This is a genomic window from Mycobacterium sp. D16R24, assembly GCF_002013385.1.
GTDB lineage: Bacteria > Actinomycetota > Actinomycetes > Mycobacteriales > Mycobacteriaceae > Mycobacterium.
Genome location: NZ_MAEV01000011.1, coordinates 170,279 through 226,546, shown reverse-complemented (window position 1 = coordinate 226,546; position 56,268 = coordinate 170,279). Strand labels below are relative to the sequence as shown.

General features: G+C 64.7%; 62 protein-coding genes, 2 tRNA genes and 1 pseudogene (2 of these 65 only partly in view). 33 read left to right on the top strand and 32 right to left on the bottom strand.

What is annotated here, in order from left to right:
• Positions 1-1,504: the beginning of a transcription-repair coupling factor gene (gene mfd / locus B4383_RS10195; RefSeq protein ID WP_078290580.1), read on the bottom strand. Its footprint begins 2,150 nt before the window's first position; only the first 1,504 of its 3,654 coding nucleotides appear in the window; the start codon lies at positions 1,502-1,504; its stop codon lies beyond the left edge, outside the window.
• Positions 1,505-1,611: 107 nt separating this feature from the next.
• Between mfd and lysA the strand changes: the two genes are divergently transcribed.
• Complete coding sequence (gene lysA, locus B4383_RS10190) at positions 1,612-2,958, top strand: diaminopimelate decarboxylase (RefSeq protein WP_078290579.1); 1,347 nt, start codon at positions 1,612-1,614, stop codon at positions 2,956-2,958.
• A 28-nt stretch (positions 2,959-2,986) separates the two neighbouring features.
• Here lysA and B4383_RS10185 read toward each other — a convergent pair whose 3' ends face one another.
• The 6 genes from B4383_RS10185 to B4383_RS10160 form a co-directional block, all read right to left on the bottom strand.
• Positions 2,987-3,286: a hypothetical protein gene (locus B4383_RS10185; protein ID WP_078290578.1), complete on the bottom strand. Its 300-nt coding sequence runs from the start codon at positions 3,284-3,286 to the stop codon at positions 2,987-2,989.
• Between the two features lie 89 nt (positions 3,287-3,375).
• Complete coding sequence (locus B4383_RS10180) at positions 3,376-3,645, bottom strand: hypothetical protein (RefSeq protein WP_078290577.1); 270 nt, start codon at positions 3,643-3,645, stop codon at positions 3,376-3,378.
• Positions 3,646-3,774: 129 nt separating this feature from the next.
• On the bottom strand, positions 3,775-4,014 hold the full coding sequence (locus B4383_RS10175) for a hypothetical protein (RefSeq protein WP_078290576.1): 240 nt from the start codon (positions 4,012-4,014) through the stop codon (positions 3,775-3,777).
• A gap of 102 nt (positions 4,015-4,116) precedes the next feature.
• Entirely contained in the window at positions 4,117-4,416 is a 300-nt protein-coding gene (locus B4383_RS10170; RefSeq protein WP_078290575.1) for a hypothetical protein, read from the bottom strand.
• Positions 4,417-4,509: 93 nt separating this feature from the next.
• Positions 4,510-4,743 (bottom strand): hypothetical protein, encoded by a 234-nt coding sequence (locus B4383_RS10165; RefSeq protein ID WP_176126576.1) that lies wholly within the window; start codon positions 4,741-4,743, stop codon positions 4,510-4,512.
• A 74-nt stretch (positions 4,744-4,817) separates the two neighbouring features.
• Complete coding sequence (locus tag B4383_RS10160; RefSeq protein ID WP_070936308.1) at positions 4,818-5,411, bottom strand: TetR/AcrR family transcriptional regulator; 594 nt, start codon at positions 5,409-5,411, stop codon at positions 4,818-4,820.
• Between the two features lie 151 nt (positions 5,412-5,562).
• On the opposite strand from B4383_RS10160, the gene B4383_RS10155 reads away from it, so the two are divergent.
• The 4 genes from B4383_RS10155 (at position 5,563) to B4383_RS10140 (ending at position 8,942) form a co-directional block, all read left to right on the top strand.
• Positions 5,563-5,634, top strand: a tRNA-Gln gene (locus B4383_RS10155).
• Between the two features lie 16 nt (positions 5,635-5,650).
• Entirely contained in the window at positions 5,651-7,099 is a 1,449-nt protein-coding gene (gene glmU, locus B4383_RS10150; RefSeq protein WP_078290574.1) for a bifunctional UDP-N-acetylglucosamine diphosphorylase/glucosamine-1-phosphate N-acetyltransferase GlmU, read from the top strand.
• Between the two features lie 183 nt (positions 7,100-7,282).
• A complete protein-coding gene (locus B4383_RS10145; RefSeq protein WP_005059141.1) occupies positions 7,283-8,269 on the top strand; it encodes a ribose-phosphate diphosphokinase in 987 nt (328 codons plus the stop codon).
• Complete coding sequence (locus tag B4383_RS10140; protein WP_078290573.1) at positions 8,262-8,942, top strand: LpqN/LpqT family lipoprotein; 681 nt, start codon at positions 8,262-8,264, stop codon at positions 8,940-8,942. The genes B4383_RS10145 and B4383_RS10140 overlap by 8 nt, the downstream gene beginning before the upstream one ends.
• Positions 8,943-8,947: 5 nt before the next feature.
• On the opposite strand, the gene B4383_RS10135 is transcribed toward B4383_RS10140, so the two are convergent.
• On the bottom strand, positions 8,948-10,117 hold the full coding sequence (locus B4383_RS10135; RefSeq protein ID WP_176126574.1) for an erythromycin esterase family protein: 1,170 nt from the start codon (positions 10,115-10,117) through the stop codon (positions 8,948-8,950).
• A 40-nt stretch (positions 10,118-10,157) separates the two neighbouring features.
• Between B4383_RS10135 and B4383_RS10130 the strand changes: the two genes are divergently transcribed.
• The 4 genes from B4383_RS10130 (at position 10,158) to B4383_RS10115 (ending at position 13,527) form a co-directional block, all read left to right on the top strand.
• A complete protein-coding gene (locus tag B4383_RS10130; RefSeq protein WP_078290625.1) occupies positions 10,158-11,042 on the top strand; it encodes an oxidoreductase in 885 nt (294 codons plus the stop codon).
• 178 nt (positions 11,043-11,220) lie between these two features.
• Entirely contained in the window at positions 11,221-11,871 is a 651-nt protein-coding gene (locus B4383_RS10125) for a 50S ribosomal protein L25/general stress protein Ctc (protein ID WP_078290571.1), read from the top strand.
• 36 nt (positions 11,872-11,907) lie between these two features.
• On the top strand, positions 11,908-12,474 hold the full coding sequence (pth, locus tag B4383_RS10120; RefSeq protein ID WP_078290624.1) for an aminoacyl-tRNA hydrolase: 567 nt from the start codon (positions 11,908-11,910) through the stop codon (positions 12,472-12,474).
• 30 nt (positions 12,475-12,504) lie between these two features.
• On the top strand, positions 12,505-13,527 hold the full coding sequence (locus B4383_RS10115) for a beta-ketoacyl-ACP synthase III (RefSeq protein ID WP_078290570.1): 1,023 nt from the start codon (positions 12,505-12,507) through the stop codon (positions 13,525-13,527).
• Here B4383_RS10115 and B4383_RS10110 read toward each other — a convergent pair whose 3' ends face one another.
• Positions 13,528-14,136, bottom strand: a complete 609-nt coding sequence (locus B4383_RS10110; protein ID WP_078290569.1) for a TetR/AcrR family transcriptional regulator C-terminal domain-containing protein — start codon at positions 14,134-14,136, stop codon at positions 13,528-13,530. It lies immediately after the preceding gene.
• 77 nt (positions 14,137-14,213) lie between these two features.
• Here B4383_RS10110 and B4383_RS10105 point away from each other — a divergent pair, with 77 nt between their 5' ends.
• Positions 14,214-15,113 (top strand): alpha/beta hydrolase, encoded by a 900-nt coding sequence (locus tag B4383_RS10105; protein WP_078290568.1) that lies wholly within the window; start codon positions 14,214-14,216, stop codon positions 15,111-15,113.
• Positions 15,100-15,756: a maleylpyruvate isomerase family mycothiol-dependent enzyme gene (locus tag B4383_RS10100; RefSeq protein WP_078290567.1), complete on the top strand. Its 657-nt coding sequence runs from the start codon at positions 15,100-15,102 to the stop codon at positions 15,754-15,756. The genes B4383_RS10105 and B4383_RS10100 overlap by 14 nt, the downstream gene beginning before the upstream one ends.
• Here the strand turns inward: B4383_RS10100 and B4383_RS10095 are convergent.
• Both B4383_RS10095 and B4383_RS10090 read right to left on the bottom strand, forming a co-directional pair.
• Positions 15,753-17,402, bottom strand: a complete 1,650-nt coding sequence (locus B4383_RS10095) for a fatty acyl-AMP ligase (protein ID WP_078290566.1) — start codon at positions 17,400-17,402, stop codon at positions 15,753-15,755. The two genes, B4383_RS10100 and B4383_RS10095, sit on opposite strands and share 4 nt — an antisense overlap.
• Before the next feature lie 231 nt (positions 17,403-17,633).
• The gene (locus B4383_RS10090) at positions 17,634-18,584 is read right to left on the bottom strand and encodes a 4-(cytidine 5'-diphospho)-2-C-methyl-D-erythritol kinase (RefSeq protein ID WP_078290565.1); all 951 of its coding nucleotides are present in this window, start codon (positions 18,582-18,584) and stop codon (positions 17,634-17,636) included.
• Between the two features lie 83 nt (positions 18,585-18,667).
• Here B4383_RS10090 and B4383_RS10085 point away from each other — a divergent pair, with 83 nt between their 5' ends.
• On the top strand, positions 18,668-19,588 hold the full coding sequence (locus B4383_RS10085) for a helix-turn-helix domain-containing GNAT family N-acetyltransferase (protein WP_078290564.1): 921 nt from the start codon (positions 18,668-18,670) through the stop codon (positions 19,586-19,588).
• Here B4383_RS10085 and B4383_RS10080 read toward each other — a convergent pair.
• The gene (locus B4383_RS10080; RefSeq protein WP_078290563.1) at positions 19,585-20,247 is read right to left on the bottom strand and encodes a TetR family transcriptional regulator; all 663 of its coding nucleotides are present in this window, start codon (positions 20,245-20,247) and stop codon (positions 19,585-19,587) included. The genes B4383_RS10085 and B4383_RS10080 overlap by 4 nt on opposite strands.
• 170 nt (positions 20,248-20,417) lie before the next feature.
• On the opposite strand from B4383_RS10080, the gene B4383_RS10075 reads away from it, so the two are divergent.
• Genes B4383_RS10075 through B4383_RS10060 form a run of 4 tightly spaced genes read left to right on the top strand, consistent with a single transcriptional unit; the run spans position 20,418 to position 26,136 of the window.
• Positions 20,418-20,840 (top strand): MmpS family protein, encoded by a 423-nt coding sequence (locus B4383_RS10075; RefSeq protein WP_139360669.1) that lies wholly within the window; start codon positions 20,418-20,420, stop codon positions 20,838-20,840.
• On the top strand, positions 20,837-23,776 hold the full coding sequence (locus B4383_RS10070) for an RND family transporter (RefSeq protein ID WP_078290562.1): 2,940 nt from the start codon (positions 20,837-20,839) through the stop codon (positions 23,774-23,776). The genes B4383_RS10075 and B4383_RS10070 overlap by 4 nt, the downstream gene beginning before the upstream one ends.
• Before the next feature lie 46 nt (positions 23,777-23,822).
• Positions 23,823-24,632, top strand: a complete 810-nt coding sequence (locus tag B4383_RS10065; RefSeq protein WP_078290561.1) for a serine/threonine-protein kinase — start codon at positions 23,823-23,825, stop codon at positions 24,630-24,632.
• Positions 24,633-24,651: 19 nt separating this feature from the next.
• A complete protein-coding gene (locus B4383_RS10060) occupies positions 24,652-26,136 on the top strand; it encodes an amino acid permease (RefSeq protein WP_078290560.1) in 1,485 nt (494 codons plus the stop codon).
• A gap of 3 nt (positions 26,137-26,139) precedes the next feature.
• Here B4383_RS10060 and rsmA read toward each other — a convergent pair whose 3' ends face one another.
• The 3 genes from rsmA to B4383_RS10045 all read right to left on the bottom strand — a co-directional run bounded on the left by rsmA (position 26,140) and on the right by B4383_RS10045 (position 29,079).
• Entirely contained in the window at positions 26,140-27,030 is an 891-nt protein-coding gene (gene rsmA, locus B4383_RS10055) for a 16S rRNA (adenine(1518)-N(6)/adenine(1519)-N(6))-dimethyltransferase RsmA (RefSeq protein WP_078290559.1), read from the bottom strand.
• Positions 27,003-28,130: a resuscitation-promoting factor gene (locus B4383_RS10050; protein WP_139360667.1), complete on the bottom strand. Its 1,128-nt coding sequence runs from the start codon at positions 28,128-28,130 to the stop codon at positions 27,003-27,005. The genes rsmA and B4383_RS10050 overlap by 28 nt, the downstream gene beginning before the upstream one ends.
• Before the next feature lie 73 nt (positions 28,131-28,203).
• Positions 28,204-29,079 (bottom strand): TatD family hydrolase, encoded by an 876-nt coding sequence (locus B4383_RS10045; RefSeq protein WP_078290558.1) that lies wholly within the window; start codon positions 29,077-29,079, stop codon positions 28,204-28,206.
• A 31-nt stretch (positions 29,080-29,110) separates the two neighbouring features.
• Here B4383_RS10045 and metG point away from each other — a divergent pair, with 31 nt between their 5' ends.
• The 5 genes from metG (at position 29,111) to B4383_RS10020 (ending at position 35,002) form a co-directional block, all read left to right on the top strand.
• Positions 29,111-30,700, top strand: a complete 1,590-nt coding sequence (metG, locus tag B4383_RS10040; RefSeq protein ID WP_078290557.1) for a methionine--tRNA ligase — start codon at positions 29,111-29,113, stop codon at positions 30,698-30,700.
• Between the two features lie 87 nt (positions 30,701-30,787).
• Positions 30,788-31,945: an FAD-dependent oxidoreductase gene (locus tag B4383_RS10035; protein WP_078290556.1), complete on the top strand. Its 1,158-nt coding sequence runs from the start codon at positions 30,788-30,790 to the stop codon at positions 31,943-31,945.
• A 2-nt stretch (positions 31,946-31,947) separates the two neighbouring features.
• On the top strand, positions 31,948-32,853 hold the full coding sequence (locus B4383_RS10030) for an RNA polymerase sigma-70 factor (protein WP_078290555.1): 906 nt from the start codon (positions 31,948-31,950) through the stop codon (positions 32,851-32,853).
• A 42-nt stretch (positions 32,854-32,895) separates the two neighbouring features.
• Complete coding sequence (locus B4383_RS10025; RefSeq protein ID WP_078290554.1) at positions 32,896-33,714, top strand: GNAT family N-acetyltransferase; 819 nt, start codon at positions 32,896-32,898, stop codon at positions 33,712-33,714.
• 34 nt (positions 33,715-33,748) lie between these two features.
• Positions 33,749-35,002, top strand: coding sequence for an aminodeoxychorismate synthase component I (locus tag B4383_RS10020; protein ID WP_078290621.1), 1,254 nt, complete (start codon positions 33,749-33,751; stop codon positions 35,000-35,002).
• On the opposite strand, the gene rsmI is transcribed toward B4383_RS10020, so the two are convergent.
• Positions 34,986-35,819 carry a 16S rRNA (cytidine(1402)-2'-O)-methyltransferase gene (rsmI, locus tag B4383_RS10015; protein ID WP_078290553.1) on the bottom strand — a complete coding sequence of 278 codons (834 nt, stop codon included), beginning with the start codon at positions 35,817-35,819 and terminating at the stop codon, positions 34,986-34,988. The two genes, B4383_RS10020 and rsmI, sit on opposite strands and share 17 nt — an antisense overlap.
• A gap of 108 nt (positions 35,820-35,927) precedes the next feature.
• Between rsmI and B4383_RS10010 the strand changes: the two genes are divergently transcribed.
• Entirely contained in the window at positions 35,928-37,469 is a 1,542-nt protein-coding gene (locus tag B4383_RS10010; RefSeq protein WP_078290552.1) for a phospholipid carrier-dependent glycosyltransferase, read from the top strand.
• Here the strand turns inward: B4383_RS10010 and arcA are convergent.
• Positions 37,466-38,680, bottom strand: coding sequence for an arginine deiminase (arcA, locus tag B4383_RS10005; protein ID WP_078290551.1), 1,215 nt, complete (start codon positions 38,678-38,680; stop codon positions 37,466-37,468). The two genes, B4383_RS10010 and arcA, sit on opposite strands and share 4 nt — an antisense overlap.
• Before the next feature lie 53 nt (positions 38,681-38,733).
• Between arcA and B4383_RS10000 the strand changes: the two genes are divergently transcribed.
• Positions 38,734-39,345 (top strand): alpha-ketoglutarate-dependent dioxygenase AlkB, encoded by a 612-nt coding sequence (locus B4383_RS10000; protein WP_078290550.1) that lies wholly within the window; start codon positions 38,734-38,736, stop codon positions 39,343-39,345.
• On the opposite strand, the gene B4383_RS09995 is transcribed toward B4383_RS10000, so the two are convergent.
• Positions 39,342-40,028, bottom strand: a complete 687-nt coding sequence (locus tag B4383_RS09995) for a DUF5642 family protein (RefSeq protein WP_078290549.1) — start codon at positions 40,026-40,028, stop codon at positions 39,342-39,344. The genes B4383_RS10000 and B4383_RS09995 overlap by 4 nt on opposite strands.
• Positions 40,029-40,124: 96 nt before the next feature.
• On the opposite strand from B4383_RS09995, the gene B4383_RS09990 reads away from it, so the two are divergent.
• Together B4383_RS09990 and B4383_RS09985 are read left to right on the top strand one after the other, a co-directional pair.
• Positions 40,125-40,448 carry a hypothetical protein gene (locus B4383_RS09990; protein WP_078290548.1) on the top strand — a complete coding sequence of 108 codons (324 nt, stop codon included), beginning with the start codon at positions 40,125-40,127 and terminating at the stop codon, positions 40,446-40,448.
• Between the two features lie 270 nt (positions 40,449-40,718).
• Complete coding sequence (locus B4383_RS09985; RefSeq protein ID WP_078290547.1) at positions 40,719-41,030, top strand: hypothetical protein; 312 nt, start codon at positions 40,719-40,721, stop codon at positions 41,028-41,030.
• Between the two features lie 54 nt (positions 41,031-41,084).
• On the opposite strand, the gene B4383_RS09980 is transcribed toward B4383_RS09985, so the two are convergent.
• From B4383_RS09980 to B4383_RS09965, 4 genes are all read right to left on the bottom strand, one after another.
• On the bottom strand, positions 41,085-41,978 hold the full coding sequence (locus B4383_RS09980; protein WP_078290546.1) for a metal-dependent hydrolase: 894 nt from the start codon (positions 41,976-41,978) through the stop codon (positions 41,085-41,087).
• Positions 41,979-42,069: 91 nt separating this feature from the next.
• On the bottom strand, positions 42,070-42,831 hold the full coding sequence (locus B4383_RS09975) for a DUF1295 domain-containing protein (protein WP_078290545.1): 762 nt from the start codon (positions 42,829-42,831) through the stop codon (positions 42,070-42,072).
• A 29-nt stretch (positions 42,832-42,860) separates the two neighbouring features.
• A complete protein-coding gene (locus B4383_RS09970; RefSeq protein ID WP_078290544.1) occupies positions 42,861-43,496 on the bottom strand; it encodes a sensor domain-containing protein in 636 nt (211 codons plus the stop codon).
• A gap of 86 nt (positions 43,497-43,582) precedes the next feature.
• Complete coding sequence (locus B4383_RS09965) at positions 43,583-44,374, bottom strand: sulfite exporter TauE/SafE family protein (protein ID WP_078290543.1); 792 nt, start codon at positions 44,372-44,374, stop codon at positions 43,583-43,585.
• 82 nt (positions 44,375-44,456) lie between these two features.
• Between B4383_RS09965 and B4383_RS09960 the strand changes: the two genes are divergently transcribed.
• The 3 genes from B4383_RS09960 to B4383_RS09950 are packed head-to-tail and all read left to right on the top strand — an operon-like array spanning position 44,457 to position 45,787.
• The gene (locus B4383_RS09960) at positions 44,457-45,212 is read left to right on the top strand and encodes a helix-turn-helix transcriptional regulator (RefSeq protein WP_078290620.1); all 756 of its coding nucleotides are present in this window, start codon (positions 44,457-44,459) and stop codon (positions 45,210-45,212) included.
• 16 nt (positions 45,213-45,228) lie between these two features.
• Complete coding sequence (locus B4383_RS09955; RefSeq protein ID WP_078290542.1) at positions 45,229-45,504, top strand: hypothetical protein; 276 nt, start codon at positions 45,229-45,231, stop codon at positions 45,502-45,504.
• Positions 45,505-45,562: 58 nt separating this feature from the next.
• The gene (locus B4383_RS09950; protein ID WP_078290541.1) at positions 45,563-45,787 is read left to right on the top strand and encodes a hypothetical protein; all 225 of its coding nucleotides are present in this window, start codon (positions 45,563-45,565) and stop codon (positions 45,785-45,787) included.
• Positions 45,788-45,842: 55 nt separating this feature from the next.
• On the opposite strand, the gene B4383_RS09945 is transcribed toward B4383_RS09950, so the two are convergent.
• Positions 45,843-45,918 (bottom strand) — tRNA-Ala (locus B4383_RS09945).
• Positions 45,919-45,967: 49 nt separating this feature from the next.
• Positions 45,968-46,960, bottom strand: a complete 993-nt coding sequence (gene glpR / locus B4383_RS09940; protein ID WP_078290540.1) for a gephyrin-like molybdotransferase receptor GlpR — start codon at positions 46,958-46,960, stop codon at positions 45,968-45,970.
• A 269-nt stretch (positions 46,961-47,229) separates the two neighbouring features.
• Here glpR and B4383_RS09935 point away from each other — a divergent pair, with 269 nt between their 5' ends.
• Positions 47,230-48,135, top strand: a complete 906-nt coding sequence (locus tag B4383_RS09935) for a DUF559 domain-containing protein (protein WP_078290619.1) — start codon at positions 47,230-47,232, stop codon at positions 48,133-48,135.
• 50 nt (positions 48,136-48,185) lie between these two features.
• Here the strand turns inward: B4383_RS09935 and B4383_RS09930 are convergent, their stop codons facing one another.
• The 3 genes from B4383_RS09930 to B4383_RS09920 are packed head-to-tail and all read right to left on the bottom strand — an operon-like array spanning position 48,186 to position 51,113.
• Positions 48,186-48,839: a GNAT family protein gene (locus tag B4383_RS09930; RefSeq protein ID WP_078290539.1), complete on the bottom strand. Its 654-nt coding sequence runs from the start codon at positions 48,837-48,839 to the stop codon at positions 48,186-48,188.
• Between the two features lie 28 nt (positions 48,840-48,867).
• Positions 48,868-50,172 carry a gephyrin-like molybdotransferase Glp gene (gene glp, locus B4383_RS09925; RefSeq protein WP_078290538.1) on the bottom strand — a complete coding sequence of 435 codons (1,305 nt, stop codon included), beginning with the start codon at positions 50,170-50,172 and terminating at the stop codon, positions 48,868-48,870.
• An 11-nt stretch (positions 50,173-50,183) separates the two neighbouring features.
• A complete protein-coding gene (locus B4383_RS09920; protein ID WP_078290537.1) occupies positions 50,184-51,113 on the bottom strand; it encodes a UTP--glucose-1-phosphate uridylyltransferase in 930 nt (309 codons plus the stop codon).
• 59 nt (positions 51,114-51,172) lie between these two features.
• On the opposite strand from B4383_RS09920, the gene B4383_RS09915 reads away from it, so the two are divergent.
• The 4 genes from B4383_RS09915 (at position 51,173) to mscL (ending at position 53,332) form a co-directional block, all read left to right on the top strand.
• A complete protein-coding gene (locus tag B4383_RS09915; protein ID WP_286150601.1) occupies positions 51,173-51,772 on the top strand; it encodes a 5-formyltetrahydrofolate cyclo-ligase in 600 nt (199 codons plus the stop codon).
• Positions 51,773-51,862: 90 nt separating this feature from the next.
• On the top strand, positions 51,863-52,189 hold the full coding sequence (locus B4383_RS09910; RefSeq protein ID WP_078290535.1) for an FmdB family zinc ribbon protein: 327 nt from the start codon (positions 51,863-51,865) through the stop codon (positions 52,187-52,189).
• A gap of 63 nt (positions 52,190-52,252) precedes the next feature.
• On the top strand, positions 52,253-52,927 hold the full coding sequence (locus B4383_RS09905; RefSeq protein ID WP_078290534.1) for an SAF domain-containing protein: 675 nt from the start codon (positions 52,253-52,255) through the stop codon (positions 52,925-52,927).
• A gap of 9 nt (positions 52,928-52,936) precedes the next feature.
• On the top strand, positions 52,937-53,332 hold the full coding sequence (gene mscL / locus B4383_RS09900; protein WP_078290533.1) for a large-conductance mechanosensitive channel protein MscL: 396 nt from the start codon (positions 52,937-52,939) through the stop codon (positions 53,330-53,332).
• Positions 53,333-53,359: 27 nt separating this feature from the next.
• Here mscL and B4383_RS09895 read toward each other — a convergent pair whose 3' ends face one another.
• The 5 genes and pseudogenes from B4383_RS09895 to B4383_RS09875 form a co-directional block, all read right to left on the bottom strand.
• Complete coding sequence (locus B4383_RS09895) at positions 53,360-53,989, bottom strand: MspA family porin (protein ID WP_078290618.1); 630 nt, start codon at positions 53,987-53,989, stop codon at positions 53,360-53,362.
• Between the two features lie 220 nt (positions 53,990-54,209).
• Positions 54,210-54,835, bottom strand: a pseudogene (locus tag B4383_RS09890) (MspA family porin).
• Between the two features lie 170 nt (positions 54,836-55,005).
• The gene (locus tag B4383_RS09885; protein ID WP_078290532.1) at positions 55,006-55,677 is read right to left on the bottom strand and encodes an MspA family porin; all 672 of its coding nucleotides are present in this window, start codon (positions 55,675-55,677) and stop codon (positions 55,006-55,008) included.
• A 303-nt stretch (positions 55,678-55,980) separates the two neighbouring features.
• On the bottom strand, positions 55,981-56,184 hold the full coding sequence (locus B4383_RS27405; protein WP_078290531.1) for a hypothetical protein: 204 nt from the start codon (positions 56,182-56,184) through the stop codon (positions 55,981-55,983).
• 4 nt (positions 56,185-56,188) lie between these two features.
• On the bottom strand, positions 56,189-56,268 hold the end of the coding sequence (locus B4383_RS09875) for a molybdenum cofactor synthesis domain-containing protein (protein WP_078290617.1). The gene runs 418 nt beyond the window's last position; only the last 80 of its 498 coding nucleotides appear in the window; its start codon lies off the right edge, out of view; the stop codon is at positions 56,189-56,191.

Below are 56,268 nucleotides of genomic sequence, written 5' to 3'. Positions count from 1 at the left end.
CATCGGTGGCCGCCACCCGACTGCCGGTGAGGTCGGTCTCGGTGACGATGACGAGGTTGGCCCCCGGCAGCACCGCACCATCGGTGAGGTGACCGCGCAGGACTCCGACCACTCCCTCGGCGGGCTCGGCTCCGGGCTCCAGCAGTGTTGCAGGCGTTTCCGTTTCGGCCAGCTGCTCGATAATCCGGTGGGTGGTGCCCGCGCCGGCGGCTACCACGGCCGCCCGTCCACCCGTCATCACGTGGGCGCGCAGCATCGCGAAAATCTCCGCGGCGCCCTCCTTGTGACCGCGTGAGGATGGCGACTGGCGCACCGCAAGCTCAATGGACTTGTCGTCACCCATACTCAGCGGGCTCAGCGACCACCACGGATGTCCGGCCCCATCGGCGGTGTGCCTGACGTCATCAAGCTCTCTAAACCCCGAGTCGGCCAGCGCGGCAATATCGATCGGCGCATCTGCGCCTATCGCGGCGACCGACCAGGAGGCCTCCAGGAACTCACGGCCGGTGCGCTCCAAGTCGGCCGACCGGGTGCGGACCTTCTCGGGATCGCAGACCAACACGGGAGCGTTATCGGGCAGATGGTCGACCAGCATGGTGAGCTCACCCGAATGCAGCACGGGCAGCAGCGATTCCATCCCGTCAACGCAGATGCCGTCCGCCAGCTTGGCCAGCATCTCCCCCACTCCGGTCCCGATCCGGTGCTCATCGGGCACCTCCGCGGAGGCGCTCGCCACCGCGGCGAGTTCGGCGGCTCTGGCACGCACCTGCGCGGTGAGTAGCAGTTCCCGACAGGGCATCGCGAGCACGGAGGTGACCTCCAGCTCGGGGATCGATCGCTGGTCGGCGACCGAGAAGTAGCGCATCTCGCTGACCTCGTCGCCCCAGAATTCGACGCGCACCGGATGGTCTGCGGTGGGACTGAAGACGTCGAGAATGCCGCCGCGCACCGCGAACTCACCACGGCCCGCCACCATGTCCACCCGGGTGTACGCGAGCTCGGCCAGGCGGGCGATCAGCCCATCGAATTCCGATTCGGCACCGACCGTGAGCTCCACGGGCTCAAGATCGAACAACCCGGGAGACATTGGCTGCAGCAGCGAACGAATCGTGGTGACCACGACCCGCAGCGGTGGCCCCATCCGGGAATCCTCCGGATGCGCAAGCCGGTGCAGCACCTGCAGCCGCGCACCCACGGTGTCGACTCCGGGCGACAACCGCTCATGCGGAAGCGTCTCCCAGGACGGGAGCAGCGTCACCGCATCGCCGTATACGTCGCGCAGCTCGGCGGCGAGGTCTTGCGCCTCCCTCGTGGTGGCCGTCACAACCAAGACGGGCGCAGCACTCGCGTCGGCAATACCGGTCACGACGAATGCGCGGGCACACGACGGTGCCGTCAGATCAAGGCCGGTCTTGGCGGCGATGGCCGGGGCAAGAACATCGAATGCGGGATCCCGCAAGGCTGTCCGGATCACCCCGGCGAGAGGCGGGGCAGTCACAGTCATGGTCTGCTCATTCTACGGTGCCCAGATCTCGCCAATATCGGGCCCATCTCCGTCAAGGCCACGTCAAGAAACTCCGCATCCGATCACCACAGGCGCACGGTGGATACATGACACTTCTGGACCTCCTGCCGTCCTTACATAACGTGGCGCGCCCACGCGTCGACCCGGCCGTATGGCCGGTCACCACACACCTGGACGAGCAGGGCCGGATGTGCGTCGGAGAGACGGCACTCTCGGAAATCGCCGACCAATTCCGCACCCCCGCGTACGTACTCGACGAGGAGGACTTCCGCTACCGCGCCCGTCGCTATCGCAGTACCCTGCGCGAGATCGAGGTCGCCTATGCCAGCAAGGCACTGCTGACGGCCGACATCGCGCGCTGGGTGGCGCAAGAGGGCCTGTCGCTGGACGTCTGCTCCTCCGGCGAGTTGGCGACCGCACTCGCGGGCGGTTTCGATCCGGAACGAATCATCATGCACGGCAACGCCAAGACCCCTGATGAACTCAGTGACGCGGCCGCGGTGGGTGTGGGCCGGATCGTGGTGGACTCCTATACCGAGATCATGTTCCTGGCGACCCGGTTGTCCAAGCGCCAGCGAGTGCTGGTGCGGGTCACCCCCGATATCGACATCCACGGCCATGCCGCGGTGACGACGGGTGTCACCGACCAGAAGTTCGGGTTTCCCTTAAGTGGCGGGCATGCCACCGAGGCCGCCCGCCGCGTTCTTGACCAACCCCTGTTGAACCTGGTGGGCCTGCACTGCCATATCGGCTCACAGGTCACCGACTCCGCGCTCTACGGCGAGACCATCCGCCGCATGATCGCCGCGATGGCCGACATCCGCGCCAAACACGGCGTGATCCTGAGTGAACTCAATATCGGTGGCGGCCACGGTGTGCCCCACCGCTCGGGTGATCCCGAACTCGACCTGGCCGAACTGGCCGATTTCATCGACGACGCCCTCGACGCCGCCTGCGCGGCTGAGCGTTTCCCACGCCCGCGCATCGTGGTGGAGCCCGGTCGCGCCATCTCCGCGCGCGCGGGAGTGACGCTGTACCGGGTGGTGTCGGTCAAGACCCAGCCCGGCGGACGCACCTTCGTGGCCGTCGACGGCGGCATGAGCGACAACCCCCGCGTGTCGCTGTACGACGCGAAATACAGTGTGGCTCTGGCTAATCGGCATCCGTCTGCGCCGCCGCAGCTGGTGACCGTGGCCGGGCGGCACTGCGAATCCGGCGACGAGATCGCCCGCGATGTCAGCCTGCCCTCGGATGTACGCCCCGGCGACGTGCTGGCCGTGGCCTGCACCGGTGCGTACAACCACAGCATGGCCTCGTCCTACAACCTGGTCGGACGTCCCCCGGTGCTCGCGGTCCGCGATGGACGGGTGCGTGAGCTGGTACGCCGCGAGACCATCGCCGATCTGCTGTCACGGGACTGCGGCGCGCATTAGGGCAACAACGGCCCTCACGCTCGTCCGTCTACAGCGCGGCGCCGCTCTTGGTCGGGGCAACCGTCAGGGGCGGCGCCGGGATGTGGGCCGTAGGGGTTGAGTGGAGCTCGGCGTCACCGGGCTCGGAGCAGACCTCCTCACCCGGTTTTGGCGCACTGCACTTTTCGTGCGCTCCGGCCGGCGGAACGACCGCTGTCGGCAGCGCGCAGGCGGCCGCACCCGGCGCACACGGGGGATCGGCGTGAGATACGCCCAAAGCCAACGGCGTACCGATGGTGATACCCACCGCCACCAGCAGCGCCGCACGCCGTACCGGCACAAACATCATGAGAAGACGATAGGTCCGCCTGCCTCACGTTGCCATCGGACCGGCATTTTCCCAGTCAGTTCACAGCGAACTGCCAACCACGCCACGGCTCAGGGGTGATTGCGCGCCTCTCCGGGAGCATTGATCATCTGCCAGGGCGGCATGCCGCTTTGGGGAGCCTGCGGGATGTCCGCCGGATTTGGCTTCGAGTGCAATTCGGCGTCCTCGTGCACCGGAGCCGCAGGGGTCGGCGCCTGGCACATGGCCGGATCCGCGCACGGCTGCTCTGCCCCCGCCGCCGGGGCCAGTACCGCGGGCATGACGACCAGCGCTGACGCCGCCGCGGCTGCCACCACCCATCGCATCAGTATTGACGTCATGACACACACCTCGCCTATCCATCAACCCCAGGGTTTGACTTTAGGCGCTTTTCGCACGTCATACAGCTAGTTCACAGCTTTTCCGAACCTATCGGCCAGAATTACGCACGCGCGTTCCCTGGCAGCCATTCAGAGGTTGTCGGGACGCACCGGGACGTCGGGAGGCGTCGGCAGATCGGCCGGGTCCGGCCACGACCGCAGCTCGGCATCACCCGGCGTTATGCACACCTCGGAACCCGTCCGAGGCTGCGTGCAGTGCCCATGGCCGCCAAAGGCCACGCCCGTCGGACTCGTCGCCTCAATGCCAACAGGAACCGCCGCAAGTAGACCTGTCGCTACCACCGCCACGGCGTATCGAAGGCCAGGCATGGAACAACACCCCTTTAATGCTTAGATTCGCTAACAAGTCAACGCTAGACTCATTAGGATCCGAAAGCAACTATCAAGGGGTGTTGTTCCGGTGGCTACCGGTCAGTGGCCGCCCATACCGGGGTTACCGAAAACCATCCAGGGTGGAGTCTCGGCCTGCGGTACCGGTGGGATGTCTGCCGGGTTCGGCGACGAGTGCAGTTCCGCGTCCCCCGCACGGGTGCACACCATGTCGTCGGGTCCCCCGTTGCAATTCTCCGGGTTGGCCGGCTCGGATTGACACATTGCCGGGTCCGCACACTGCGGATCGGCCGCAGCAACGGAGGCCAGCGACACAGGCAAGGCGCCCAACGCGGCCGCGGCAGCCCCGATCACTGCCCATCGCACAACTACTGACGTCATGACAAACACCTCATCCTGTGGTCAACCCCAACACGTTAAATTCTAGGTGATCGACGCATGTCACGCACTGGTTCGGCCCGGTCACCGGTTCCGTCACGGGATCCAGATACCCGAGCCGGTACCCCCGACGACGAGCCACGGCGATGCCTGCGGAACGTCCGGGATGAACTCCCGGTTCGGCGTGGAATGCAACTCGGCGTTGCCCGGCTTCACACATACCCGTGCGGTCAGTGGGCCACTGCAGTTGTCCGCGGCCGCAGTGGGAGCACCCATCACGGCCACCGCGAGGGCAGCCGCGACGCCAAGAACGAGGCGAATCCCTGTCACGACCGACCACCTCCCATCCGAACCACTCGTTAGGTCAAACGGTGCGGAGCGCGCAGATGTTCCTGCCTGACGGGTCATTCCTCATGTAGCTGCGGATCTGCTTCCAGATGCTTCAGGCCATGCCAGCACAGGTTGACGATGTGCGCCGCCACCACTTCCTTCTTGGGCTCCCGGGCATCGAGCCACCACTGGGCCGTCATCGACACCTGACCCACCAGCGCCTGCGCGTAGAGCGGTGCCATCTCGGCGTCCAGGCCACGGCGCTGGAAATCGCCCGCCAGGATGCTCGACACCTGGCTGACCGCGTCGTTGAGCAGACTCGAATACGTCCCCGAGCTCACCCCGGGCGGTGAGTCCCGGATCAGGATCCGGAACCCGTCGGTGCGGTCCTCGATGTAGCTCAACAGGGCCAACGCCACCTGCTCCAGCCGCACCCGTGAGCGATAACTCGTCAACGACGAGGTGATGCCGTCGAGCAGCACCGACATCTCACGATCCACCACAACGGCGTAAAGACCCTCCTTGCCACCGAAATGCTCGTAAACGACCGGTTTGGACACCCCGGCGCGTTGCGCGATCTCCTCAATAGAAGTGGCCTCATACCCGCGTTCGGCGAACAACGACCGCGCGACATCGATCAGCTGGCGGCGGCGCTCAGTGCCGGCCATCCGGACGCGAGGAGTCCGCCCGGGGCCATCCGGCCTACTAGGTACCGCCATGTGCCATCACTTTCCTCGGTCGCATAACCGAGCTTGTGGACCTAATGTCGCTCGGGCAAGCCTCGCTCCTTGGTCGACTACAGTCTTCATTCTGTAACAGTCCGTCGTGGTGTAATCGGCAGCACCTCTGATTTTGGTTCAGATAGTTCAGGTTCGAGTCCTGGCGACGGAGCAGTAGGGAGTAGGAAATGCCAGGCAATTCCGCTGGGACCGCAGTAATCGTGCTGGCCGCGGGTGCCGGTACTCGTATGTGTTCGGACATCCCCAAGGTGCTGCATACCCTCGGCGGCCGCTCGATGCTGGCGCACTCGGTGCACGCCGCGGCCAGCGTCAATCCCGACCACTTGGTGATCGTGCTGGGACACGACCGTGAACGCATTGCCACCGCCGTGGAGATCCTCGCCGAGTCGCTGCACCGCAGGATCGGCGTCGCCGTGCAGGAACAGCAGCTCGGCACCGGGCACGCCGTGGCGTGCGGTCTGCAGGCGCTACCCGCGGACTTCACCGGCACCGTCGTCGTCACGTCCGGCGATATCCCGCTGCTCGACGGCGAGACCCTCGCGGGGCTGATCAGCCGGCACACATCCGAACCCGCCGCCGCCACCCTGCTGACCACCACCCTGGCCGATCCCACCGGTTACGGACGCATCCTGCGCACACAGGACCGCGAGGTCATCGCGATCGTCGAACAGACCGATGCCACCGACAGCCAACGCGCCATCGGTGAGGTCAACGCCGGGGTCTACGCCTTCGACATCGGGCCGCTGCATGCCGCGCTGTCTCAGCTGCGCTCCAACAACGCGCAACACGAGCTGTATCTCACCGATGCCGTGTCGATCATCCGCCAGAGCGGAAAAGTGGTGCACGCCAACCATGTTGACGACAGCGCACTGGTGGCCGGCGTCAACGATCGCGTACAGCTCTCCGAACTGGGCGCCGAGCTAAATCGGCGAATCATCCGCTTCCACCAGCGCGCCGGGGTCACTATCGTCGACCCCTCCAGCACCTGGATCGACGTCGATGTCCGAATCGGTCAAGACGCGACCATCGCGCCCGGCACCCAACTGCACTCGCAGACCGTCATCGGCAGCCACTGCCACATCGGCCCCGACACCACGCTCATCGACGTCACGGTCGGCGACTCGGCGACAGTCATCCGCACCCATGGCCAGGGGTCCACGATCGGCGCGCGATCGGTCATTGGGCCGTTCACGTACCTGCGGCCGGGCACAGTGACGGGCGAGAGCGCCAAGCTGGGCGCGTTTGTGGAGGTCAAGAATTCCACCGTGGGCCGCGGCACCAAGGTGCCGCATCTGACCTATGTGGGCGATGCCGACATCGGTGAGCACAGCAACATCGGAGCATCCAGCGTATTCGTCAACTATGACGGAGAAACGAAGCGGCGCACCGTGATTGGCTCGCATGTGAAGACCGGTTCGGACACCATGTTCGTGGCCCCGGTGACCGTCGGCGACGGGGCGTACACCGGCGCCGGAACAGTCATCCGCGAGGATGTGCCGCCGGGTGCGCTGGCGGTGTCGGCCGGTCCGCAGCGCAACATCGAAGGCTGGGTGGCGCAGAAGCGCCCGGGAAGCGACGCCGCCAAGGCCGCCGAGGAGGCGTCCAGGAATTCCTGATCGCCGGGTGTGAACACCGCTGCTCACGCCCGGCGAATGCCGGGTTTGGCCATATCGCGTTCAAATTCCGGCAACCCGCTCCCAGTCACCAGGGAAAGGTCCGTACGATTACCCCGACGGGACGGAACCCGGCCCCGTCGTTGCAAAGCCCAAAATTACCAACCCAAGAGGACTAGCTGCGCCGTGAGCACCGACTGGACGGATAACCGCAAGAATCTGATGCTGTTCTCGGGTCGCGCGCACCCTGAACTGGCCGAACAGGTCGCCAAGGAACTCGATGTCCAGGTGACCGCTCAGACCGCCCGCGATTTCGCCAATGGCGAGATCTTCGTGCGGTTCGAGGAGTCAGTGCGCGGCTGCGACGCGTTTGTCCTGCAATCGCATCCGGCACCGCTGAACACCTGGCTGATGGAACAGCTGATCATGATCGATGCGCTCAAGCGCGGCAGCGCCAAGCGGATCACCGCGATCCTGCCGTTCTACCCCTATGCGCGCCAAGACAAGAAGCACCGCGGCCGCGAGCCGATCTCGGCCCGCCTGGTGGCCGACCTGTACAAGACCGCCGGCGCCGATCGCATCGTCACGGTGGACCTGCACACCGATCAAATCCAGGGCTTCTTCGACGGACCGGTCGACCACATGCGGGCCCAGTCGCTGCTGTGCGGATACATCGCCGAGCACTACGTGAGCAACGGCGAAGACGTAGTCGTCGTGTCGCCGGACTCCGGGCGCGTGCGCGTCGCCGAGAAGTGGGCCGACTCGCTCGGTGGTGTGCCGCTGGCCTTCATCCACAAGACGCGTGACCCGCGAGTGCCGAACCAGGTCAAGGCCAACCGCGTCGTCGGTGACGTCACCGGCAAGACCTGCGTCATCACTGACGACATGATCGACACCGGTGGCACCATCGCCGGGGCGGTCGGACTGCTCCACGAGGCCGGAGCCAAGGACGTCGTGATCGCCGCCACCCATGGCGTGCTATCCGACCCCGCCGCCGAGCGTCTGGCCAACTGCGGCGCCCGCGAGGTACTCGTCACCAACACACTGCCCATCGGCGAGGAGAAGCGCTTCCCGCAGCTGACGGTGCTCTCGATCGCGCCGCTGCTGGCCAGCACCATCCGCGAGGTTTTCGAAAACGGCTCCGTAACAGGACTTTTCGACGGGAATGCGTAGCGCCGCGCTGGTCGCCGGGTGCCTGATGGCGCTCGCGACGGCCGGATGCGACTCGAAACAACCCGAACCACAAGCCGTTTCATCACCTAGCCCAACGTCGGGCAGCGCAACACCAAGCAGCTCGGCGTCGAGCAGCTCGACACCTCCTACCGCCACGCCGCTGTCGATGAACGACTACCTGCAAAGCGTCGGCGTCACGGTCGTCCCGGTGTCCCCGGCGAGTCCGGCGAACGTGCGCGTCGAAGTCCCGCTGCCCGAGGGCTGGGAGAACCTGGGCTCGCTCGATCCCGCCTACCTGATCAGCGACAAACCCAGCGGGGCCGATCAGGGCCGGACACCGAGTGCGGTGATCTACCTCATCAAGCTGGACGGCCCCTTGGATGCTCGCAAGGCAATCACCGAACACGGGTTCTCCGACGCGGAGAACACCCAGAACTTTCAGAAGATCACCTCATCCCTGGACGACTTCCAGGGATATCCGTCGGCCGCCATCGAGAGCATCTACGACAACCAGAACGTACGGGTGCACTCGTGGAACCGGGACGTCATCGTCCCGGACGGGTCGCTGAACTACCTGGTGCAGCTCACCGTGACGACCACCGAGGCGCAGTCCGCGGCGCTGTCCAAGGATGTCGCCACCCTCACCGAGGGCCTCAAGATCACCAAGCGGTAAGGCCGCTAAAGGCTACGAATGAACGCGATGGCGTCCACGCCTTCCAGGTGGGCGGGATCGACCGGGCAACAGCCGGACTGCGGCGGCACGTCCTGCCGGGGCGACAATCCGCCGGGAATCTCGGTGACGGGGAAGAGGATCCGGTCGGGGCCCCAGCTCCACATCCATCCATGCAGGGTGGCGGCATGCGGCACACCGATGTCCGCGGACTCATGGGTGCCGAAATCGCTCGCGATGACCGCATACGGGACGCGGCCCGCCGAGGCAACCAGCGCTCCGGCACACCACCAGCTGGACTGCACGGAGCCCATGGACACCGTGGTCTGATGTCGCTGCAGATGTCCGTTGTGGGCGAACACCAGCGTTGGGCCGCTGTGTATCTCGGCGTCGGCGATCGCCTCCAGATTCTCGGCCATGAGCGCATCCCGGACACCCAACATGGTGGACATCCGGGACGGGCCGGGGTCGGCCATCGCGAAATGCGCCCGCAGCAGGCCGACCGCCGCGCGGGCGACAGTGCGCATCTGCCAGAACTGCTCCGGCGAGGTTGAGGCACGCAACGCCGGGGCGTACCTCTCCAATGCGACCACGAGTTCATCGGCGATCAGCCGCAATTGGCGTGCCGGAGCCGATCGTCCGATGGAAACCGCGGCATCGATCATGGCGTCCGGATGAGACCAGGCGGCATCGTCGCCCACCAGATCGGTGATCACGTCCTCCGAATACGGCAGGGCGGCACCACCGGTTGACAGATATCTGTGCACCGCAAGAAGGGTGTCGCGCGGGCTCGGTGAGGCCATCATCTCGGTGGTGGCGTCGAAACCGTAAAACCGCACCTGCTCGCCGGCGTCTCGGCCGACGTTCCAGTCGCGCAGCCACTCGACCAGCTCGCGGCTGGCCGGGTAGGCGCCGAAGCCGTGGCTGAACCCGGCGTCGAGCACGTCCTCGAGAGTCCCCTCCCCAGTCGTCACATACCGGTTGACGGCGAACCCCGCCACGGCGTCACTCTCCACCGCGACCGACCGGAAACCGCACTCGGCCACGAGGTGACGAAGCAGCCGATTGCGCAGATGCCCGAACTCCTGCGGTCCATGGGTGGGTTCGCCGATGCCGAGCAGGCGGGGCGGGGTGCTCAGGCCCGAAAGGAAGGCGTCGATGTCTACCTCAAAAGTCACACCTCGACGGTATCGGCCTTCGCCATTAGGGTCAGCTCCCGTGACCAAGTCGACGACCACATGGACCGCTGCAGAACTGCCGTCATTCGAGGGCCGCACCGTCATCATCACCGGAGCCAACAGTGGGCTCGGCCTGGAGACCGCACGCGAGCTGGCCCGGGTAGGTGCCCATGTCGTGATGGCCGTGCGCAACACCGAGAAGGGCAAGGCCGCCCAAGCAACCATCACCGGAAGCACCGAGGTTCGACAGGTCGACGTGGCCAACCTGGCTTCGGTGCGCGCCTTCGCCGATACCGTCGAAGCCGTCGACATCCTGGTGAATAACGCCGGCATCATGATGGTGCCGCAGGCCAAGACCGCCGATGGCTTCGAAAGCCAGATCGGCACAAACCATCTCGGCGCCTTCGCGCTCACCAACCTGCTGCTGCCCAAGATCACCGACCGGGTGATCGCGGTGGCATCCGTCGCCCACCGTGCCGGGAAGATCAACCTGTCCGACCTCAACTACGAGCGCCGCGGGTACACCCGCGCGGGGGCGTACGGCGCATCCAAGCTCGCCAACCTGCTGTTCACGAAGGAATTGCAGCGCCGCCTGAGCGCGGCCGGATCATCGGTCCGCGCGCTGACCGTCCACCCGGGTGTGGCCGCCACCGAGCTGCAGTCGCACAGCGGGAATCCGCTCTTCGAGATCGCCCTGAAGACCGGCAATCTCTTCGCGCAGGACGCCGCACATGGCGCCCTCCCAGCGCTGTACGCCGCATCCCAGGACTTGCCGGGTGACACATACATCGGGCCGGACGGGCCGTTCGAGGCCAAGGGCTACCCCAAGCCGGTGGGCCGCAGCCGCAGAGCACAGGACGCCGAGAGCGCGAAGGGCCTGTGGGACCTGTCCGAGCAGCTCACCGGGGTTTCCTTTGCCCTTTGACCAGCACTGACACCCGAGCTGATTGGCCTTTCGGGCTCGTGCTCGGCTACTCTGAGCGGGCTGTCACGGCGAGGGTGGGTCTTCCCACCGTTATCGACGGGAATCTTGTACTCATCGGGGCCTCCGCCCCGGATGTCCTCCCTGCGCCGTGCCTAACGAAACGCAAGGAGTAGACCAAATGTCCAAGAAGAACACCCCCACCAGCAATAACCTCACCGTCACCGTCCGCACGGACACCGGCAAGGGCGCCTCGCGCCGCGCACGCCGCGACGGCCTGGTTCCCGCGGTTCTGTACGGCCACGGCACCACCCCCGAGCACCTGAACCTGCCGGCCCGTGATTTCGCGGCCGTGCTGCGCCACACCGGCACCAACGCCATCCTGACCCTGGACATCGAGGGGCGCGAGCAGCTGGCCCTCACCAAGACCATCGAGATTCACCCCATCCGCCGCAACCTGGTACACGCCGACCTGCTGGTCGTGCGCAAGGGCGAGAAGGTCACCGTTGAGGTGAACGTCCACATCGAGGGCGACGCCGAGAGCGGCACCCTGGTCACCCAGGACGCCAACACCCTGGAGATCGAGGCCGAGGCGCTGTCGATCCCCGAGTTCCTCACCGTGTCGGTTGAGGGCCTTGCCGCGGGCACCCAGATCACCGCCGGATCGATCGAGCTGCCCAAGGGCTCGACCCTGATCTCCGATCCCGAGACCCTGGTCATCAACGTCGTCGCGGCCCCGACCGCTGACGAGATGGACGCCGAGGGTGGCGGCGAAGGTGCTGCCGAGGCTCCCGCCGCGGATGAGGCCGCCGAGGGCTCCACGGAAGAGTAGGCGGAGTAGTCCGTGCCCGACGTATCCGACGATGCCGTGCTGGTGGTCGGCCTGGGCAACCCCGGGCCGACCTACGCCAAGACCCGGCACAACCTCGGATTCATGGTTGCCGACCTGTTGGCGGCCAAGGACGGCGCGACATTCAAGCCGCACAAGAAGTCCGGCGCCGAGGCGACGACGATTCGCCTCGGCGGCCGGGCCGTGAATCTGGCCAAGCCGCGCACGTTCATGAACACCTCCGGCCCACAGGTGGCGGCGCTGGCCCACTTCTTTTCGGTTCCCCCGGGCAACGTCATCGTGATACACGATGAACTGGATCTCGATTTCGGCACGGTGCGACTCAAGCGCGGCGGCGGCGAGGGGGGCCACAATGGGCTGCGCTCGGTGTCCCAGTCGCTGGGTACCAAGGACTATCTGCGGGTACGCCTGGGTGTCGGGCGTCCTCCCGGCCGCAAGGATCCGGCCACGTTCGTGCTGGAGAATTTCGCCAAGACGGAGACCGAACAGGTTCCCCTCCTGTGTGAGCAGGGTGCCGATGCCACGGAGCTCCTGATCCGCCTGGGCCTGGAGGCGGCACAGAATCAGGTACATGCCTGGACCTAGACACCCGGTTGGTCCCGCTATGGTCTCCTCATGACCGACATCGCGGAGATCACCGGCGTCAACAAGATCGGCCTGCTCAGCCTGGGCGCGTACCGTCCCGAACGCGTCGTCACCAATGAAGAGATCTGCGAGCACATCGAGTCCTCGGACGAGTGGATCTACACCCGCACCGGTATCAAGACCCGCCGGTTCGCTGCCGACGACGAATCCGCCCAAACCCTCTCCATCGAGGCCGGACGCAAGGCCATCGCCAACGCCCTGCTGACCGGCGCCGAGATCGACGCCGTCATCGTCGCCACCAGCACCCACTACCTGCAGACGCCGGCATCCGCCCCGGCCGTCGCCACCGCGCTGGGAGCCCAGGGTGTCCCGGCGTTCGACCTGTCCGCGGGCTGCGCCGGGTTCGGATACGCGGTGGGCGTGGCGGGCGACATGATCCGCGGTGGCAGCGCCAGCAAGGTGCTGGTCATCGGCTCGGAAAAGCTCTCCCCCGCACTGGATATGACCGATCGGGGCAACTGTTTCATCTTCGGCGACGGGGCCGGCGCGGTCGTCGTCGGCGAGACCGCCGAACAGGGCATCGGCCCCACGGTGTGGGGCAGCGACGGCAGTCAGGCCAACGCCATTCGTCAGGACATAGACTGGATGGACTTCGCGGCGGCGCCCGACCCGGAGGGCCCGCGCCCCTATCTGCGCATCGAGGGAACCTCAGTATTCCGTTGGGCCGCATTCGAAATGGGCAAGGTGGGGCAGCGCGCCCTGGAGGCAGCCAAGGTGGGCCCCGAGGATATCGACGTCTTCGTGCCGCACCAGGCCAACAGCCGGATCAACGAATTGCTCGCCAAGAACCTGCATCTGCGTTCAGATGCGGTGATCGCCAACGACATCGAGCACACCGGCAACACCTCTGCCGCGTCGGTTCCGCTGGCCATGGAGGGCCTGCTGTCGACCGGAGCCGCCAAGCCGGGCGACCTGGCCCTGCTCATCGGATACGGCGCCGGACTGAGCTACGCCGCCCAGGTGGTCAGGATGCCACCCGTGCCGTTTGAGTGACTAGCGCGCCCGCATCGCGATGCCATCGAGCAGCATGGCGATACCGAGCTCGAATTCGGTTGTAGGGCTGGTTCGTTGCGCTACCTCGGCGAGCGCCGCCACATTCGGATAGTCGTCGCCAGCCACCGCGCTAATCTGCGTGGCCGCTCCCTGAGGGTCGGCCCCCAAACCGGCCTGTGCGGAGCCGAGCGCAAAACCCAACACCGCCCGGAAGGCCGCCAGCCGGCTTTCCCCATCGAGCCCGCCGCGTCCCAACGCGGCGATGAGCGCATCGATCACAGCGAACCCCGCTGGCGAGGACACCCGGCGCGTGAGCACCAACGGGATGGCGGCGGGGTGCTTACCCACCGCGATCCAGATGCCACGGGCGATCCGTTCGACATCGGCGCGCCAATCCGCAGATGACCCGGGTGCCGCGACCGTGGCGAGCACGGCCGTCACGACCAACTCTTCCAGGCCTTCTCTGTCCGTGACGTAGTTGTAGAGCGTCATCGGCCCGGTGCCCAGCGCCGTCGCCAATGATCGCATGCTCAGCGCCGACAGCCCCCTGGCATCCACGAGCTCCAGCGCGGTGATGGCTATTTCGTCCCGGGTAAAGCGTGCTTTCATTCATCCCCTTGACAAGTACATCGTACGTATTGCAGTCTCGCCATACACGTACATCGTACCTATGGAAGGTCCTCGCGATGACCACATCAACCACAGAGCGCCTCACGTTCTCCTCCGGCGGCATCCGGTGCACAGGGTGGCTCACCCGCCCCGCAGGACCCGGCCCGCACCCCGCGATGGTGCTGGTGCACGGCCTGGGGGCCACCCACGACATGATGTTGCCGCAGTACGAGCAGCATTTCGCGGCGGCCGGCATCGCCACGCTGGCATTCGATTACCGATACACCGGCAGCTCGGAAGGATCCCCGCGCCAGCAGTTCTCGATGCGCGGCCAGCGTCACGATGTCGAGTCAGCCATCGCCGTCCTGCAGGCCCACCCGGACGTCGACCATGCACGCATCGCGCTGTGGGGCACCAGTCTCGGCGCCATGCACGTCGCACTGGTGGCCGCCGCCCGCAGCGACCTCGCCGCCGCGATCATCCAATGCCCGATCGTGCACGGGCCCGGTGCCGCGCGTACCTCCAGCCTCTGGTCGATGCTGCGGCTGGGACCGCCGATCGTTGAGGATCTGCTGCGCAAGGCATTCGGCCGATCGAGACGATACGTGCCGATCGTCGGGCCACCGGGAAGCCTCGCGCTGGTGAGCGCACGTGGCGCCCTGGCGGGTTGGGAGTCGACCTGCCCACCGGGTCACGAGTTCGACAATCGGATTGCGGCCGCCGATGCCTGCGCGCTGGTGTTCACCACCGCGCTGGGGCGGTCGCGCGCGATCGGCGCACCGCTGATGGTGTGCGTCTGCGACCACGAGGGACTCATGGATCCCCGATACGCCGAGCAGGCGGCCCGTCGTGCACCGCGCGGTGTCGAGTTCCATTACCAATCCGACCATTTCGATATCTATCACCCGCCGGTGCTGGAACGAGCCCTCGCCGATCAAACCCTGTTTCTTCAGGATCACCTGCATGTCGGCCGCTGACCTCCTGCGCGGCAATGACCTGCGGTTCCTGGCCGCCGCGCAGGATCTCACTGTGGAGGAATGGTTGCGGCCCAGCCTGTGCACGGAATGGTCAAATCATGAAGTACTGGCGCATTTGGTGGTCGGGCGCAGTGCGTCGGTGCGCGATATCACCGCGGGCATGATCCGCCGACGGTCATTCGATCGGGAGAACACCTATGCGGCAAGGACTCTGGCCGCCGATTACGCACCCACAGAACTTCTGAACGAGTATCGCGGCTTCATCGACCAACCCATCGGGATCGGCAAGGTGTTTCCACGCACCCTGCTACTGGGCGATCACGTGGTCCACGAACTCGACATCCTGTTCGCGCTTGAGCGCACGTCGTCGATACGCTCCGAGATTCTCGTCAAGGTGCTCAATACCCAAGTAGAGCTGCCCAATCCGTTCGTACCCGCATATTTCACCGCGCGAGGGCTCCGGCTGCGTGCGACGGATGCGCATTGGGCTCACGGAAATTCGGGGCCGGTCGTCGAAGGCGCGGCCGCAGCGCTCGCCTCGGTCCTGGCCGGCAGGCCAAAGATGCTCGCGCACCTCAGTGGCGAGGGAGCCGCAGTGCTAGCGGAGCGGCTCGGCGCGCGAAGCGAAGGCGTCAGCACCTAGATGACGAGGGCCACCGAGGTCGAACGGCGCAGCTTGCCCGACGGGGTCTTCGGAATGCTGCCCGGCCCGAGCACCACCACATTGCGTGGTCGCACATCGACCTCGGCCACAACCTCGTGCGCGACCTGCTGCTCGATCCGACGAACCTCGTCCGCGTTCTCGAATGCGTTGGACTCCACCACAACCGCGAAGGTCTCGCGCTGGTTCTTGGGGTCGACTCCGGCCTCCAGGCGCACGGCGACCGCACAACCCGGCCGCACACCCTCGACGCGACCGGCCGCACGCTCGATATCGGTCGGATAGATATTCCGGCCCGCCATGATGATGACGTCCTTGACGCGTCCGCAGACCACCACGTGGCCTCTTTCAGTCAGATAGCCAAGATCACCCGTGTTGTACCAACCGTTTTCGTCCTGCGCAGCCAGGAATCCACCCATGGTGACGTAGCCGGGTGTCACCGACTCGCCGCGCAACTCGATCACGCCGACGCCGCGCGGGGGCAGCACATTCAGGTCCTCATCGATGACACGCGCCTCGATACCGGGCAACAGCGGTCCCAGCGTCGCCAGGTGACGGAGGTTTCCGCGGGTAGCGGGAACGGCCCGACGCAGCGCGGCCAACAGGTCGGCATCTACCTCGTCGACAATCAGACCGGAGGCCTCAACCTCCGAGAAGGACACGGCCAGAGCAGTTTCCGCCATTCCGTAGGCGGGGACCATCGCAGAGGACTTGAAGCCGAACGGCTTTCCGGCATCACACAGGTCATCGACCACCGCCGGGTCCACCGGCTCGGCACCGGAGAGTACGAACCGCAGCGTCGACAGGTCGAAGTCGCCCGGCTTAGCCTGGTTGCGCAGCCGCTTGGCCAACAGCGAGTAGGCGAAGTTCGGGGCGGCCGTCATCGTGCCCTTGTACTTGTCGATCAGCCTGCCCCACAACAGAACATCGCGCATGAAGTCCATCGGGGTGATCTTCACCAGCTCGGCACCGAAGAACATCGGCACCGTGAGGAAGCCGACCATGCCCATATCGTGGAACAGCGGCAGCCAGCTGACCATCACGTCGGACTCGGGATTGTACTTGGAGGCGACATACATGCCGTGCGCGTTGGCATACAGGTTGCGGTGAGTGATCTTGACTGCCTTCGGGGAACCAGTCGACCCCGACGTTAATTGCATGAGCGCAACGGCGTCCTCGTCGACAACGAGGGGTTCGATCGGATCGGCATCCCACAGATCCTTGACCTGGACGACGATGACACCCTTGTCCTCCAGCACCGGAGTCGCGGCGTCGAACGGCGCGGACACGATGACGGCCTTCGCGCCGATCATGTCGACGACCTTGAGGGTGTCCTCGGCCCACACCGCCAGGTCGGTGCGCGGGGTCGGCTGGTGCAGCATCGTCAGCGAGGCACCGCGCATCCATACGGCCTGGATCGCCGGGGCGATCTCGACGGGCATGCCCACCAACATGCCGATCGCATCGTCAGGCCCAACACCCGCAGCAGCCAAACCACCGGCCAGCTGCTTGGCGCGCTCGTGTACCTGCTTCCAGGTGTGGCGCACAGGAGTGTCGGGTTCGCCGGTGACCATGCCCTTGGAGCTGGACAGTGCGTTGGCGTACAGCTCGTCGGTAAACCTGCTCACAGTTCCTCCTGGCCTAGGCCTGTTGGGCGAGTCACGCGTCCTTATCGGATAGTCCGCCACAGCTGCCGCGACGCGTAGTAGGCGCGCGCAGTGCCTTTAGCAGCGGATTCATATCGTTCAGGTGACAGTCCGGGTGCCTTCTTATGGTCCCGTAGCATCTTAGGCTTTTCTTAATCGACGGCCAAACCTACTGTGATCTGGCCGTTCGGCGTGTCGCGTTGCTCGGCGTGTCTAGCCGTCGCTGCGGCCCCGAATGACCTGCGCACCGTGCACGGGCCCGCTGGCCACCCGGACGGTCCGGCACACACCGGCGCCCGCCAGCTCGGCGCCTACCTGCACCGCACCCTCGGCCGAGGCGCACAAGAACGCACAGGTAGGGCCAGAACCGGACACGATCCCGGCGAGGGCGCCCGCAGACTCCCCGGCGCGGAGCGTGCGCCGCAGACCGGGATTGAGGCTCACCGCGGCGGCCTGCAGTTCATTACCCAGCAGCGGCGCCAGCCGGCGCGCGTCACCGGCAGCGAGTGCACCGAGCAATTCGTCGGACTCGTCAAGCCGTGGCGGATCACCGTTCTCACGCAGCCGGTCAATCTCCCGGAATACATCCGGCGTGGACAATCCGCCATCGGCGAAGGCGAACACCCAGTGAAAGACGTTGCGTGCCAACACAGTGGCCAGCTGCTCGCCCCGGCCTGTGCCCAGGGCGGTTCCCCCGTGCAGCGCGAACGGCACATCGCTGCCCAGCTGAGCGGCCAGGTGATTCAGATCGCGGCGCGGCACACCGGCGCGCCACAGCTCGTTCATCGCGACCAGCACCGCGGCCGCATCGGCAGATCCGCCCGCCATACCTCCCGCGACCGGGATGTCCTTGTTGATGAAAATAGAGACGTCCGGGGCGCGGCCGACGTGATCGGCGAAGAGCTCGGCAGCCTGCCAGGCCAGGTTGCGCTCGTCCGTGGGCACCACACCCTCGCCCTGCCCGACGACATCGACGGAGAGCACGTCGGCATCCCGAACCGTGACGTCATCGGCCAGCGATACCGCATGGAAAACGGTCGTCAGCTCGTGATAGCCATCCTCGCGCAGATCTCCGACGGCGAGGTACAGATTGACCTTGCCGGGCGCCCGAACGGTCACCGCGCCAGTGGGCACCCAATCGGAGACGGTCTCTGACACGCCCATGAGGGTACGTTCTAGCGGCGCGATTGGCCGTTACCCGTCAAACAACGGAGACATCGCGGCTTTACCTGACTAAAGTCAGGTAAATGACAGATGCCCTGGTCGACGGCCTACGCAGCTTCAACAGAACCGTCACGCAACGGATCGGCGTCCTCGAGAGCGAATACCTCGCCCGAGACCGCCCGCTGGGGCAATCGCGGGTGCTGTGGGAGATCGGCACCCAGGGCTCAGGGCCTTCGGGGGGATGCGATATCCGCGAGTTGCGCGCCCGCCTGAGCCTGGACTCGGGATACCTCAGCAGATTGTTGCGGGCACTGGAAGGCGGCGGACTCATCGAGGTGAGCACCGCGGACGGCGATACCCGGGTGCGCACCGCGCGCCTCACCGGCGCCGGCCGCGCCGAACTGTCCGAGCTCGATCGCCGCTCCGATGACCTAGCACGGTCGATCCTGGAACCGCTCAGCACTAACCAGCGGCAACGGCTCGCCGACGCCATGGCCGAGGTCGAGCGGCTCTTCGTGGCCTCGCAGGTTCAGATCGCCATCATGGACACCCGCTCACCCGAGGCCCGGTACTGCATTCGTGCCTACTTTGAGGAGATTGCCGCCCGGCTCGAAAACGGGTTCGACCCGGCGCTGGCCTTGCCCGCCGGCGATGCCGAACTCTCCGCCCCCGCCGGAATGCTGCTCGTCGCAACCCTGCACGAGGAGCCCGTCGGCTGCGGCGGACTGAAGCTGCTCAGAAACGCTGGTCACATCATCGAAGCAGCCGAGATCAAACGGGTATGGATCTCCCCCAACGTCCGCGGCATGGGCCTCGGGAAAAGAATTCTCGCCGAACTGGAGCGGCAGGCGATGACGCACGGCGCCCGCACGGTCCGCCTGGACACCAATCGGGCACTCACCGAGGCGATCGCTATGTACCACTCGGCGGGTTACGCCGAGATCGCCGCGTTCAACGACGAGAAGTACGCACACCACTGGTTCGAGAAGCACCTCGAGGCCTAAGGCCTCTTCGCGGCCCCGATGCACGTGGCGGTCAGCAGCCGCGTCAGCGTGCTGGCGAAATCGGTGTCCCAATCCTCCGGAAAGCCTGGCTCTTCGCCGAAATCGTGTTCGAGCCCCTCGGGAGGATGCGTGAACTGCCACAGCATCCCGGCCAGCGCGAAGGCCGACGTGACGATGTCGAGCGCACCCTTGCGGTCGATCTCCGGCACCGCACGTTCTATCGCGTCGACGATCGTCATCGCGGCTGCCTGGTTGGCACGCTGGGCCTCACGGACATGGTCGAGCTCCACCTCGTGCTCGAGATGCAGATACTGGCTGCCCAGCAGATCGCAGAACAGCGGCGCTGCGATGAGAGAACTCGACAGCACGGCACCGACGTCTGCGGGCGACCGCTCTTGTGAACCGTCCAATGCCGAGCACACGGACTCGGCAAGCGCGGTCATGCCTTCGGTCGAGAGCCGCAACAGCACCTCTTTATGGGAGCTGAAGTAGCGGCGTACCGCGGAATGATGCACACCTGCGCGATGGGCCAAACCGGTGAGAGTGACCGACGCGACACCGGACTCCGACGCCAGCGAACGCGCGGCTTCCACGATCGTTGCCGCACGTTGACGCTTGTTCTCCTCAGAACGTGCGCGCCGGAAACTCAGGTGTGTCATCCGTCTCAAGATAACGCACGGCGCGTGACTTGCGGGCACTCTTACCCGCTGGTAGGTTGCTGTAACGCACACGCTATGCGTTATGCGTTAGGCGCGAAGGCTCCATGTATTTTCCGGTAATCGATCTGGTCGACAGCAACGGGTGAAGGGGTCCTGCGATTCTCAGCGTATTGAAGCGGGCGTGGATCCCGGTGGTGATGGTGCTCGTGCTCGCCATCGCAGGCTTCGCGGTATGGCGAATTCGCGGCATCTTCGGCTCTCATCAGCTGCCCACTTACGCCGGCAGCATGACCGACGACAAAAACAATTCCAAGCCCAAGCATGTGGTCTACGACATCTACGGCCCGCCAGGAACCATCGCCGACATCAACTACATCGACAAAGAAGGGGAGCCCCACCAGATCAACGGGGCGACGCTACCGTGGTCGATTGAGATCATCACGACGGCACCGTCGATGACGGGAAACATCCTGGCGCAAACCCGCAATGCCGATGAACTGGGCTGCCGCATCACGGCCAATGGCGAAGTAAAAGACGAGAGGTATACCAACGAGGTGAGCGCCTACGTCTACTGCTTTGTGAAGTCCGCATGAGCGGGGCACACGCCAACGGGGAGCCCACCTTCCTGGCCAAATGGATCCGGCGCCTCTCGATCCCCATCGTCATCGGCTGGGTGGCGGTCGTCGTCACCCTCGCTCTCTCGGCGCCCCAGCTCGAGCAGGTAGCTCAAGAGAACACCGTTTCGCTGAGCCCCTCCGACGCGCCGTCCATGAAGGCGATGAAGAACATGGGGCGGCTCTTCCAAGAGTCGGACTCCAACAGCGCAGCCATGATCGTGCTGGAGGGCGACCAACCGCTGGGCCCCGGGTCGCACAAGTTCTACGACGAGATGGTGTCGCAACTGCGCACCGACACCAAGCATGTTCAGCACGTCCAAGACTTCTGGGGCGATCCGCTCACCGAGTCCGGTGCGCAAAGCACCGACGGCAAGGCCGCCTACGTTCAGCTGAACCTCGCCGGCGATATGGGCGAGACGCTCGCGAACGAATCGATCGAGTCCGTCCGCAACGCCATCAAGAAACTGACGACGGATGAGCGCGGCAACGCGAAGCCGATGCCGGACGGGCTCAAGGTCTATGTCACCGGCCCGGCCGCGCTGCAGACCGACTTGGCCCATGCCGGCGACAGCAGCATGATCAAGATCACCGGACTGACCTTCATCGTCATCATCGTGATGCTGCTGTTCTTCTACCGGTCGATCTTCACCGTGTTGATGGTGCTCCTCATGGTGGGCATTCAGTTGGGTGCCGCACGCGGAATGATCTCGGTGCTCGGCGACAACCACATCATCGGGCTGTCCACCTTCGCGGTGAATCTCCTTGTGGTGCTAGTCATCGCGGCGGGAACCGACTATGCCATCTTCCTGATCGGGCGATATCAGGAAGCCCGAGTCAAGGGGCTGGATCGCGAAGCCGCCTACTACGAGATGTTCCATGGCACGGCCCATGTCATCGTGGGCACGGGATCGACGATCGCCGGCGCCATGTACTGCCTGAGCTTCACCCGCATGCCGTACTTCCAGACCATGGGCGTGCCCTGTGCCGTGGCGGTTCTGACCGCCGTGGCCGTCGCCCTCACCCTGGGACCGTCGCTGATCACCATCGGAAGCCGCTTTGGGCTATTCGAACCCAAGCGCGCCATGCGCATTCGCTCCTGGCGTCGCATCGGCGCCGCGATTGTGCGCTGGCCCGGCCCGATCCTGGCCGCCTCGATGGCGATCGCCATCATCGGTCTGGCCGCACTTCCCGGCTACCAGACCAGCTATGACGACAAGAAGTACATCCCCAAGGACATCCCCGCGAATCAGGGCTTCCAGGCCGCCGACCGGCACTTCGACCCGGCCCGGATGAACCCGGAAATGCTGGTGTTGGAATCCGATCACGATATGCGGAACTCCGCGGACTTCCTGGTCATCGACAAACTCGCCAAGGCCGTCTACAAGGTTCCGGGTATCGCACGCGTGCAAGCGATTACCCGCCCCCAGGGCACCCCGATCGAACATAGCTCCATCCCCTTCCTCATCAGCGCCCAAGGCGTCGGCCAAGTTCAGAATCTGAAGCTGATGAAGGACCGGATGGCCGACATGAAGGTCCAAGCCGACCAAATGGGACTCATGGTGGCCACCATGAAAAAGATGCTGGCCAACATGACCGAACTCACCGGCGTGATGCACCAGATGATCGTCGAAATGCACACCCTGCAGGGCACCATCCACGACATGCGGGACAGCCTCGAGAACTTCGACGACTTCTTCCGCCCCATCAAGAACTACTTCTATTGGGAGAAGCACTGCTTCGATATCCCGATCTGTCAGGCGTTCCGGTCGATCTTCGAGGTGCTCGACAAGATCGACGAACTCACCGAGAACATGGACGGCATGGTCGTCTCCATGGAGAAGATGGACGTCATCATGCCCCAGATGGTGGCGGACATGCGCGACATGATCCCGCTCATGGAATCGATGCAGACCATGATGCTGACGATGCACAGCACCATGGCGGGCATGTACGACCTGCAGGACGAGACCAGCAAGGACTCGACCGCCATGGGAAGGGCCTTCGACAAGGCCAAGAACGACGATTCGTTCTATCTGCCGCCGGAGATCTTCGACAACCCGGATTTCAAGCGCGGTCTCAAGATGTTCTTGTCCCCCGACGGCAAGACGCTGCGCATGATCATCTCGCATCGCGGTGATCCCACGTCGCCCGAAGGCCTTTCGCACATCGAACCCATCAAGCTGGCCGCGATCGAAGCCGTCAAGGGCACTCCCCTTGAGGACGCCAAGATCGAACTAGGCGGCACCGCAGCGACATTCAAGGACATGTCCGACGGCGCCCGTTACGACCTGATGATCGCCGGCATCTCCGCGCTGTGCCTGATCTTCCTGATCATGCTGCTCATCACGCGTAGCTTCGTGGCCTCGCTGGTGATCGTCGGCACGGTACTGCTGTCCCTGGGCGCCTCATTCGGCTTGTCGGTCATCATCTGGCAGTACATCCTGGGCCAGGAATTGCACTGGATGGTCATGCAAATGGCCATCATCGTGCTGCTCGCCGTGGGCTCCGACTACAACCTGCTACTGGTCTCCCGGCTCAAGGAAGAACTGCCGGGTGGCTTGAAGACGGGCATGATTCGGGCGATGGGCGGTACCGGCAGCGTGGTGACCTCCGCCGGCCTGGTCTTCGCCTTCACCATGATGGCCATGGCCATCAGCGACCTGACCATCATCGGCCAGGTGGGTACCACCATCGGTCTGGGCCTGCTCTTCGACACCCTGGTGGTGCGGTCGTTCATGACACCGGCCATCGCGACCCTGCTGGGCCGCTGGTTCTGGTGGCCGCTGAACGTGCGCACCCGGCCGCTGCCACCGCCGAGAACACCGCAGCCGGCGGCAGACGTAACGCCGCCCCCGGCGCCGGTCGGTGCGGGACCAGACCCGTCTTCGGAGTTCCCCAGACACGCGCACTAAGCCGAAATCCGCCACTACGCTGCGCGACTCATGACACCCTCGGTACATGCCTGTACCAGGTGGCGAATTCAACGGCTACGTCATCGACTCCCTTGCGGGCCGTGGCGGGACGGCACAGGTCTACCTCGCACACCGTGACGATGACGAGGACGCGCTTACGGTCGCGCTGAAGGTGCTGGATCCGCGGCATCGAAATCCGGAGAACATCGACCGATTGCACCGAGAATTCGAATTGGCCCAACGGTTCTCACATCCCCGCATCATCACGGTCTACGAGCGCGGTGAGGACTGGCTGGCCATGGAGGCGCTCACCGGCGGCTCGGCGAATGACTTGGTGGGCACGGATCAGAGCTGGATCATGCCGATCAAACTGTCTGCCCTGCAACAGATCGCCGGAGCGCTCGACTACATCCACGAAGCCGAGGTGGTGCATTGCGATGTGAAGCCGTCCAACATCATGCGCAGGCACTCGGGTAGCGCCGTACTCACCGATTTCGGCGTCGCCCAAGAGCTCGTCTTCGCGGACGGACCGCGCCGGCCCGTCGTGCAAACCTCGCTGCCCTACGCCGCGCCCGAGGTGCTGCGCGGGCAACCTGTGACGGCGGCCACCGATCAATACGCGCTGGCCTGCACCGCGGTTGAGCTATTCGACGGCAAACCCCCGTTCACGGCACGCACCGCGATGAAGCTCGCCGACCTGCATCTCAACGCCACACCCTGGCCTATTTCGTACCGCCATAAGCACATCCCGCGGGCTTTCGATTCCATCGTCGCCAAGGCCATGGCCAAGGATCCGTTAAACCGCTATCCGACATGTACGGAGTTCATAACACTTTTGACACACGCGATGACCTAATCCCCGGTACCGTCGCCCCATGGCATCTCCAGCTAATTACGATACGTCGGGCCTCGCGCGTGAGGACGAGGGATATCACAAGGGTCTGAAGAACCGCCAAGTCCAGATGATCGGCATCGGCGGTGCCATCGGCACGGGTCTGTTCATGGGCGCCGGAAAACGTTTACACGAAGCCGGACCAAGCCTGTGGCTCGTGTACGCCGTCTGCGGTGTGTTCGTCTTCTTCATGCTGCGCGCTCTGGGCGAGCTGGTACTGCACCGCCCGTCTTCAGGTTCCTTCGTGTCGTATGCGCGCGAATTCCTCGGGGAGAAGGCCGCTTACATCGCCGGATGGATGTACTTCGTCAACTGGGCGGCCACCTCGATCGTGGACGTCACCGCCATTGCCCTCTACATGCACTACTGGGGCAGCTTCAAGGCCATCCCGCAGTGGACCATCGCGCTGATCGCCCTGGTCATCGTGCTCACCCTGAACATGATCAGCGTCAAGCTGTTCGGCGAGATGGAGTTCTGGGCCGCACTCATCAAAGTCGTTGCACTGGTGGCCTTCTTGATTGTCGGCATTGTGTTCTTGGCGGGGCGGTTCACCGTCGAGGGCGCCACCACCGGACCCTCGATACTCGCCGACAACGGCGGGCTCTTTCCCACCGGATTACTGGCCCTTGTGGTGGTCACCTCCGGGGTGGTCTTTGCCTATGCCTCAGTGGAACTGGTGGGCACCGCAGCGGGCGAGACGGAACATCCCGAGAAGGTCATGCCGAAGGCTATCAACGCCGTGATCGTCCGCATCGCCGTATTTTATGTCGGCTCATTGATTCTGCTGGCGCTGCTGCTGCCGTACACCCTCTACAGGGAGGGCGAGAGCCCATTCGTGACGTTCTTTTCGCGGGTGGGTCTGCCGTACGCCGGTGACATCATGAACTTCGTGGTGCTCACCGCCGCGCTGTCGAGCCTCAACGCTGGCCTGTACAGCACCGGCCGCATTCTGCGATCCATGTCGATGAACGGCAGCGCACCACAGCTGTTGTCCCGCATGACATCCAATGGCGTTCCCTTTGCCGGCATCGCGCTCACCGCATGCTTCACCGTGGTCGGCGTCTTCATGAACATGGTCATCCCGGCCAAAGCATTCGAGACCGCCCTGGATGTGGCCGCGCTCGGCATCATCGCCTCGTGGGCCACCATCGTCATCTGTCAGCTGCGGCTCTACCAATGGTCGCAACGCGGCATCCTTCGGCGCGGCAAGTTCCAGATGCCCGGGGCCCCCTACACCGGATACGCGACGCTGGTCTTCCTGGTGCTGGTGTTGGCGCTCATGTGTTATGAAAACTATTGGAATCTGGTGGCTCTGGCGATCTTCACGCCGCTGCTCACCATCGGCTGGTACCTGTCCAGGGAACGAGTCATGCAGCTGGCACGTGAGCGAGTCGGCTACACCGGGCAGTATCCGGTGATCGCGGAGACGCCGATGATGGACGACCCGCCCAACCTCGGTGACAAGTAGAACCTAGACGATCGCCGAACGCTCCAGCAGGCGGGCGAAATCGGCGACGTCCAACGTCTCACCGCGACGCGCCGGGTCGATGCTGGCGGCCAACAGCCGACGCGCCGACTCGTCACCCGACCCCGCCCATTCGGCGAATGCGTTACGAGAGGTCTTGCGGCGCTGGGCGAATGAAATGTCGATGAGATCGAAGAGCTCCTTGCGGAACCCCGGATCGGAAGGCCATATCGCGTCCGGATGCCTGTCGATGCGCACCAGACCCGAGTACACCCGCGGAATCGGCCAGAACACCGCAGGAGACACCGTGCCGAGACGCTTCACCTTGCCGAAGTAGCGCACCTTGACACTCGGCACACCATAGATCCGGGAACCCGGCTCGGCCGTCAGCCGATCGGCAACCTCGGACTGGACCATCACCAAAAGGGTCTTCACCGAGTCGAATTCGGTAAGAATCCGCAGCAATGCCGGCACCGCGACGTTGTACGGCAGATTGGCGACCATCGCCGTCGGGGGTTCCCCGGAGATATCGGCGGGGGTGAGTTTCAGTACGTCCTGGTGAATCACCGAGAACCGGTTGAACTCGCTGTGCGAGTGTTCCTTGACGGTGGCCGGAAGGCGACGCGCCAGCACTGGATCCACCTCGATCGCCGTCACCGTGCAGCCCTTGTCGAGTAGCCCCAGTGTCAGCGAGCCCAGGCCGGGCCCAACCTCGATGACATGATCGCTTTTACCCACACCCGACGCCGACACAATCCGGCGAATGGTGTTGGCGTCGTGAACGAAGTTCTGGCCCAGCGTCTTTGTCGGTCGGAAATCGAGATCCTTGGCCAGTTGTCGGATCTCGGTGCGGCCGAGCAGCCTGATGGTCAGCGGGCACCGACCCTCGCGCTGCACACTGGCCAAGCTCCCCAACCCTGCACGGCCAACGTCTTCTCGGCAATGGCGATCTGCTCCTCGCGCGTCGCGAGATCGGCACGCGGTGCGTACTTGGCACCACCGTGCGCCAGCCACGTTCCGTAGTCGAACTGCACACCACCGTAGAAACCGTTACCCGTGTTGATGGCCCAGTTGCCACCGGCCTCACACGAAGCCAGCGCATCCCACGCCGATCCACGGGTCACGGTGGGAACCTCGGTGCCGGGCTTGGCGCCAACCCGGAGCACCGAGTTACGAGCAGGAGTCAGCACGTTGTTGGACACCGGCATCCGTCCGGTCTCGCGGCCATTGACCGACAGCACCGAGTACACGATGTCCTGGGATCCGGGAGCACCCGGATCTTCGACGACCGACCGGCTCATGTTCATCTCGGCGTCTTCGATCTTCTGCGGGGTCGGCTCCAACGGGGCCTGCTCGGTCACCGTGGAGACCCGGATGCGCGTCACGGTGATCGGCATGTCGGCCGTCACTGGGGTACTCGGTGCGGGATCGACGGTGTCGAACTGCTGCAGCGGGTTACCGGTGGCCTCCAGCAGCGCTCCCACGGTCGGGGCGGCGATGCGCGGGGTGCTGATCACGCCGCCGTCGTTGAGCTGAACGGTCTTGGCGCTCACCACCGCCAGCGACATGCCCTCCAGCGGGAGACGGCTGCCGCGGGTGGCGGCGGTCGGAGCGGTGTCGGTCATCGACAGCTGAGACAGCGCGTCGTTCACCGTGTTGGCGGTGGTCCAGACCTGCTGGGTGCCCTGCCCGTCCACGGAGATGTCCAGCGGACGCGAGCGCTTGAGAACAATGGTGTCGCCGTCGCTCACCGAATCGTGCTTGGCGGGAGCGACATCGTCGCGGTCGGACAGCGCGTATCCATAGTCGGCGAGGACCTCGGACACCTGTGACTTGACGGTCGTGACCGTCATGGCGTTTCCGTCGACGTTGAGAGTCAGGGTCTTATGCGCAGCGATGGCGTAGCCACCGCCCGCGCCGATCACCACCAGCAGGGCGGCCACAAGGGCGCGTAGCAAGGGCGATCGCGTTGCGTTGAGCTTCGTCAGTGCATTCACGAGTAGGAGATTCCTGCGTTCGTTTCGGTGCGTCGATACCGGATGTCAACGGTGACGAAACCCGGCGATCTGATCACGACACGGTAACGAAAGCATCGCACGGAGGCAACTCATCAACAATCTTGAACACCCTCAATGCCGTCGCGGTGGACGCGGCCGCTAATCGCTCGGGGTGTTGCCCGGTTATGTCAGCGAGGGCCCGGACGGTGTACGGCAGGCAGTACGACTCATTCGGCGCACCCCGATAAGGATGGGGTGTCAGGTAGGGCGCATCGGTCTCTACCAGCAGTTGTCCGTCAGGAATGAGCACAGCGGCCTCCCGCAGCGCCCGCGCGTTCTTGAAACTCACCGTCCCCGACAAACTCAGAATCCAGCCCTCAGCGACACACTTCTTCGCCATCTCGGCGTCCGATGAAAAGCAGTGGAAGATAACCGAGGACGGCGCGCCCTCGGACTTGAGCACATCGAGCACTTCGGCGTCCGCGTCACGGTTGTGAATCATCAGCGGCTTGCCCGTCCGCTTAGCCAGCTCAATGTGCCAAGCAAATGCGTCGCGCTGAACCGACGGCTCCGCGCAGCCCTCCAATCTGCCCGGCCAATAGAGGTCCACACCGGTCTCCCCGATCGCGACGACGCGGGGATGCGCGGCCAGCTTCTCCAACTCCTCGCGCGCACTGTCGGTGAGGTCGCCCGCACGGGTGGGATGCAAGGCGACAGCGGCGTACACCCGTGGATCTCCGGCAGCGGCCGACACCGCCCATCGGGCCGACTCGAGGTCGTCGGCCACCGTCACCACGCGCCCCACGCCGACGGACTCGGCGCGGTCGACGATGGCTCGTACGTCATCGCCGGTGACCGCACCGCACGCATCCAGATGGGTGTGGGCATCGATGAGGGGTGCCAGCGGCTCGGGATTAGGCGGGGCTTGCCTCTTATTGCCGGGCGTCATCAGAACACCAGTCTATAAAGTTGCTCAGACCATGCCTGAATCATCTGTTCCGAACTCTTCTGGGCCGAACTCTTCTAGCCCCTTCTACATCACCACCGCCATCGCCTACCCGAACGGTGAACCGCATATCGGGCACGCGTACGAGTACGTCGCGACCGACGCCGTCGCCCGCTTCAAACGGCTGGACGGCTTCGACGTGCGGTATCTCACCGGCACCGACGAGCACGGTCTGAAGGTGGCGCAGGCGGCCACCGCGGCCGGAATCCCGACGGCGCAGCTCGCGCGGCGCAATTCCGATGTCTTCGAGGCATTGCAGCGCAAGCTCAACATCTCGTTCGACCGGTTCATCCGCACCACCGACCCCGATCACCACGAGGCATCCAAGGCGATCTGGCGCCGGATGGCCGACAACGGTGACATCTATTTAGACACCTATTCGGGGTGGTACTCGGTGCGCGACGAGGCGTACTACACGGACGCCGAGACCACGGTCGCCGCCGACGGAACCCGCACCGCCACCGAAAGCGGTACCCCCGTCGAGTGGACCGAGGAGCATTCCTACTTCTTCAGACTGTCGGCGTACCAGGACAAGCTGCTGGCACATTACGAGGCGCATCCGGAGTTCATCGGCCCGGTAGTACGGCGCAACGAGGTCGTCAGCTTCGTCTCAGGTGGTCTGCGCGATCTGTCCATCTCCCGGACCACCTTCGACTGGGGAGTGCAGGTACCTGACCATCCCGACCACGTCATGTACGTGTGGGTGGACGCCCTCACCAACTATCTGACCGGTGCCGGTTATCCCGACACCGATTCAGAGCTGTTCCAGCGGTACTGGCCGGCCAATGTGCACATGATCGGCAAGGACATCATCCGGTTCCACACCGTGTACTGGCCGGCGTTCCTGATGTCGGCCGGAATCGAGCTGCCGAAACGGGTTTTCGCGCACGGCTTCCTCACCAACAAGGGCGAGAAGATGAGCAAGTCGATCGGCAATGTAGTGAACCCAGTCGATCTGATCGATCATTTCGGGCTGGACCAGGTGCGGTACTTCCTGCTGCGTGAGGTTCCGTTTGGCCAGGACGGCAGCTACACCGAGGACGGCTTGATCGGGCGGATCAACGCCGATCTGGCCAACGAGCTGGGCAATCTGGCGCAACGCTCGCTGTCGATGGTGGCCAAGAATCTTGGCGGAATCGTGCCGGAGCCGGGCGAGTACACCACTGAGGACACCGAACTGCTCGCGGCCGCTGACGGCCTGTTAGAACAGGCGCGCACACACTTCGAGGTACCTGCGATGCATCTCGCACTTGAGGCGATGTGGCAGGTGCTGAGCGCGAGTAACCGCTACTTCTCCGCCCAGGAGCCATGGGTACTGGGTAAGAGTGATGACGCGGCCGATCAACAGCGATTCGGCACCGTCCTGTACACCACGCTGGAGGTGGTGCGCATTGTCGCGCTGCTGGCGCAGCCGGTCATGCCCGAGTCCGCGGCCAAGCTGCTGGACCTCTTGGGCCAGTCCGAAGATCAGCGGGACTTCGCCGCCATCGGAACCCGGCTGAAGGCTGGCGTGAGCCTCCCCGCACCGACGGGCGTGTTCCCGAAGTATCAGGTGTCCAAGTAGGTCATACGTGATCCCGGTCACGGTCTGTCACAGATTTCATCGCACCGGTGTCTTGAGGGCATCAGCGACCGAAAGGAAGTCACCGAAATGACCGAGAACACGAATGTGACCGTGATCGGCGGGGGCTACGCGGGAACCCTGGCGGCCAACCAACTGCTGGCCAACAAGAACCTGACCGTGACCCTCGTCAACCCGCGACCCCACTTCGTCGAACGGATCCGCCTGCACCAGCTGGTTGCCGGTAACCGGGGTGCGACGGTCGACTACGACCAGCTGCTCAATCCGGCCATCCGCCTCGTGGTCGACAAGGTCACCCACATCGATGCCGGCGCCCACAAGCTGGAGCTCGCCTCGGGTGCGGTGCTGCCCTACGACTATCTGGTGTACGCCGTGGGCAGCACCACAACAACTCCCAACATCCCGGGCGTGGCAGAACACGCGTTGTCCATCAATGAGTTCGAACACGCCCAGCAGGTACGCGCCCGCTATGAGCGGTTGGCACCTGAGGCACCGATCGTGGTCGTCGGTGCGGGCCTTACCGGTGTCGAGCTGGCCGGTGAACTCGCCGAAGCGGACCGTCGGGTGACCCTGGTCTGCGGTAAGCAACTGTTGCCCTCGATCGGCGAACCGGCCCGGCGCGCGGCCGCCAAGCAGCTGGAAGAGCTGGGCGTCGAGGTGCTGGCACCCGCCACGGTCGTCGGGGTCGACGAGGACACCGTGACGCTGTCCGATGGGCGCGAACTGCCGAGTGCGCTGACGGTGTGGACCGCCGGATTTGGCGTACCGCGGCTGGCCGCCGACAGCGGACTGCGGACAGACGCGCTGGGGAGACTGCTCACCGATGAGGCGCTGGTCAGTGTCGACCATCCCCGCATCGTCGCGGCCGGTGACGCGGTCAGCCCCTCAGGCGTGCCGCTGCGGATGAGCTGCCAGGCCGCTGGGCCGCTGGCCGCACGGGCGGTCAAGACTGTGCTGGCGTTGGTGGACGGTCTGCAGCCGGTAGCGGGCGGGCAGATCTTCGTCGGGCAGAACGTCAGCATCGGACGTCGTGCCGCCGTCATCCAGACTTCACGTGCCGACGACACACCGCGCAAGCTGTTCATCGGTGGCCGGACCGGTGCCGCAATCAAGGAAATGGTCTGCCGCGGAACGGTTTACTTCCTGAAACAGGCCGCCAAGCATCCGAAGGCCTATTACTGGCCGCAAGGCGGCAAGCGCTCCGAAGCCCTCAAGGTGCAGGCGTAGCGGTGACCGATGCCGCTCACGCCGAGCTGTTCACCCACCTGCGCCCGCTGCTGTTCACCATCGCGTACGAGATGTTGGGCTCCGCCACGGAGGCCGATGACGTACTGCAGGAGAGCTATCTGCGGTGGGCGCAGGTGAATCTGAACACGGTCAGCGATACCAAGGCCTACCTGTCGCAGATTGTCAGCCGCCAATCACTGAACACCTTGCGCGCCAACAGCCGTCGGCGCGAGGAGTATGTGGGACCGTGGCTACCGGAGCCGGTGCGGGTGACCTTCGAGGGCGACGCCGCGGACCCCTCGACAGATCTGGTCCTGGCCGAATCGGTGTCGATGGCGATGCTCGTCGTGTTGGAAACCTTGGCACCGGACGAGCGGGCCGTATTCGTCATGCGGGAGGTCTTTGGCTTCGACTACTCCGAAATCGCTTCCACCGTGTGCAAATCGGAGTCCGCGGTGCGTCAGATGGCGCACCGTGCCCGAGAGCACGTGCAGTCGCGCCGACGCCGGTTCACCCCCACCGACCAGCAGGCCGAGGAACTGACCACCAAATTCCTGCTGGCCGCGGCGGGTGGCGATGTCGACGCATTAGTAGAAATGCTTGCCCCCGATGCGGTGTGGACATCTGACGGCGGCGGCAAGGTCAGTGCCGCACGGCGTCCGGTCTACGGGGCCGACAGAGTGGCGCGCGTCGCCATCGGACTTTCGCGGGCAGCCGCCGCGTTCCCCGATGTCCGCGTGGAGCTGAGCACCTACAACAGCACGCCTGCCCTGCTGATCTACAGCGAAGGACGTCTCGACGCCGTACTGGCCGTCTCGATCGCGGATGGCAAGGTCGCGCACGTCTTCGCGATCCGCAACCCCGACAAGCTGGCTACAGCCGAAACAGCGCGTCACATCAGCAGATAACCCGGTGGCGGTCCGGGCGGTTCATCGGACACAATCACCGGCGTGTTCTGTGATATCGAAACTGCCGCGCGCATTGAACGTGCCGAAGCCGACACCATCGCCGCGGGAACCGCAAGGTGCGATGGCGGCCTGGTGATACCACTGGCCGGGGGCATCGCGTCATACGCCGGACCGGACTCTCCGATGAACAAACTCGTCGGACTCGGGTTCAGCGGTGTGCCAAGCGAATCCGAGCTCGACGCCGTCGAGTGGGAGTTCGCCGAACGGGATACCCCGGTGCAGGCCGAAATCGCGAGCCTGGCCGACCCCGCGATCTGTGAGCTGCTCACCGCACGGGGCTACCTGCTGGTGTCTTTCGAGGATGTCCTCGGACTCCCCCTGGCCGATGCCCCAGCGCCAGCGATTCCCGACGGCATCACGGTGCGTCACAGCGAGACCGATGAGCTGGCCCGCTGGCTCGACGTGGTCGTCGACGGGTTCGCGGTACCCGATGACCACGGCGTGGCCTCGCACGAATCATTTCCGCGCGAGGTGCTTTCCCGCGCGATCGCCGCACTGTCCACGGTGCCGGGCGAGCGGCAATACATCGCCCTGCGCGAGGGCGCGGTCGCCGGCGGCGCAAGCATGCGCATCCTCGACGGGGTAGCCCAGCTCAACGGTGCGGCGACCGCCGCCCCACACCGCCGGCACGGTATCCAGACGGCACTGCTGACCACCCGACTTCACGAGGCCGCCCGCGATGGTGCGGACCTGGCGGTGGTGACCACCCAGCCCGGGTCGAAGTCCCAGCAGAACACCCAGCGCCAGGGCTTCTCACTGCTGTACACCCGCGCGATCCTGGTGAAGGGTCTGCGAAACTAGGTCGATGAGCCGCTTGCGCGAAGAGCACTGCACCGTGCGCGTCCAGCAGCTCGGCAACCTCGGTGCGCCAGCGGCCGTGCTGCGCGCCCTTGCCGGCGCCACCCGCGCGACGGGACGTCCGGCACCCGCGGCCTTGATCGGATCCTGGTTCGATTCACGGGCGATCATCTCCCCGTCGCTGTCCGCACACCCGGTTCTGCCACAACAAGCGTTCAGCAGCAAGACTTCTCATATAGACTCTGCTCCACCGGGCGCGGTGGGCGGCGGCTGGATCGGCTTCCTCGGATATCCGGACCTGACCGCCGATGGCCGCGCACGACGACTCCCGGCCGCCGCCGGCGGCTGGACCGATGCGGTGCTACGGCTAGATGGCAACGAATGCTGGTGGTACGAAAGCCTTCTGGATGAGGAATGTCCGGAGTGGATACTTCACGCACTGACCCACCCCTGCGATCCTGCGCCGTGGTTCATCGACTGGACGGCTCCCGACCGTGAGCATCACCGCGTTGCCGTCAGCCGCTGCCTGGAGGCCATCGCGGCCGGGGAGGTCTACCAGGCCTGTGTGTGCACGCAGTTCCGCGGTGCACTGGCGGGCGACCCCGTGGACTTTTTCGCCGACGCGATCACCCAGACCGCACCGGACCGCGCCGCATTCGTCTCCGGTGCCTGGGGCGCCGTGGCCTCGTTATCACCCGAATTGTTCTTGCGCCGCAACGGCACCGACGTCCGTTCCAGCCCCATCAAGGGCACCCTGGCCGCGACCGAGGACCCCGCCGCGCTGTTGACCTCGGTCAAGGATGTCGCCGAGAACGTCATGATCACCGATCTGGTGCGCAACGACCTCGGGCGCATCGCCGTCACCGGAACCGTCACAGTTCCCGAGCTTCTCGCCGTCCACCCGGCACCCGGTGTGTGGCATCTGGTGTCCACTGTCGCCGCCCAGGTGCCCTTAGAGGCCACCGCCGGCGACCTATTGGCCGCCACGTTCCCGCCCGCCTCGGTAACCGGAACGCCCAAAACCCGTGCACGCCAATTACTGCGCCAATGGGAATCGGATCACCGCGGGGTGTACTGCGGCACCGTCGGCATGCTCTCTCCCGCGGCCGGTCTGGAGCTCAACGTCGCGATCCGCACCGTGGAGATCGCACCCGACGGCACCGCGGTGCTCGGTGTGGGAGGCGGTATCACCGCCGACTCCGATATCGACGCGGAGTGGCGGGAGTGTCTGCACAAGGCGGCCGCCACGGTCGACCTCACTGCGATCGCGGCACTCAAGCCCGTGCTTTGACCACCGCGTCGTAAAGATCGCGCCTCGACAGCGTCGCGCCGGATTCGCCAATCGCCATCGCGCAGGACTCCCGCAACCCCATACCGTCGTCCATCAGCTCTTCCACCCTGGCCACCAGGGTGTCGATCTCGGGGACGGCGGGGCGACCGCCGTCGAGCACCACGGTGATCTCTCCGAGCACGTCGCCCTCGGCCCAGACCGCCAACTCGCGCAGAGTGCCTCGCAACACCTCTTCATGAGTCTTGGTCAGCTCACGGCATACCGCGGCGCGGCGTTCCGGCCCCAGCACCTCCACCGCATCGGCCAGGGTCTCCCTCAGCCGCCGAGGCGACTCGAAGAACACACAGGTACGGGGTTCGGCCACTAGCTCGGCGAGCCAGCGCCTCCGCGCCCCCTGTTTACGGGGTGCGAATCCCTCGAAACAGAATCGGTCCACTGGGAGCCCCGAGACGGCCAACGCCGTCGTCACCGCCGACGGCCCAGGAAGACACGTAATCGGTATCCCCTGTTTCACGCAGGCGGCCACCAAGCGATACCCCGGGTCGCTGATCGACGGCATCCCAGCGTCGGTGACCACCAGCACGTCGTACCCGGCCTCCAGATCAGCCAGCAGCGGCTCGATACGGCTGGCCTCGTTCTGGTCGTAGAAACTGATGATCTGCCCGCTGATCTGCACATCCAGCGATTTGGCAAGCGCCCGAACACGACGAGTGTCCTCGGCGGCCACCACCGCCGTCTTGGCCAGCGCCTCACGCAATCGGGGCGAGGCATCCGCGGGCTCCCCGAGCGGTGTCGCCGCCAGCAGCAAGTTCGCCATCCCGCAAGACTAAGTCCCTCCTCGCTGCCGCTCGCCCCCGCATGCGGGAGGTACCCCAGCCCGCCGCACCAAGATGCCGGTCTCGAGCCCTCCCCTACGATCGACCGTGTGACCGTGCCCGCAACCCTGCCGCCGACCTCGGCAGCCGAGTCGGATCTCCAGTCGCCAGGACCCCGGATACCGCCCGCGGACTTCGGACCCACCGATCGGTTCCAGGGCTGGGTGATGACCGCGGTCATCACCGCAATCGCGGCGCTCACTCGGTTCATCAGTGTCGGTGCACTCACCGATCGCGGTACCCCCGTCTTCGACGAGAAGCACTACGTGCCGCAGGGCTGGCAAGTCGCCACCAACGGCGTTGAGGACAATCCCGGCTACGGGCTCGTCGTGCACCCGCCCGTCGGCAAACAGATGATCGCCATCGGCGAATGGCTGTTCGGATACAACTCGTTCGGCTGGCGGTTCGCCGCCGCGCTCTCGGGCACCATCCTGGTGCTGCTGGTCGCCCGAATCGCCCGGCGGATCGGCCGGTCCAGCATGGTGGGCGCCATCGCAGGGGTGCTGCTGATCGCGGACGGGGTCAGCTTCGTCACCGCGCGCACCGCACTGCTTGACGTGTATCACGCGCTCTTTGTGGTGGCCGCCTTCGGCGCACTGATCGTCGACCGGGATCAGGTTCGGGAACGGCTGTACAACGCCTATCTCGACGGGCGGATCGGCGAGACCGTATGGGGTCCGCGCCTGGGCGTACGCTGGTGGCGTTTCGGGGCCGGGATCCTGCTCGGATTGGCCTGCGGCACAAAGTGGTCGGGGCTGTATTTCATCGCGTTCTTCGGAGTGCTGTGCATCGCCTTCGACATCGCGGCACGGCGCGCGTACGGGGTGCAGCGGCCATGGGCCGGCACCGCGGTACGCGATCTGGGACCGGCCCTGTATGCCTTGCTGGTCATTCCGTTCGTCGTGTACATGGCCTCGTACTGGTCGTGGTTCGCCTCCGAGACGGGTATCAACAGGCATGCCGAGGGACGCCAAATCGGGGTCGGCAGTTGGGTGCCCGATGCCCTTCGATCGCTCTGGTACTACACGCACAGCGTCTACACATTCCATTCGACGCTAACCAACGCCAACGGCAATCACCACCCGTGGGAGTCCAAGCCGTGGACGTGGCCGATGTCGCTGCGCCCCCTGCTCTACGCCATCGAGGACAAGAACATTCCCGGCTGTGGCGCCAATTCCTGTGTGCGCGCGGTGTTGTTGGTGGGCACCCCGGCCATCTGGTGGCTTGCGGTTCCGGTGCTGCTATGGGCCACCTGGGCGACGGTGGTCCGCCGCGACTGGCGCTACGCCGCAGCACTGGTCGGGTACTGCGCGGGATGGCTGCCCTGGTTCGGCAACATCGATCGGCAGATGTACTTCTTCTATGCCACCCCGATGGTGCCGTTCCTGGTGATGATGATCGCGTTCATCATCGGCGACTTCCTCCGCAAGCCGGTGGCCAATCCGGAGCGGAAAACATTGCGAATGTTCATCGCAACGTTCTACCTGGCGGTGGTGGTCACCAACTTCGCTTGGCTGTACCCGATACTCACCGGTGCCGCGATCTCACCGTTCATGTGGAACATGGAGATGTGGCTGCCCAGCTGGCGCTAGAGCAGATCGCGCGATACCGGGCAGGACATGCAGCGCGGCCCGCCCCGGCCGGTACCTAATTCCGACGCCGAGATGGCGAGCACCTCAACACCCGAAGCCTCCAGGCGCGCATTGGTTTCCACATTGCGTTCATAGGCGACGACCACACCGGGAGCCAGCGCCAGGGTGTTGTTCCCGTCGTCCCACTGCTCGCGTTCGGCGGTGACCGGATCCAGCCCGGTATCGATGACGCGCAGCTTGCCGATGCCCATCGCATCGGCCGCCGCTTCCACGAATGGATCCGAACCCGAGATGCTGACCCCGCTGTCGGTGCGACGAATGGTGAATGCCGACAAAGAATCCTGAATCGCCGGATACATCACGACAGCATCGGTATCGACCATGGTGCACACGGTGTCCAGGTGCATGGACGCACGTTCCTGCGCGATGGGCACCGCGAGCACGGTGTGGGCAAGATCGTCGTCGAACAGGCTGCGTGCCAAGGCTTCCGCACCGGCAGGCGTGGTGCGCTCCCCGACTCCGACCGCCACCACCCCGGGGCCCAGCAGCAGCACGTCACCACCCTCGACAGGGGCCGAATGGGACTCATAGGCCCGGCGGACTCCGAGGAATCGCGGGTGATGGGCATAGATCAGGTCGGTGAGCGAGGTCTCACGCACCCGCGCCGGCAGTGCCAGTGAGGTGATCGCGAATTTGCGGCCGATCCAAAACGACGAGTCCCGGGTGAACAGCAGATTCGGCAGCGGCTCGATGACGAAATCCGACCCATGGTGCATGGTCCGCACCAAGGACGGCTGCGCCACCTTGCCTCCCACGGGCAGCTCATCGAACGTCATCCCACACATCAGCACGTAGGCGAGGTCCGCGGCCTCCAGCGACCGCAAATACTCCGAAAGATCTTGCGCCAGCGCGTAGCCCAGCCTGCGCGCGCTGACCGCCGCAGATATGCCCTGTACCCGCGCGGCACCGCTGGCCAGCGCCTCGCGCAACAATTCGGAGAGCAGCAGCACCTCGACACCCCGCGAACGCAGCACGCCGGCGAAGGCATCATGCTCCTCCTGAGCGCGCGCGACCCAGGGCAGTCCGTCGAACAGCAGCTGGTCGTTGTTGCGCGGGGTGAGCCGCTTGAGCTCGTCGCCGGGCCGGTGCAACACGACCGCCCGCAGCCGTCCCACCTCTGAATTAGCACCCAGCACTGGAGCATCCGTCATGAGATGACGCTAGCTTGCCATGCAATCGAACGTGTGTGCGATACCATGGGAGTGTGACAGCCTCTCCACACACTGTGCAGGCATCCCTGTTTGGCGCACCACCGGTCCCGCGCCGCGAATTGGCGGGTGGCGCTTGGCTCGAGGTACACCATGAATGGCTTGGGCGTGCGGACAATCTTCTGGGCCAGCTGTTGGCACAGGTGCCATGGCGCGCCGAGCGCCGCCGCATGTACGACCGCACCCTCGATGTCCCCCGACTGGTCAGCTTCCATGATCTGACCGCGGGCCCGCCACCGCATCCGGTACTGGAGAGCATCTGCGATCGCCTCAACGGCGAGTACACCGCCGAGCTCGGTGAGCAGTTCACCACGGTGGGCCTGTGCCAGTACCGCGACGGCACCGACAGCGTCGCCTGGCACGGCGACACCATCGGTCGCGGCCTACGCGAAGACACCATGGTGGCGATCGTAAGCATCGGCGCGACACGCACTTTCGCGTTGCGGCCGAGGCTCGGCGGCGAGTCGATCCGCATCAATGTGGGCCATGGCGATCTTTTGGTGATGGGCGGCACCTGCCAACGGACCTGGGAACATGCGATCCCGAAGACATCCAAACCCGTGGGCCCGCGAATCAGCCTGCAGTACCGGCCCCGTGACGTGCGTTAGGAACGGACGGCGGCTACCGCTTTGACCAACAGCTCCGACGCGCGCTTGCCATCGGGTGGCGCGGGCGGCACATTCCCCACCGCGACCGGACTGACCGTGACCACGACCATGTAGCGACCGAGATATGCCGAGTAGTTCAGCACTTCCTGGCCGACGGCCCTGCCCGACGTGCCACTGAGCACGTCACGCTTCATGCCGAGCGTGCGCGCACCGTCGATGGCGGGCGCATCCACCACCTCGGTCTGTCCCACGACTCCGTTGCCGCGGAAACCGACCTTCTTGCATTCCTCCGGCACGGCAGGATCGAACGGGACCTCCTGGGAGGTTTCCACCGCGACCGCCACGTACCGATTACCCGCACCGGTGGCGGTGAGCGCGGCCATGTTCCCCTTGAGCCCGGCAGGCACCGCACTGCCGCCGCTGTACTTGGCACAGCCCGCGGGCTCCACCGTCATCCCCGGCGGCAGCGGGGCGGGCGAGAGCAGCTTGGGGTCCATCCCCGCTGGTTCCATTGTCTTGATCGCGAACTCCGGCCCGAACTGGCTCTTCAGCGCGGCGATGTTTCCGATCTTGACGTTGTGATTGACGGGATTCTGGACGGTTCGACTGCAACCCGGCACGACGAGCGCAAGCGCACAGGTGGCCCAGATTCCCCAGCTCTTGACGGTCACCGGCTTCAACACCCGGCCACTGTATCGATTCGGACCGGAAAATCGATGGCACCTATAGGGAACAATGTCTGTGTGGCCAAGAGTTAGAAACTGTGAGGATGGTGTGAGATGAAGACGGTGGTTAGGCTAGGTCGGTTGTGTCTGACGGCAGTGGGCGTCGGAGCGCTGATGGCCCTCACCCCCGGGACTGCACTCGCCGATGACGCACAGTCGGTCATCAACCAGTACCAGTCGCAGGGCTACCAGGTCATCATCGACCGAAACGGTTCCGCCCCGACCAACAAGTGCACGGTGTCCAACATCCGCAACGGCCAGGATGTCTATCGCACCGAATATCAGCGCACCTGGATGCCCAGCGGCAAGTGGCTGGTGCTGCCGGTTCGGGTACTCGACCACAAATTGGTGTACATCTCCCTTAACTGCAACGTTTAGTTAGCCTTACCTGATCTGATTTGCCAGTTCGCTGAGTGCTGCGCGCTCGTAGATCCCGGTACGCCTTCCGCCTAAGAGCACGCGCAGACCCGCCTGTGAATTTGACGTTAATTTCCCCGAGTGGGAATCAATCCGAGTATTACCGCGTTGGACTGGACAGATTCACGAACGTTGATGATTCAGCGAGTCGGGAATTGGGTCTTTGTGTGGTATGCGGACACATCCACGTAACACGTAGGCCACGAGGAACGAGGCGAGAGGAGTGAAATCGTGAAGAAATTGTTATTTGCAGGTATTGCCGCAGCTGGCATCATCGGTGCATCGCTAGGATCGGCAAGTGTCGCGCTCGCCGGACCAGCGGGATCGGGCGATGCCAGCGCCGTCATCAATGACCTCAAGTCCAACGGGTACCGAGTGATCGTCTCCAAGACCGGCGCCGGTGACCTGACCAAGTGCACCGTCGAGTCGGTGACACAGGAGTCGCCCGTCAACAACGTGCAAGCGGCACGTGATCTGCGCAACAACCCCACCACGGTGCCGACAGTCGATCGCAAGGTCGCGCATGTCGCGCTGAGCTGCTGAACACAGCGGTAACCTGACAATGCCCCGGGCCACAAGCCCGGGGCATTGTTGTCTCTACTTCAAATGATCGACCAGAGTGCCCTCGGCGCCGAACAGCTCGGCGCTCCACCGGTCCAAGAGCGCATCGGTGCCGAGATCGTCGGGGTGGAAGCCCTTCTTCATATAGAAGGCCAGCCTGCCGATCATGCCGTCGTTCAGCAGCGGCCCACGGACCAACCCGATCGTTTCGCGAAGCACCCGCCCGGGCTGGCGCCGACCGTCCGGATCACTCCACACGATCGAGAACCACGAGCCCGCGGTGGCGAACGGCACCGTCCCCGTCCAAATGACGGCCATCACGGCACGCCGTAGCCATTCGGGCCCGCCGACCGCACGGTAGACGTCGAAGGCCACCGACTTGTGCTCCAGTTCCTCGATCGCGTGCCAGTACAAGAGATTTCGCACCTCGTCATCGGTCACCATGCCTTGCAGCTCCCCGCTTTCCAGCAGGCGCTCGGCCAGAACCGCGGTGTAGTGCTCGAGCGCGGCGGTAGCGGCCAGCATGGTCAGCCGGACGTACTTGAGGCGGTCCATGTTGGGCAGGTACTTGTCGACGAGGTCTTCGACCTTGCCGGAGCGCCGACCTATCGTCTCGACCATCTTGCTGCGGTAGCCCATTTCCGTGAGCTTCTCGTTGAGCTCGCGATGGTGCAGACCGTGGGTGACTTCCTGACCGATGAACCCGGCGACGCGCTTCTTGAGCGTCGGCTCGGTGATCCGGTCGGCGTAGCGACGCACCGATCGGACGAAGAACTCCTCCCCCGGCGGAAACACCGCGGAGGCACCCGCCAGGACATGGCTCAGCGCGATGTCATTGTCGGCGAAGTGCCTTCGCATGGGGACGGGGTCACCGAACCAAAATCTGATGCGTCGAGTCTTCGGGTATGAGGCCGTTACCGGAGCAGCCATATCGCACACACCTCCACATTGATCGTGTAACTCAGTGTTACACGAATCGCTTACGTTTTGAAGTAGTGCGTAAAAGTCAGGGTTTAGGTTTCTACAGCAGCCCGGGAACGAGGGCTTTGCGTTCGCGGGGGTACTCGTCGGCGAATGTCTCGCGGTACCACCGATGGATCGAGAGCGCCCTCGGCAGCAGATTGGCGATTGAGAACAGCACGAAAATCAGCCCGGGCAGCGTCCACGCCATCAGTGCCCAGCCCGCCCAGAGGATGATCTCGCCGAAGTAGTTGGCCGCCGACACCCACCTGAACGCGCCGCCGTACGGAATGCGGTAACCATCGAAACCGTCGGCGCGCAGATTGATCAGAATGCGGTCGGCCTGGAAGTTGACGAGCCAACCGGTGATCGCGACCAGCACGCCGAGGATGAACCGGGGGTCGGTGAACCAGGTGGGGCTCTGCAGATGCGCGGCGAATGCGACGGCGTATCCGTTGGCGAAACCATTGACCGCGTTGAAGACGAAGCCGAATGCGATTCCGCTGTAGGGGAAGCGTTTTCCGCTGCCCCTGCGGGAGAGCGGATAGATCAGTCCGCGATACAGGTAGTGACACTGCCACAGGCCGTACAGCACGAGCGCCGGTGCGCCCTGATGATGCGCGACGATCCAGAAGGTGACCGTGAACGCCCACCACTGCGGGCATTCGAAGATCAGCCAACCGATCTTCGCGGGGGCGGTGAACTTCTCGTCCGGTTTGGCGAACCGGCCGTAGGGATTGGTGAACCACAAGCCACTGATGAAGGTGACGACCGCCAGGACTACCAGGAAGATGATCGCAGCGTGATACAGCTCTGTAAGCACACCGGGACAGTACCCAGTGAACGGTGGTTCTAAGCAGGGTCGATGATGTTCGTCTTCAACTGGTTGGCGACCTGACCGGCGACCTCGGAGTTGTCGGTGGCACCGGTGGAGGTCACCCCGTACACCACATTGCCCGTGGTGTGCACGTGCGTGGCGCCGGTGCTATCGGCCCACGTGATCGTGATCGGGTTACGCATACCGAAGGCATACGCGTTGGGCGATTGCGCCCTGCACTTGGTGAATGCCTCTGTCAGACGGCGGAATTCCGATTGGGCAGCGGGCTTGTCGGGATAGATCGCGATGGCCTCGTGCAGCATCTGATGCGGGTTGGTCGTGCTGCCGACATTGAGTTGGCGGAATGCCTGCCAACCATCGCCCAAGTCGCCCTGTGACGCCGCCTGCAATAGCCCACACGGGTCTGCGGGGTCCACGGCAGGCCCATAGATCGGCTGCGTGTCGGTCTGTGACTTATCGGCCGTCGGGAAGCCCAGGGACTTGATCTCGTCGAGCCCCGCGAACAGCGAATCTGCCGCAGCAGCACTAACTTTGAGTTCGGTCACCTCAGGAGCCGGTCTTTCCGAGGCCACCGGACTGGCCGGATGAGAGCAGCCGGCAACCGCGACAAGTGCGAGGAGGCCCGATCCGACCCATGCTGTCCGCGCCATCTGAAGATTGTGAAGGGTCAACCTGGGAAGTCCCTGGGTACTTGGGGACGATCAGGTGAAGTCTGGGGCGAGGACGTCCACGGCCGCTACAACAGCACCATCGCAACGGCCGACATGATCAGCAGCCCGACATAGGCCCAGGCATGCGCGGTGTCGGGAAGCCGGGGCGGCCGCCGCCGCAGCCAGATCACCAACGGCAGCGCGCCGATGAGAAGCGCTGCAGCAGAGCGAAAATCCACCGCACCGACGAAGTATGGCCCACCCGTGACCGCTGCCGACGTACTGGTGAGAAAGATCGCCAACGCCGGCACGCTGATCGCCAGCGTCAACGGATTCGCGAGTGCGGTAGCCATACTCATCTGCTGGCCACTGCGACGCAGCAAGGGAACCGTCATCACACTGCCGCCCACCCCCAGGAATGAGGCGACCGCACCGATGGGGACCCCCAGCATGGGCGAGATGCCGAACTCGCGCGCAGGGCGGTCGATCGTGGTCGGGTGGCGCAGGAATCCGGGGCGCAGCAGCACGTCGGCGATCGTGATCACCAGATAGATCACGAATACCCACGTGGTGAGGTACGGAGGCGCCAGCCTGGCCAGTCCCGCTCCGAGAGCACCCCCACACCCCAGCAAGGCGATGGCGGCCGCAGCACTTCGCAAGTGCACCAATGTGGCTCGCGAGGTAGCGGCAGTGGCAGCTGCCGCGTTGACCACCATGACGACCGCGGAGGTCGCCACGGCCACCGCCGTTGCCGCATCACCCAACGCGCCGTCGACCCAGACGATCACCGGGACGGTGACAAATCCGCCGCCGAAGCCAAACAGCACCGTGGTGAGCCCCGTAAGAACTCCGATCACCACCAACCCGATTACGCTCATACGACCAGTCCAGCCGGTGGTCGCCGTTCCGACAATCGAATGCTTGCTCAATTCATTCGAACTTCGGCCATATCCTGACCAGATGCGGAATGTCCCGCTCGCCGACGTCGACCACCTGCCCCACGATGTACTGCCGATCGCCACCGACTACACCAACGGGCAGCTACTGGATTGGCATGAGCATCGGCGCGCACAGTTCCTCTACGGAATCACTGGAACGATGATCGTGGACACCGACGCCGGAACCTGGACGGTGCCCACCCGTCGCGCCGTCATGATCCCGGCGCGCACCCGCCATCGAGTGCGGATGCTGGAGGTACGCACCGGCAGCCTCTACATCGAGCCGTCGGCCGTTCCGTGGTGGCCGTCGTCGTGCGTGGTCGTCGACGTCGGCCCGATGATGCACGAACTACTCAGCGCGGCAGCAGATCTAGCCGCCGACTACGATCGCTCGGGACGCGACGGAGCACTCACCACGCTGCTACTCCATGAACTGGCGTCCTTCACCGCGCTGCCCTTGCATGTCGACATACCGCGGTCATCGGACTTGCTGGAGCTGTGTCGGCACTACCTCGAGGCACCGGAGGTCTCGGTGTCCAATGCCCAATGGGCGCACCGGCTGAACACCAGCGAGCGCTCGCTGACTCGACGCTTCCGAGGAGAAGTCGGGATGAGCCCGGCGGCCTGGCGTGTCCGAGCACGGCTGCTGGCAGCGGTTCCGCTGCTGCGGCAGCACTCGGTAACCCAGGTTGCGGGGCGGCTCGGCTACGCCACGCCCGCCGCATTCTCCTACGCCTTCACAAGAACATTCGACATTGCCCCGTCCAGCATCCGATGACCTAGAGTTCACCGCTATGAGCCGGACCGCGATCATCATCATCATCGGAGTTATCGCAGCACTAGCGTTTCTTGCCGTCGGCGCGCTGGCCAAGAGGATCGGCGTACAGACAGCCGTCACGCACTTCCTGGTCGCCTGGGCCGGCGTTGCCGTGTTCAACATGGGGGTTGGCGTGTTCGAGGCCGGGTACGGCGTCGCGGAGGAACTCCCGGTGTTGCTGGCGGTGTTCGGGGTCCCGGCGGCGGTGGCAGGCATTGGCTGGCTGGGGGCGCGACGCCTCTCTCGGTCTTGAGATCTCCCACGCCACAGCCTCGAAGCACAGGTCAGCGCTTGACGATACTGTGGGGCGTATGACGACAACGTTCGTCGGGATAGCAGTGATCGTGGCGATGACCTTTGTCGGTATCGGCATGAACGCTGGGCTCTTCAACACCCGCAAGGCACGACAGGCGATACCGCCGTTGGTGGCGCGGGCAGCAGCTCCTGTGTATGCGCTCAACCGCCGTATCGGCAACCCGGCCCGCACCGCGAAACGTCCCACGGAACCCGAATCACCCGAGGAATCCGCCGAGTGAACTGAGCTCCGTCTCGCGCGTCTCACGGTAACGACCCCCCGACAAGCGGGGTTCTTGGTGGAGCTAGGGAGAATCGAACTCCCGACCTTCTCGATGCGAACGAGACGCGCTACCAACTGCGCTATAGCCCCAAGACGCTAAGACCTTACCAGCCGTCCCGCGTCAGACCGAATCAGATACCTACTGGCCGACAGCGTGCGGCATGCGGTACTGCCGCGGCTCGTCGTAGTAATCCAGGTGCTCGAAAACCGGGTCCTCGTCGTCGATTTCGAGGACGGCCGCTCCCGGACGGCGCAGGCGCTGCGGAACCACATCGAGCTCGCGGTCCGCGACGTTCTCCACGCCGACCACACGCGCTCGCTGGTATCGCGCCGCGCGACGACGGCGCAGCTGCTCCTCGATGCGGGTCTGACGGCGCAGATAGCCCAGGTAGAGCACCGCCATCACGGCCAGTGCGCCGCATACCCACCACGCAGTGCTGGTTGCCGTCGCGGCCACCACACCGGCGATGGTCATGGCCGCAACCAGACCGATCAGCACACGCTTGCGGAACGCGAACTTGCGTGCGTTCTCCTTGGCCATGGTGTCGGGGTCAAACCGGCGGCGACGCGACGAGCTGTACATCGGCGGCGCCTGGTGCCGTTCCCGCGTCGATTCGGCGGGAATGGTCAGACCTGAGGTGTCGTCGACGTACTCGTAGGTGCCCGAATTGGCGTCGGTGACGGGCGCCTCCTCCAAGTCCTCGAGGTCATCGGACAGCGCGGCCTCACCGGCCGGCAATGCGGACGCGTCTTCGTCAACGACATCGACGGGGTCGTCGCTGTCGATCTTCTCGGAACGAACCTTGCGCACGGCCATGGCCTTCACGGCCTGCGCGGCGTCCTTGTCTTCCTCGGTGGGCGCACTCGCGATCACTCCGGTCGAGTCTTCGTCGTCCTCGTCCTCGAGTTCGTCGACGTCTTCACGGCGGAAGTCTGGGTCGCTGCGGTGACCGGCGGCGGGGCCGGTGCGGCGCAGCAGCTTGGCGGCCTTTCCGTTGAGGACCCGCGTCGCCAGGGCGACGTCACTCGTGCGCTTCACCACGTCACGCTTGTTGATCAGCATCGGCACCAGGACGAACAGCCACAGCACGACCAGTCCGATCCACAACACCGATTGGGGGATGCTCGGCATGTCGGCCTGCTCCTTTCTGCGCGCGTCAGGTGTGCCTGCGCCTAAGCCTCAGGTCAAGGCTAGGTTGGCGATCTGCGCACGCTATGAGGCGCGCCGATACCAATTACACACCTGTAATTCTACAGGGGCAAGCCTCACAGGCCCCAATAGTCACATCTGTCTCACAAATATCTGGCGGGCCTGCGCCTCACGACGGCTTTCCACCCCAAAGCGTCGCGAGACGCAGACTCACCGCGAGGGTGTCGGAGCGCGGTGAGACGCTGCGCTCCATGGGGGAGATTCCAGCATTACCAGCCTGGCCATTCCGCTCAGCCGACGCTCTCGCGTCCGGTGCAATCTCCGAACGCCGGCTGCGCCGCTTGTATCGGCAGCTGTACCCAGGCGTGTTCGTGCCAAGAGATGCACAGCTCACCGCAACCGAGCGGGCCGTCGCGGCCTGGCACTGGTCGCGACGCCTGGGCATTGTCGCTGGGCTATCGGCATCTGCACTGCACGGTGCGAAATGGATCGACGGCGATCGACCCGCAGAACTCGTATGTGGCAACTACCGGACACCGTCCGGACTAACGGTCCACCAGGATTCGTTACTCGCGAACGAAATCACCGAGGTCGACGGCATGAAGGCCACGACGCCCGCACGTACGGCGTTCGACCTGGGGCGACGACTGACTATCAACCACGCCGTAGAACGGATCGATGCCTTGATGAACGCGACCAGCCTGACGACCTCTCAGGTGCACGCGGTGCTCGCTGATCATCGGGGCGTCCGCGGCGTCGTGCTCCTACGCGAGGTGCTTGAACTCGTCGACGCGGGAGCCGAGTCACCACAAGAGACCCGTGCTCGCCTACTTCTAGTCCGCAGCGGATTCCCCAAGCCCCAGACACAGATTCGAGTGTTCGACAGATTCGGAGACTTCGTCGCACGAGTGGACATGGGGCGGGAAGAAGCGAAGGTCGGTATCGAGTTCGACGGCGCGCAGCATTGGACGGATGCACGCCAGCGATCCCGGGACATCGACCGTGCCGCCGCACTCACGGATGAAGACTGGACGATCATCCGGGTGACCTCAGAGCTGCTTCGGCACCGTCCAGGCACGATCGTCAGCCGCGTCGACGAAGCACTTCGTATCGCGAGTCTGCGTCTCACGACGGTTTTCCCCCCGAAAGCGTCGTGAGACGCAGACTCGCGGGGAGATACGGGAGGAGCGAGAGAGACAGAACGCGCTCAGACCCAGGCGGCGTTTCCGGAACGCACCAGCATCGCGGCCACCGAACCTCGCACCTCTTCGACCGTCATCGCCACCAAGAGGTGATCACGCCAGGCGCCGTCAACGTCGAGGTACCGCCTGAGAAGCCCCTCCTCACGAAAGCCGACCTTCGACAACACCGCACGGCTGGCCCCGTTCTCCGGCCGCACCGTTGCCTCCACCCGGTGCAGGGTGACGGGCCCGAAACAGTGATCGAGCCCCAGCGCGAGTGCCGCGGTCGCCACCCCTTGCCGGGTCACCGTGCTGACCACCCAGTACCCGATCCACGCCGAACGCAGCGCGCCGTGCGCGATGTTGCCGATCGTCAGCTGCCCGACGAAATTCCCGTTCAGCTCGATCGCGCACGGAATCATCCGCCCCTTGCGGGCCTCGGCCCGCAGACCCGAACACAGCGCGGGCCACGACGACACACCGTGGCGCGCCATCCAATCGACCTCCGAGGACGGCTCCCACGGTTGCAGATGGGTCTGGTCGGCCAGCCGAGCCCGGCTCCACGCCATCCCATCGCGCAACCGGATGGGCCGCACCGACACGACACCCGCGGGCACACGCAGTTTTCCGAGCGGCATCGGCCAGCCAGGGTGCGCACTCTCTTGACGCCAGACGCTCATGCGGGCTCCTGGTCTTCGCTCCAGACGCTCATCCGCGCTGTGCCAGGAACGCGACCTCGACGATCTCCCCGGTACGAACCTGTTCCACTTCGGCGGGCACGATCACGAGGCAATTCGCCTCCGCGAGCGTCGCGAGAAGGTGCGAGGACGCGCCCGGCGCTCCCAGAATCTGCACCAGATACTCGCCGGTGTCCTGGTCACGCATCAGCTGACCACGCAAAAAACCCTTGCGGCCAGCGATAGAGGTAATAGGAGACACGGTGCGCGCCCGCACAATTCGGCGCTGCGCGTGCCGGCGCCCCAGCGCCAACCGGATCAGCGGCCGCACCATCACCTCGAAGACCACCAGAGCACCGACCGGGTTCGCAGGCAGCAGGAAGGTGGGCACCGCATCTCGGCCCAGCTGACCGAAGCCCTGCACCGAACCCGGATGCATGGCGACGCGCCCCACCTCCATATCGCCCAGCGCCAAGAGCGCCTCGCGAATCCCCTCGGCAGCGGCACCGCCGACAGCCCCGGAGACCACGACAACCTCTGCCCGGTTCAGCTGTCCCTCGAGCACTTCACGAAACGCGGCGGGGTCCGCGCTGACAATGCCCACCCGGTTCACATCGGCGCCCGCATCGCGGGCCGCAGCCGCCAACGCATAGGAGTTGACGTCGTACACCTGACCGTTCCCCGGCGTGCGGTCCACGTCGACTAACTCGCCACCCACACTGATCACCGACAGCCGAGGTCTCGGATGCACCAGCACGCGATCACGTCCCACCGCGGCCAGCAGCCCCACCTGGGCCGCGCCGATGATCGTGCCCGCACGCACGGCGACATCACCGGGTTGCACATCATCACCGGTGCGCCGCACGTAGTCACCCGAACGCACTGCGCGCAGCACCTTGACTCGCGACTCGCCGCCCTCGGACCAGCGCAACGGCAGCACCGCATCCGCCAAGGTCGGCATCGGCGCACCGGTCTGCACGCGTACCGCCTGACGGGGTTGCAGCCGGGTGGGCGTGCGCTCCCCCACCCGCACCGTGCCGACGACGGGTAGCTCGACCGTTCCGATCTCGCCGCTGGATTCCTCGACGTCGCCTTCCTCGTCCGGGCCACCCTCACCCGGGCTGATCACGCGCACCACGCCACCGGCGGCCTGCACATCGACGCTGCGCACGGCATATCCGTCGATGGCCGCCTGGTCGAATCCGGGCAATGGCCGAACGGTCACCACTTCCTCGGCGCACAACAAACCCTGGGCCTCGGCGATCGCCACCCGAACCGGGCGCGGCGCGACCGCAGCCGCCGTCACTTTGGCCTGCTGCTCCTCGACCGAACGCACTGGCGCCTTTCTTACTCCGAATCCGGCAGCGTGGTCGGTCCCAGACCCAGCCGTTCGACCAGCCACTTCCGCAAGCCCGGACCGTAATCGTCGCGGTCCAACGCAAAGTCAACAGCAGCCTTGAGATAGCCGCCGGGATTTCCCAGGTCGTGTCGGGATCCGCGGTGCACAACGACATGCACCGGATGTCCCTCATCGATCAACAGCGCGATGGCATCGGTGAGCTGTAGCTCGCCACCCGCACCCCGCGGGATCCGTTTGAGCGCATCGAAAATCACCCGATCCAGCAGGTAGCGCCCGGCCGCCGCGTAGTTCGACGGGGCATCCTCGACCTTCGGCTTCTCCACCATCCCCTTGACGCGCAACACATTTGGATTGGCGGCATCGGGAACAATCTCGACGTCAAACGCGCCGTAGGAACTGATCTCCTCGGGCGGCACCTCGATGGCGCAGAGCACCGAGCCGCCACGCTTGGCCCGGACCTTGGCCATCGTCACCAACACTCCACGCGGCCACACCAAGTCATCGGGCAGCAGCACCGCGATGGCGTCCTCGTCGTCGTCAAGAACCGGCTCCACACAGCCCACGGCGTGGCCGAGTCCAAGCGGCTCGGCCTGAACCACCGATTGCACCTTGATCAGGCCCGGCGCTCGGCGCACCTTCTCGAGCATCGCGTGCTTCCCGCGGTCCTCGAGCGTGCCCTCAAGCACCAAATCCTCAACGAAATGCGCGACGACGCCGTCCTTGCCCTCCGACGTGACGATCACCAGACGTTCGGCGCCCGCCTCGGCGGCCTCCTCGGCCACCAGCTCGATTCCCGGGGTGTCGACCACCGGCAGTAGTTCCTTGGGCACGGTCTTGGTGGCCGGTAAGAACCGGGTGCCCAGACCTGCAGCGGGCACCACGGCGGTGCGCGGGATGGACACGTCAGGGGCCGTCATAGCCACTCACCCTAACCACTGACCACGGGATTGCGCGGGTAAGGCGGTACGGTCACGGAATCGGCGACCCCCAGAGCACCCCAGAGAACATCAAGAACGTCCTGCGGCAACAGATTGTGCAGGCACGACGGGCGATGTCGCGTGCCGACCGCGAAATACAGAACGACGCGCTCACCGCGCATGTCGTGACGGCGGCCTCGGGGCTTTCGGTGGTGGCCGCCTATGTGCCGGTGGGATCCGAGCCCGGGTCGATGAAGATGCTCGATGCCCTGACAACCCGCGGTGTACAGGTTTTGCTGCCGGTCGCGCGCAACGACGGGACCGGCACGCCGATGGCGCTGACCTGGGGCCAGTACCGACCGGGAGAACTCGTGGACGCCCCCTTCGGTCTGCGAGAACCGGCCCCGCCGCTGTTCGGTCCGGCCGCCCTTGCCGACGCCGAGCTGGTGTTGATCCCGGCACTTGCGGTGGACAAGCGGGGCAACCGGCTGGGCCGCGGTGCTGGGTACTACGACCGATCCTTGGGGTTCGCCGCGCCCTCGATCGCCCTGGTCTCGCCGCTGTACACCGGCGAGGTGCTCGACGACATTCCGGCAGGCCCGCACGATGTGCCGGTGACTCACGCGCTGACCGCCGACGGATTCGTCACACTCGGCTGAATCCCCAGGTCGCTCAGTGGCGGACCTGGCACTCCAAACGGTAGAGTGCCAATGGCGTTTCATGGTTTGTCAGTTCCTGGAGGACCCCTCATGCCCACCTATTCCTACGCATGTGCCGACTGTGGCGACAAGTTCGACATCGTCCAGGCGTTCACTGACGATGCGCTGACCGTGTGCCAAAAGTGCTCGGGCAAGCTGCGCAAGCTGTTCAACTCGGTGGGCATCGTGTTCAAGGGCAGCGGCTTCTACCGCACCGACAGCCGCTCGGGCAGCGTGGACGCCGCCGCGAAGAGTGATTCCGGCGCCAAGAGTGAATCCAAGTCCTCGTCGTCCGAGACCTCGGCAAGCAGCTCGTCGTCGACATCGAGCTCCTCCGGCTCGACGTCCACCGCCACCGCGTCCGCCGCCGCCAGCTGACGAGTTATCCACAGCGGCGCATTGCCTGCTGACGCGAGGACACGTGTCGTCCTAGCGTGAGGCATGGCTCGTTCGCCCCTCGATCCCACTGTGCTGCAGCGCGTATCGACAGCGCTTCGCCCTGATTGGGCACGAACGGCACTGGCCCGGCGGCTGACCGCGGCGACCTTGGTTCTGTTCGCGGCGGTCTTGGCATTCCGCCCAGACCCTGCCAACGATCGCACCGACGTGGTGATAGCTGTCCATGACCTCCCGCCTGGCACGATCCTGACCGGCGACGATGTCCGACTGGAAAAACGTTCCACGACAATTCTTCCCGACGGCGCAAGCACCATGACGGAAACTGTCGTGGGAGCGACGGTGGCCGGGCCGGTTCGTCGCGGAGAAATGCTGACCGATCTACGGGTGTTGGGCCCACGGTTAGCCGAGTCAGCAGCCGGCAGGGACGCGCGCATCGTCCCGGTACCACTAGGCGACGCCGCGACCCTCGACATGATCCGCACCGGAGATATCGTCGACATCCTCACCGTGGCCGACCACGGACCGGGTGCGCCAGACGCCACACCACCCGAGCCCGCGGTGCTGGCTACCGGCGCCGTGGTCGTCTTGGTGTCGCCGAAACCCGCCACCAAAGGCGTTGGGACGCAGCGGGTGGTAATGGTCGCATTGCCGCCACAGCAGGCAAATCGTGTCGCCGCAATCGCGTTAGTGCAGGCGGTAACGCTGACCTTGCGTTAGTGTCAGACCATGCTCAAAGGATTCAGAGATTTCTTGCTGCGCGGCAACGTCATTGACCTCGCGGTCGCAGTGGTCATCGGTGCGGCCTTCACCGCGGTGGTCACCAAGTTCAGCGACGCCATCATTCAGCCGTTGATCAATCGGATTGGCACCGGTCCCAATTCGGATCACCCTGCGCTCAGAGTCAGCATCGGCGGCGGACAGTATCTGGACTTCAATGTCTTGATCACCGCCACCATCAACTTCATCCTAATCGCGGCGGTCGTCTACTTCCTGGTCGTTCTGCCGTACAACACGCTCAAGAGTCGCCTGGCCAAGTCCGGTGAGGACCCGGCGGCGGCAACCGAAGCGGAGCTGCTCGTCGAGATTCGCGACCTGCTGGCCGAGCAGAAGAAGGCGTCCTAGCCCTTCTGCCCGGCCCCGCCGGGACGGCTATTTCATGTCCCAGGTTTCGCCGTAGGTGGTGACGCTGTCACCGGCCGAGCTGATCAGTCGTGCGTACGGGCGTAGCAGCACACCACCGGCGGCGCCGGTCACGGTGCCGTGAGCGTTACTGACCGCGACCGCACCCTTGGGGCCCGCGATCGCCACCGAGAACGTCGCGACTTCCTGGATGCCCGGGCCGTTACCCAGGTCAACATTGATACCAGCAGAGGGCAGCAGGTTGGTGGTCTGCACATACGAGGCTTCCGGGGTGCCACCAAAGGCATTCGGAATACCGTAAAGAATCGAGGTATTCGGCGTCGTGTAGTTGAAGTTCAGCCCCACACCCAGCGACCAGGGGTAACCCACCTGATAACCCAACTCCAGGGTTCCCTCGAACGCATCGGCGCCCGGACCGGTCACCTCGTACGCAGCGCGGCCCGAATGGAACCACTCACGGGTCAGTCGGTTGCGGTCCAACGGGAACACACCATTCAAAAAGGTGTCCCACTGCTGGATCCGCAGCGTCCGCCCCTTGCCATCAACCAAGGTCAGCTCATCATCCAAACCGGCATGCGCCGTCGCCGCCCCGATGACCGCCAGGCCAACCACACCGGCGACGACGAGTATCAATCGCATGAGGGTGTTGTGCATGACCTGCCAGATGCCAACTGTTCTCATTTAGTTCCCTCAATTCTCAGGGCGGATGTACGCCGCGGCAAACGCCTACTTCGCCAGGACCACATTGTTGCTCAGGCGGGCCAAACGTAACGGCCAAATCATCTCTCTGAGTTTCCCGAATGTTTCTGGGAGGCTAACTCACAGCAGATACACAGCTCCTTTTGTTGCGCGAGGCCATTTACTGTGCATCGCGTCCAATACTGTGCGGTGTCCGACGTCGGCTCGCCCATTCAGTAATGGCGACTACCGCATATCCCAACGTGGTGACACCGTCTCCCGCACTGGTTGTCAAGCATGCAAAAGGACCCAACGGCACCCCACCGGCCACCCCGTGCGCATGGGACACCTCGACCGCACCCTTAGCGCCGGCCACCGCAACCGAAAACGTCGCCATCTCGTGGACACCGGGGCCATTGCCCAGGTCAACGTTGATACCGGCCGACGGCAGCAGGCACATACGAGGCCTCGGGACTTCCCCCGAAGGCATTGGTATGTCGGCACAGCACCGAGGAACTCGGCGGCGTCTAGTTGAAGCTCAGCCCCGCTCCCAAGGACCACGGATAGCCCACCTGATAACCCAACTCCAGGGTTCCCTCAAATGTGTCAGCCCCCCGACGCGTCACCTCGTAACCGCACGGGCCGAATGGAACCACTCACGGGTCAGGCGGTTGCGATCGAGCGGAAACATCCCCATTCAAGAAGGTGTCCCACTGCCGAATCCCGCAGCGTCCGTCCCTTGCCATTAACCAGCGTCAGCTCATCATCCAAACCCGCATGCGCCGTCCCCATGATGGCGAATGCCATCGCACAGAGAATGAGTGCCGTAGCTAAGCACTCGAGCGAGCAGTGACGCTATGTCGCATAAAAGTTTCCCTTGGCCGCGCGATGACGCCTCGATCTACGTGAGGCCATCAATCTAGCAGGAGAAACCCTTATGTGGAGACGATTGTTGCCCAGATGTCAGCGAAGATCCGCTATTTCATGTCCCAGGTTTCGCCGTAGGTGGTGACGCTGTCACCGGCCGAGCTGATCAGTCGTGCGTACGGGCGTAGCAGCACACCACCGGCGGCGCCGGTCACGGTGCCGTGAGCGTTACTGACCGCGACCGCACCCTTGGGGCCCGCGATCGCCACCGAGAACGTCGCGACTTCCTGGATGCCCGGGCCGTTACCCAGGTCAACATTGATACCAGCAGAGGGCAGCAGGTTGGTGGTCTGCACATACGAGGCTTCCGGGGTGCCACCAAAGGCATTCGGAATACCGTAAAGAATCGAGGTATTCGGCGTCGTGTAGTTGAAGTTCAGCCCCACACCCAGCGACCAGGGGTAACCCACCTGATAACCCAACTCCAGGGTTCCCTCGAACGCATCGGCGCCCGGACCGGTCACCTCGTACGCAGCGCGGCCCGAATGGAACCACTCACGGGTCAGTCGGTTGCGGTCCAACGGGAACACACCATTCAAAAAGGTGTCCCACTGCTGGATCCGCAGCGTCCGCCCCTTGCCATCAACCAGGGTCAGCTCATCATCCAAACCGGCATGCGCCGTCGCCGCCGTCGCAAAGAGAGCAACCAGAGTCATGACTAGGGCGCCAACCGCCAACAGACCGTGGCGGGCCCAGCCCGATACCTTGCTCAACAGATTCATTCTGTTCCTAACAGTCCCCTCATGGCGAACATGAGAATTTCCTAAGCGACGGACAGAAGGACGATATCGGCACGGTGACGGCGCGGCAATCTGAACACTCGTTCTGGTCGAAGTCGGCTCACCCGACCTCGGGCACGCCTGTGAACCGGAAGTTAGCCAAACCCAAGACATCACCGGGTTAACAATTGGGTGAACGAGCGATTTGCTGGGAAACATTCGGGCACCGCCAGGGAACCGACACCCCGAACGGGTACCCAGGCTTGGCGACCTGCCGGATTTACGCGTTCGATATGCGGGAATTCCTTAGCCGTGATGGGGCGGAACGTTGTCGCGCAACCACTGATCACTTTCATGCAGGCCGCGCGAATCGTTCACATCGCGTTCATCTGGGCCCAGAGACGGCTCGGCTTGACCAAAGATCCGCTCGATATCCGCATTGCTGGCACTTGTTCCCGCCTCGCCACTTTTGTGGCGAAGGTCACAATCGCGCCCCTCCGTAGCGGGCACCCGATCAGATCTCCAGGCTGGATAGCTGCTCGATGATCTGAATCGCCATCGGTGTCACCGTGGCCATCCCATCGCGCACCGCGG

Bases quoted from the DNA above. Each gene is read 5' to 3' on its own strand.
- lysA (WP_078290579.1), top strand. From the start codon at position 1,612: ATGACACTTCTGGACCTCCTGCCGTCCTTACATAACGTGGCGCGCCCA.
- B4383_RS10185 (WP_078290578.1), bottom strand. From the start codon at position 3,286: ATGATGTTTGTGCCGGTACGGCGTGCGGCGCTGCTGGTGGCGGTGGGT.
- B4383_RS10180 (WP_078290577.1), bottom strand. From the start codon at position 3,645: ATGACGTCAATACTGATGCGATGGGTGGTGGCAGCCGCGGCGGCGTCA.
- B4383_RS10175 (WP_078290576.1), bottom strand. From the start codon at position 4,014: ATGCCTGGCCTTCGATACGCCGTGGCGGTGGTAGCGACAGGTCTACTT.
- B4383_RS10170 (WP_078290575.1), bottom strand. From the start codon at position 4,416: ATGACGTCAGTAGTTGTGCGATGGGCAGTGATCGGGGCTGCCGCGGCC.
- B4383_RS10160 (WP_070936308.1), bottom strand. From the start codon at position 5,411: ATGGCCGGCACTGAGCGCCGCCGCCAGCTGATCGATGTCGCGCGGTCG.
- glmU (WP_078290574.1), top strand. From the start codon at position 5,651: ATGCCAGGCAATTCCGCTGGGACCGCAGTAATCGTGCTGGCCGCGGGT.
- B4383_RS10140 (WP_078290573.1), top strand. From the start codon at position 8,262: ATGCGTAGCGCCGCGCTGGTCGCCGGGTGCCTGATGGCGCTCGCGACG.
- B4383_RS10125 (WP_078290571.1), top strand. From the start codon at position 11,221: ATGTCCAAGAAGAACACCCCCACCAGCAATAACCTCACCGTCACCGTC.
- B4383_RS10115 (WP_078290570.1), top strand. From the start codon at position 12,505: ATGACCGACATCGCGGAGATCACCGGCGTCAACAAGATCGGCCTGCTC.
- B4383_RS10110 (WP_078290569.1), bottom strand. From the start codon at position 14,136: ATGAAAGCACGCTTTACCCGGGACGAAATAGCCATCACCGCGCTGGAG.
- B4383_RS10105 (WP_078290568.1), top strand. From the start codon at position 14,214: ATGACCACATCAACCACAGAGCGCCTCACGTTCTCCTCCGGCGGCATC.
- B4383_RS10100 (WP_078290567.1), top strand. From the start codon at position 15,100: ATGTCGGCCGCTGACCTCCTGCGCGGCAATGACCTGCGGTTCCTGGCC.
- B4383_RS10090 (WP_078290565.1), bottom strand. From the start codon at position 18,584: ATGGGCGTGTCAGAGACCGTCTCCGATTGGGTGCCCACTGGCGCGGTG.
- B4383_RS10085 (WP_078290564.1), top strand. From the start codon at position 18,668: ATGACAGATGCCCTGGTCGACGGCCTACGCAGCTTCAACAGAACCGTC.
- B4383_RS10080 (WP_078290563.1), bottom strand. From the start codon at position 20,247: ATGACACACCTGAGTTTCCGGCGCGCACGTTCTGAGGAGAACAAGCGT.
- B4383_RS10070 (WP_078290562.1), top strand. From the start codon at position 20,837: ATGAGCGGGGCACACGCCAACGGGGAGCCCACCTTCCTGGCCAAATGG.
- B4383_RS10065 (WP_078290561.1), top strand. From the start codon at position 23,823: ATGCCTGTACCAGGTGGCGAATTCAACGGCTACGTCATCGACTCCCTT.
- B4383_RS10060 (WP_078290560.1), top strand. From the start codon at position 24,652: ATGGCATCTCCAGCTAATTACGATACGTCGGGCCTCGCGCGTGAGGAC.
- B4383_RS10045 (WP_078290558.1), bottom strand. From the start codon at position 29,079: ATGACGCCCGGCAATAAGAGGCAAGCCCCGCCTAATCCCGAGCCGCTG.
- metG (WP_078290557.1), top strand. From the start codon at position 29,111: ATGCCTGAATCATCTGTTCCGAACTCTTCTGGGCCGAACTCTTCTAGC.
- B4383_RS10035 (WP_078290556.1), top strand. From the start codon at position 30,788: ATGACCGAGAACACGAATGTGACCGTGATCGGCGGGGGCTACGCGGGA.
- rsmI (WP_078290553.1), bottom strand. From the start codon at position 35,819: ATGGCGAACTTGCTGCTGGCGGCGACACCGCTCGGGGAGCCCGCGGAT.
- arcA (WP_078290551.1), bottom strand. From the start codon at position 38,680: ATGACGGATGCTCCAGTGCTGGGTGCTAATTCAGAGGTGGGACGGCTG.
- B4383_RS09990 (WP_078290548.1), top strand. From the start codon at position 40,125: ATGAAGACGGTGGTTAGGCTAGGTCGGTTGTGTCTGACGGCAGTGGGC.
- B4383_RS09980 (WP_078290546.1), bottom strand. From the start codon at position 41,978: ATGGCTGCTCCGGTAACGGCCTCATACCCGAAGACTCGACGCATCAGA.
- B4383_RS09970 (WP_078290544.1), bottom strand. From the start codon at position 43,496: ATGGCGCGGACAGCATGGGTCGGATCGGGCCTCCTCGCACTTGTCGCG.
- B4383_RS09965 (WP_078290543.1), bottom strand. From the start codon at position 44,374: ATGAGCGTAATCGGGTTGGTGGTGATCGGAGTTCTTACGGGGCTCACC.
- B4383_RS09960 (WP_078290620.1), top strand. From the start codon at position 44,457: ATGCGGAATGTCCCGCTCGCCGACGTCGACCACCTGCCCCACGATGTA.
- B4383_RS09955 (WP_078290542.1), top strand. From the start codon at position 45,229: ATGAGCCGGACCGCGATCATCATCATCATCGGAGTTATCGCAGCACTA.
- B4383_RS09950 (WP_078290541.1), top strand. From the start codon at position 45,563: ATGACGACAACGTTCGTCGGGATAGCAGTGATCGTGGCGATGACCTTT.
- glpR (WP_078290540.1), bottom strand. From the start codon at position 46,960: ATGCCGAGCATCCCCCAATCGGTGTTGTGGATCGGACTGGTCGTGCTG.
- B4383_RS09935 (WP_078290619.1), top strand. From the start codon at position 47,230: ATGGGGGAGATTCCAGCATTACCAGCCTGGCCATTCCGCTCAGCCGAC.
- B4383_RS09930 (WP_078290539.1), bottom strand. From the start codon at position 48,839: ATGAGCGTCTGGCGTCAAGAGAGTGCGCACCCTGGCTGGCCGATGCCG.
- B4383_RS09920 (WP_078290537.1), bottom strand. From the start codon at position 51,113: ATGACGGCCCCTGACGTGTCCATCCCGCGCACCGCCGTGGTGCCCGCT.
- B4383_RS09910 (WP_078290535.1), top strand. From the start codon at position 51,863: ATGCCCACCTATTCCTACGCATGTGCCGACTGTGGCGACAAGTTCGAC.
- B4383_RS09905 (WP_078290534.1), top strand. From the start codon at position 52,253: ATGGCTCGTTCGCCCCTCGATCCCACTGTGCTGCAGCGCGTATCGACA.
- mscL (WP_078290533.1), top strand. From the start codon at position 52,937: ATGCTCAAAGGATTCAGAGATTTCTTGCTGCGCGGCAACGTCATTGAC.
- B4383_RS09895 (WP_078290618.1), bottom strand. From the start codon at position 53,989: ATGCGATTGATACTCGTCGTCGCCGGTGTGGTTGGCCTGGCGGTCATC.
- B4383_RS09885 (WP_078290532.1), bottom strand. From the start codon at position 55,677: ATGAATCTGTTGAGCAAGGTATCGGGCTGGGCCCGCCACGGTCTGTTG.